This window comes from Xanthomonas campestris pv. badrii, from assembly GCF_012848175.1.
Taxonomy (GTDB): domain Bacteria; phylum Pseudomonadota; class Gammaproteobacteria; order Xanthomonadales; family Xanthomonadaceae; genus Xanthomonas; species Xanthomonas campestris_C.
Map to the genome: position 1 here is coordinate 4,259,827 of NZ_CP051651.1, position 57,671 is coordinate 4,317,497.

Genomic DNA, 57,671 nt, shown 5'->3' on the forward strand with positions numbered 1-57,671 from the left:
TTCACCGCGGGCCAGAGCACCGATGGCTATGCGGTGGAAGGGGCGCGCAAGGTCAGCGCATGGACCACGTTCAATGCGACGCTGGACTATGCGATCAACGACGACATCTCGCTCACGGCCACGGTCAACAACCTGACCAATGAGCGTCCGCCGCGCGACCGCACCTACACCGACTACCCGTACTACAACATCTTCAACTACACCGGCTACGGCCGTTCCTACATGCTGGAATTGAACTGGCGCTTCGGCGCTCACTAATTCCTGCACACGCGTGATCCAGCGGCAGCCACCCGGCTGCCGCTGGCGTTTTTGGGCTTGCAACGCCTATGCGGCGCGCTTGCCCGCATTGCATGCCGCAGCACTCATGACGTTGTGCGGGCGGGTGCAGCCAACCTGCATGCCATAGCCCGGCCCCCCATGCATCGGTGAGCATCAGATAAAAGAGAGTGGAAGGCGCTCGCAGCGCACCTGCTAACGCTGTCAGGGCGCGCCCGCGTCGATCAGGCCGGCCTGTGACAAGGCCTGCCGCAACGGCTCCAGCTGGGTGGTATAGCGCCGCCATTCCTCCGCGCTGCGACTGTGCACCCCTTCGCGCACCTGCACACTGCTCAAGGTCGCCGACGCTGCCGCATTGCGCGTGATATCGATTTGCCCAGGCTCGATATCCAAACCGCAATGCGTCATCAACTGGGCCAGTACAACGGACGGCTCGCGCACCATCTGCGTGTAGTCCACATCGATCACCCGGCCCGGCAAGGCCGCGCGCCATTGCGCCATCAGACCGTGATACGCCTGGTAGTGACGCGCCAGCGTGTGCATGTCGTAGCTGTACGCATACGAATCGCCAAACAGCGCGCGGTAATTGGAGAAGCATACCGCCATCGGATCACGCACCAGATGCACGATCAGGGCATTGGGAAGCGCGCGTGCGATCGGGCCGATCGCTACCGCGTTGGCCGGTAGTTTATCGATGTACCAGCGCGCCGATCCGGCACGCCACTGGGTCTGTTCCAGATAGCGCTGGCCGATTTGCGCGTAGTCCAGCGTGGGAAGCGCCCGCAATAGGTCTACATCCAGCAAGCTGCGACCGGCCTGGTCCGCTCCCCAGCGCAACTGATGGCCGAAGTCGTTCAACTCACCCGCAGACACGATCTGCGAATGATTACCGAGCATCCGCTCCAGCACCGTGGTGCCTGAGCGTGGCAGGCCGAGCACGAAGATCGGTTGCGGCCCCTGCACCGTCGCGGTGTCGCCGGCGGCGAACACGCCCTGCACGGCCAGGGCACCCAGTTGCGCGTACAACGCTGCTTCGGCGTTCGCATCGTGGCGCAGACGCGCATGCATCACCGCATTACCGTGCTGAAGCGCGTCCCACGCGGCATCGGTGTCGCCGAGGTCTTCCAGCTCCTTGTACAACGCAAACGCCAGCCCGGCGCGGTCTTCGCTCTCGGGTCTGGAGAGCTGCAACTGCTGATGTAATTGCGCGACATGGTTGTTGCTGGTGGTCTGGCGGCGCAGGCGCGCACGCGTCAACGCTGCGCGGCCATAGCCGGGCTTCTGCGCCAGGGCCTGCTCCAGCGCCTGCGCGGCCTCATCAAGGCGACCGTTGAATTGCAATTGCACCGCAAGAAAAAAACGGAAGTCCGGGCCATCGAAACCACAGGCCTGCGCGCGCTGCATCATCGCCAATGCGTCGACGTGTTCGCCCAGAGATTGGTGCACGTGGGCGAGCAAGGCCAAGGTCGCGCCGTCGCGGCACTGCATCACCGATGGATGCCGCAGCAGCGTGTGCAGTTCGCGATGCTCGCCCACACGTAACAAGGCCTGCGCCACACGGCAACGCATCGCCACGTCGTGGCCAACATCGCGCGCGGCCAGGTGTAATTGCGTGACCGCTTCACGCATGCGGCCGTTGGCCAACACGGTGCCGGCCAGCAAGACGCGCGCAGACACATGCGTCGGTTCGACATCCAGCAGCGCCTGCAATGCAGACGCCGCCACGGCCAGATCGCGCCGCGCCAATGCGGCCTGGGCGTTGCGCCAGTGAGCCGCGCCGGCGGTGCTGGACATCAGCTGGACAGGTGCTCGATGGCGGCCACGCTGCCCAGGCGGTCGCCGAGCTTCTTGAGCAGCGCCAGGCGGTTGGCACGCAGTTGCGGGTCGTCGGCATTGACCATCACGCCGTCGAAGAACGCATCCACCTGCGGGCGCAGGCGGGCCAGGCGTGCGAGCACGGCGACATAGTCATGCCGGTGCAGCGCATCGCCGGTATCGCCGATGGCCGCTTCCACCGCTTCGGCCAGTGCTTCCTCGGCCGGTTCGCGCAGCAGACTGGTGTCGATGTCGCCGGGGATCTCGCCCTCGATCTTGCGCAGGATATTGCGGATGCGCTTGTTGGCTGCGGCCAAGGCTTCGGCTTCGGGCAAGGTGGCGAAGATGCCGATGGCATCGATGCGGCGGTCGAAGTCGTAGAGGGAGGCGGGTCGCAATTCTGCGACGGCATTGAAGTGCGTGACTGGAACGCCTTTATCGCCGTAATAGCCTTTTAAGCGGTCAAAGATGAAGTCTAAAATTTCACCAATCGGGGTCTGATCAACATGCTCCCTTACAGCATTCGGACTGCCCATCCTTCGAGCAGCAACGATACTGACTTGACCGTGCTCAATCCCCAACGCAGCTGAAAGCGTCTGCGCGCGCTTAAAGCTCGATACCGAAGCGTCATCATCTGGAAGGCTGTTGACAGCAGTTGAAAAAATTGCGGGTAGTTTCAGATCAAACCCCGACTCAATCACCGTCCGCGCCAACCCCAACGCATTACGCCGCAACGCAAACGGATCCTTGTTGCCGGTCGGTTTCAGCCCAGCCGCAAACCCGCCGGCCAACGTATCCAGACGCTCGGCAATCGCCAGCACCTTGCCCAGTGGCGAGAGCGCGATGTCGTCGCCGGCGAACCGCGGCTGGTAAGCCTCGTCGATGGCCAGCGAAATCTCGCTGGGCTCGCCGGCGGCCTTGGCGTAATGGCGGCCGGCAATGCCCTGCAATTCCGGGAATTCATTGACCATGCGCGATTGCAGGTCGTTCTTGGCCAGTTCCGCGGCGCGACGCGCCTGTACCGGGTCGGCACCGACCTGTGGTGCGATCGCCTCGGCCAGTGCCGCCACGCGCGCAACCTTGTCGGCCACCGTGCCCAGCTTGGCCTGGTAGGTCACCGTGCGCAGGCCTTCACCCATCGCAACCAGCCCCTGCTTGAGGTCTTCATCGAAGAAGAACTTGGCGTCGGCAAAACGCGGGCGGATGACGCGCTCGTAGCCCTTGGCCACTTCGGCCACGTTCCTGGAGACGATATTGGCAATGCCGATGAACTGTTCGGTCAACTTGCCGCCATCGTCCAGCACCGGGAAGAATTTCTGGTTGATCTCCATGGTTTCGATCAGCGCTTCCTGCGGTACCGCCAGGAACTCGCGTTCGAAACTGCACAGCACCGCCGACGGCCATTCCACCAGATTGACCACCTGCTCCAGGTTGTCGTTGCTGATGCGCGCGCTGCCGCCGGCCTGCCTGGCGGCCGCTTCGACCTCTTCGATGATGCGCGTGCGGCGTGCATCGGCATCCACCAGCACATGCGCGCTGCGCAGTGCATCGATGTAATCGCCCGGCGCTGCCAACGCTATCTCGCCCTCATGCATGAAGCGGTGGCCGCGCGTGATGCGGTCGCCACGCACGCCCAGCAAGTCGGCCGGAATCACCTCGTTGCCGAACAGCAGCACCAGCCACTGCACCGGCCGGGCAAAAGCGTAGTCGTGCGCGCCCCAGCGCATCGGCTTGGGGATGGGCATGGCGGCGATAGCCTCGCGCAGGATCTCCGGCAGCAGCGCGGCGGTGCGCGCGCCCGGCGTCACCGCACGGTGCACGAAGCGCTCGCCCTTGGCGTCGCTGGTGCGCTCCAGCGCGGTCCAGTCGATGCCGGCCTTGGCGGCGAAGCCGGCCAGTGCCTTGGTCGGCTGGCCTTCGGCGTCGAGGGCGATATTGAGATACGGGCCCAGCACTTCGGAGCGCTGCTCCGGCTGCTCGGTGGCCACGCCCGGCAACAGCACCGCCAGCCGGCGCGGGGTGGACAGCGGCTTGGCATCGCCGCGGGTGACCGCAATGCCGCGCTTTTCCAGACCGCTCAGCACGCCATCGAAGAAGGCCTGCGCCAGACCCGGCAGCGCCTTGACCGGCAGCTCTTCGGTGCCCAGTTCGATCAGCAGGGGAAGTTGTTCGCTCATATGACATGGACCTTTACGTGTTCCCTTCTCCCGTCGGGAGAAGGTGCCCCGAAGGGGCGGATGAGGGTACGGGCGAAGCTCTTTGGAGGTTGGGTGCATGAGGGCTGCGCCCTCGTACCCTCACCCCAACCCCTCTCCCGTAGGAGAGGGGCTTGTTGCTTCCTTCTCCCTGCGGGACATTGTCCCCCTTCATGGGGGAGAAGGTGCCCCGAAGGGGCGGATGAGGGTACGGGCGAAGCTCTGTGGAGGTTGAGTGCATGAGGGCTGCGCCTCCGTACCCTCACCCCAACCCCTCTCCCGTAGGAGAGGGGCTTTGCGTTACCTCTTCACACCAGGAAAGCCCAGCTTCTCGCGCTGCGCGTAATACGCCTGCGCTACGCCCTGTGCCAGCGCGCGCACGCGCAGGATGTAGCGCTGGCGCTCGGTCACGCTGATCGCGCGGCGCGCATCCAGCAGGTTGAAGGCATGGCTGGCCTTGGTCACCTGCTCGTAGGCCGGCAACGGCAGGCCGACCTCCACCAGATGCCTGGCTTCGGCCTCGCAGGCATCGAAGCGGTGGAACAGCTCGGCCACGTTGGCGTGTTCGAAATTGTAGGTACTCTGCTCCACCTCGTTCTGGTGGTACACATCGCCGTAGGTCACTGCAGCGCCGTCCGGGCCGTAGGTCCACACCAGGTCGTAGACGTTGTCGCAGCTCTGCAGGTACATGCACAGCCGTTCCAGGCCGTAGGTGATCTCGCCCAGCACCGGCTTGCACTCCAGCCCGCCGGCCTGCTGGAAGTAGGTGAACTGGGTGACTTCCATGCCGTTGAGCCAGACTTCCCAGCCCAGGCCCCAGGCGCCCAGCGTCGGCGATTCCCAGTTGTCTTCGACAAAACGCAGGTCGTGCACCAGCGGATCGATGCCCAGCGCCTTCAACGAGCCCAGGTACAGGTCCTGGATGTTGTCCGGGTTGGGCTTCATCGCCACCTGGTACTGGTAGTAGCGCTGCAGACGGTTGGGGTTTTCGCCGTAGCGGCCGTCGGTGGGGCGGCGCGAGGGCTGCACGTAGGCCGCATTCCACGGCTCCGGCCCCAGCGCGCGCAGGAAGGTGGCCGGGTGGAACGTGCCCGCGCCCACTTCCAGGTCCAACGGCTGGATCAGCACGCAGCCCTGCTCGGCCCAGTACTGGTTGAGGGTCTGGATCAGGCCCTGGAACGTGATTGGAACGCGGCGGGAATCGAACATGCAGCAAGGGCCGTGCGGAAGGGGTGCGCTAGTATACCGGCCCACCCGCGGCGCTTTGCCGCGGGCGATTGCCGCAGGGGACGACAAGCATGGAACAGCGGCGTAGCGCCGACCCGGACAGCGCAGCGGCGATCCTGCCGCGCGGCCGGTTGATGTTCGACCCGGTGGCTGCCGCCCTGCTGGCCGACGGAATGGTGGTGCCGCACGAACACGAGCGTGTGCAGTTCTCCGCCAGCGGTGCGCGCACCGCCAGCGATGTGCATCCGCTGGTGCTGCTGGCCAACCTCAAGCTGCATGCCGCGCAGGCGCCGGCCGGCGAGCTCGGCCTGGAGCGGCTCACCGAATGGCTGGCCACCCGCACCGGGCTGCGCTATCTGCGCATCGACCCCACCCGCATCGATGTGGCCGCGGTCACCGGCGTGGTCTCGCACGCGTATGCGCGCCGCCACCGCATCCTGCCGCTGGCGCTGGATGCCGAGCGCGTGCTGATCGCCACCAGCGAGCCGCTGGCGCTGGACTGGCTGGCCGACGTGCAGCACCTGAGCCGCCGCCGCATCGAGCTGGCGCTGATCAACCCGCTGGACCTGCATCGCTACACGATGGAGTTCTTCGGCGTGACCCAATCGGTGCGCGGTGCGCGTGGCGATGCGCGCAGCACTGAATCCAACGCGGGCCTGCCCAGCTTCGAACAGCTGGTGGAACTGGGCCGCGCCGGCGACGTCAATGCCGACGACCACCACATCGTGCATATCGTCGACTGGCTGCTGCAGTACGCCTACGAACAGCGGGCCAGCGATATCCATCTGGAGCCGCGCCGCGAGGCCGGGCGCATGCGCTTCCGCATCGACGGGGTGCTGCACAAGGTGCTGGAAGTGCCGCCGTCGGTGATGACCGCGGTGGTCAGCCGCATCAAGGTGCTGGGCCGCATGGACCTGGCCGAACGCCGCCGCCCGCAGGACGGCCGCATCAAGACCCGCTCGCCGGGTGGACGCGAGGTGGAAATGCGCCTGTCCACCATGCCCACCGCGTTCGGCGAAAAGTGCGTGATGCGTATCTTCGACCCGGATTCGGCGTTCAAGAGCATCGAGCAGCTCGGCTTCAGTCCGGAAGAGGCCGCCGGCTGGAGCGCGCTGGTCGAGCGCCCGCACGGTATCGTGCTGGTCACCGGCCCCACCGGCTCGGGCAAGACCACCACGCTGTATTCCACGCTCAAGCGCCTGGCCACGCCCGATGTGAACGTGTGCAGCGTGGAAGACCCGATCGAAATGATCGCGCCGGAATTCAACCAGATGCAGGTGCAGCAGAACATCGACCTGGATTTTGCCAGCGGCGTGCGCACGCTGCTGCGCCAGGACCCGGACATCATCATGATCGGCGAAATCCGCGACCTGGAAACCGCGCAGATGGCGGTGCAGGCCTCGCTGACCGGGCATCTGGTGCTGTCCACGCTGCACACCAACGATGCTGCGTCGGCCATCACCCGCCTGCTCGATCTGGGCGTACCGCATTACCTGGTGGCCTCCACCCTCAACGGCGTACTGGCGCAGCGGCTGGTGCGTACGCTGTGCGTGCACTGCAAGCGCCCGCACACGCTCAGCGACGACGACTGGGCGGCCCTCCGCGAGCCGGGCGAAGCGCTGCCGGAACCGCTCGACGTGCACGCGCCGGTCGGCTGCCTGGAATGTCGCCGCACCGGCTATCTGGGCCGTGTGGGCCTGTACGAACTGCTGCCGGTCACTCCGCGCCTGCGCACCCTGATCCGCCCGGACACCGAACTGGCCAGCTTCAGCCACGCCGCCCGCGGCGAAGGCCTGCGCACGTTGCGCCGCACCGGCCTGGAGAAAGTCGCCGCCGGGCTGACCACCATCGAAGAAGTGCTGTCGGTGCTGCCGCCGCGGGAGTAGCGAAGCCTATTTGGTCGGGGGAGCGGCGAGGACCCCGCACCAGACGGTTGGGCAGCGGTTTTATAAAAGCTGGGCAGGGTGCGAAGACGGTGTGGCTTCGCGTTGGGTGCCGCAAGCTGGCCGCACCCAGTGATATAGCCAGCGAACGTCGCCTGTCGCCTGCACTGACACATCGACCATCTCCACCGGTCCTTGCCCGCCCACCGTCGCGGGGCCCTTGGCGGCATGGATGCCGCCACGGAGCTTACATGGACGTACTTGCAGCGTGTCTTGCGATGGTGGGCGGGCAAGGGCCCTGCAGCAAAGGCGCAGCGTGGAGGGCGCGGCTTCGCGTCGAAATTCGGTCAAGCCAGCCATGCCACTTCCCGTTCAAGCAGGCCACGGCATCCTCAGGCCGCGACGCCACGAATGCGCCGACAATCCAGTCGCGCCCATCTCTGCCGATATCCAGGGCATGCCACCGCCGTGGCCCCTTGCATCGACCCCGCTTGGAGGGAATCAGGACATGTCATTCGGCAATGACCCGCAGCGGCCACAGCGGTACGCCACTTGAAAAAACCGCGCCACTGCCGCCTACAATCGGGGGCATCTGTCGTGTCCGGGTGTTCGCGCATGTCCGTTTTGCCGTTCCTGATCATCGAAACCGGGCAACCCGTGCCGGAGATGAAGCGCTACGGCCGTTTTCCGCACTGGATCCGCGTGGCCGCCGGGCTGGCCGAGCATGAAACGGTGGCCATCGACGTCGCCAATGGCGATGCGCTGCCCGACCCGGCCGCCTTTGCCGGCATCATCGTCAGCGGCTCGGCCGCCTTCGTCACCGACCGCGCCGACTGGAGCGAACGCAGCGCCGAATGGCTGCGCACCGCCGCGCACCAGGGCATGCCGCTGCTGGGCATCTGCTATGGGCATCAGCTGCTGGCGCATGCGCTGGGTGGCGAGGTCGACTACAACCCGGCCGGGCGCGAGTCCGGCACGATCGCGCTGGAACTGCACCCTCCGGCCGGGCAGGACCCCTTGTTCGCCGGGCTGCCGGCGCAGTTCCCGGCCCACGCCACCCATCTGCAGACGGTGGTGCGCGCCCCGGACGGCGCCATCGTGCTGGCCCATTCGCGCCAGGACCGGTGCCACGCCTTTCGCTGGGGCCGGGCCACCTGGGGCGTGCAATTCCACCCGGAGTTCGCGACCCACCACATGCGCGGCTACGTGCAGGCGCGCGCCGAGTGCATCGCCCGCCATGGCTACTGCGCCCGCACCGTCGCCCGCGAGGTCACCGCCGCGCCGGTGGCCCGCAAGCTGCTGCGCCGGTTCGTGCACCATGCGCGCGGCCTGCAAACAGTGAACGCTCGTCCCGCCGCGCACACGTAAAAGCAGCGATAATCGCGTCACGCCGGATGGTCCGGCGCGCGTATCGATCCGGAATGGGAATGAGCGAAATTCGTAAGGTGCCGGCATCTGCCGGCGCGCAGTGGCTGTTGACCGGTTTCTCGCTGTTGAAGCGGGCGCCGCTGGCGCTTGGCTCGCTGGGGGTGATCTGGAGCGTGGCCGCCTCGCTGGTGGTGTCGCTGTCGGTGCTGGTGCCGCTGCTGGGCCCGGCCCTGCAGTTCCTGCTGGTGCTGGCCGGCCCGTTGTTCATGGGCGGGCTGCTGTGGGCGATCCGCGAAGTGGACGAAGGCCGCATCGCCAAACCGTCGCATCTGCTGCACGGCCTGCAGGACGGTCGCGCGCCGCACCTGCTGGTGTCGCTGCTGCCGCAGCTGATCGCCGGCCTGCTGCTGGGCGTGCTGCTGCTGGTGATGATCGGCGCCAGCGGGCTGCAGCAGCTGTCGGAGGTGATGACCAAGATCAACCAGATCAGCCAGTCCGGCGCGCAGCCGGACCCGGTGCAGATCGAGCAGCTTGCCGCCAGCCTGCCGGCCGGGCGCATCCTGCTGTGGCTGCTGCTGACCATCGCCACCTTCGCGGCGATGACGCTGGCGCTGTTCGTGATGCCGCCGCAGGTGATGTTCGACCGCAGCACCGGCGGCCACGCGCTGCGCGAGAGCCTGCGCGCCAGCCTGCACAACCTGCCCGCGATGCTGGTGTTCTTCGTGCTGGCCTTCATCGCCCTCTTCGCGATCTATTTCGCGGTGATGATCGTGGCGCTGATCGTCGGCCTGGTGGCCGGCCAGACCGTGGCGATGTGGCTGGCCCAGCTGCTGCTGATGGCGGTGCTGATGCCGGTGTTCGCCGGGTCGGTCTACGCCGCGTGGAAGCAGATGTTCACCCACGAAGGGGCCGCCGCCCAGCCGATCAAGCCCGCACGGCCGGATGTGTTTGCGGCTTGAATCGCGGCTTGCCGATGCATAGAAAAAAAGCCGCTCTTTCGAGCGGCTTTTTTGTTTCCTTCCCGGTGGCTGGTGGCAACCCATCGGCGCCAGGCTGTCGTGCCTAGAGCATCGGCCCAGGCACCAAGAACGTACTCACATCCCTCAACCAGCCGCGTTGGACGCACGATCCTTCGGTGCCACAGCACGCGAGGCAACGATGCCCAGCTCATAGAGCAGGCACATCGGGATGGCCAGCATCAGCTGCGAGACCACGTCCGGCGGGGTGAGCACGGCGGCCAGCACGAAGATGCCGACGATGGCGTAGCCGCGGCCCTCGCTGAGCTGCTTGGGGCTGACCCAGCCCAGCAGCACCAGGATGACCAAGGCCACCGGCAGCTCGAAACTCGCGCCGAAGGCGAAGAAGATCGCCAGCACGAAATCCAGATAGGAATTGGCGTCCGGGGTGATGGCGATCACGTCCGGCTTGAACGTGGTCAGGAAGTGGAACACCGCCGGCAACACCAGGAAATAGGCGAACGCACAGCCGATGTAGAACAGCGCCACCGCCGAGGCCAGCAGCGGGAATGCGAGCTTCTTTTCGCGCTGGTACAGCCCCGGCGCCACGAAGGCCCAGGCCTGGAACAGCAGCCACGGCACGGCGATGAACACCGCCACGAAGAAGGTCAACTTCAACGGAGCGAAGAACGCGCCGGCCGGATTCATCGCGATCATGGTCTGCCCCAGCGGCAGCTGCGAGATCAGCGGCGCGGCCAGCCAGGAATAGATCGCCCGCGCGAACGGCAGCAGGATCAGCAGCACAACGCCCAGGCCAATCAGCGCGCGCACCAGACGGGCACGCAATTCCACCAGATGCTCGATCAGACTGCTTTCGGCCTGCGCATCGTCGAACAGGCTCACGGCAGCTTCTCCTGGAGGGGGCTCGGTGCAGCCGGCGCGATGCGCGGCTCGCTCGGCACGGCGCCTACCGGCGCCTGTGCGCTGGTGGTCTGCGCTGCATGCGGTGCCGGCACCAACGTGTCGTGCGGGGCCGGTACCAGGGTCTGGTGCGGCGCGGGGGCGATCGGCTGCGCCTGTGCAATGACGGGTGCGGTAGCCGCGTGATCGGACGCATCTGCCGCGCCCGCAGCCGATTCGCCACCCGCGCCGGCCGCCAGATCCGCCTGCGCCAGCTCCAGCGGGGTGGCCGCCGGCGTGGCGCTGCTGCGGATGTCGATATCGCGACTGACATCGTCATGCAACGCGCGGGCGCCCTGTTCGGCCTGCTGCTGCGTATTGCGTAGCTGGTCTTCGGCTTCGCGCAGCGAGGCCTGCACGTCCTGCAGGCTGCGCTTGAGCTCTTCGGCCTCCAGCTCGCGTTCCAGCTCCTGCTTGACCGACTCCCACTGCGCGCGCGCGCGGCGCACCCACAGCCCGGCGAAGCGGGCGGCCTTGGGCAGGCGCTCGGGACCGAGTACCACCAGGGCCACCACCGCGATCAGCGCCAGCTCGCTGAACCCAATATCGAACACGGACGCTGATCCGGATCAGCGCGCGTCGCGGTCGCGGTCGGCCTGCGCCTCACGCGCCTGCTCGGCAGTGCGGGAGTCGTCGCCGAGCTTGCCGGCCGGCTTGTCGTCGTCGTGCATGCCTTTCTTGAATTCCTTGACCGCGCTGCCGAGATCCTTGGCACCGCTGGTGAGCCGCTTGGTACCGAACACCAGCAACACGATCACCAGCACGATCAGCCAGTGCCAAATGCTGAAACCGCCCATGATCTGCTCGCTTGCTGAAAAGAAGGAAGGCGCAGGATACCCCAGCGCACCGCGCAGGGGGATGACAGCGCCTCAGCGATTGCCGTCTAGTGATTCGGTGCGGATTTCGCCGTCGGATACCGGCTGGAACCCTTGCTGCGCCGGCGGCGTGGTGCTGGGCTGCATCGGCACCGTGCTGGCTGCGTTGGCCGGCGGCGGCGGTGCTGGCTGCGCCGTGGCCTGTGTGGTGGTCGCTGCGCGCGGCGGAGGCGGCGCGGTGTCGCCGGCGTCGCCATCGCTGGTGCGATTGGCACGTGCCGTGTAGGTGACCTCTTCCAGACGGTCGCGGAAAGCCACCACGTCGGTGGAGGGGCGCTCGTTGGTGCGGCCCTCGAAGATCATGCGCGGGGTGGCTCCACCGCCGTAGGCGTTGAGGTCGGCGGCATCGTCGATCTGCAGCACCGCCCCATCCAGGGCCACGCCGGCGAACAGCCCGCGTGCGCGCGACCACGACCAGATCTCGGCCTTGAGCTGGCCGTCGGTGGCGGCGGCGGCATTGCGGCCCACCGGGCCTGCGGCCACGCCGGCATCGGCGCCCAGGGTGAACTTGCCGTTGACGATGTTATCCAGGCTGCGGTCGTTGCGGAACACCAGCACCACGTCGGAGGACTGCACGCCGGCCTGGAAGCCGATGCTGCCGCCGGTGAGCTTGACGAACACCGGCTGCGACCAGCTGCCATCGGCGTTCTTCATCGACATCAGGCCGTGGCCGCGGCGACCACCGATCACCAGGCCGGCCTTGAGCGTGTCGGGGATGACCACGATGGCGCGTGCCTCGTCGAGCAGCTTGTCCGGGATGGCCTGCTCGGGAATCTTCATGATCTCGTTGAGCACCCGCACCGCGTTACGCGCACGCTGGTCCTCTTCCGGGCCGGCAACGGCATGGCCGGCGGCAAGGGTCAGCGACAACAACAGGGCCAGGCGCGACAGACGAGGCATGACAAGCTCCAAGGGGCGATCGGTCAAAGATAGCAATGGCGCGACGTTAGTGCTGGCGCAATGAATCGGTGGTGAGCGCAACCGGCGCCCACGATGGTGCCGATCGCAGCGATCGGCGCGCGGTTGTCGGCAGGGTTGCCCGGCTCTGCCAGAATGGTGTGCATGAACATGTCCCCCGAGTCCGCCCTGCTGGTCGTCAACCTTGGTACGCCCGATGCGCCCACCGCGCCGGCCGTGCGCCGCTACCTGGCCGAGTTCCTCAGCGACCGCCGCGTGGTCGCGATCCCGCCGCTGTTCTGGAAACCGCTGCTGTACGGGGTGATCCTGCCGATCCGTGGCCCCAAGTCGGCGGAAAAGTACGCCAAGGTGTGGTTGCCAGACGGCTCGCCGCTGGCGGTGTATACCCGGCGCCTGGCCGAAGGCCTGAAGGACCTCATGCCCGACTGGCAGGTGGAATGGGCCATGCGCTACGGCGAGCCGGCGCTGCGCAAGACGCTCGATGGCCTGCGCGCACGCGGTATCAAACGCATCGTGGTGCTGCCGCTGTATCCGCAGTATTCGACCACCACCACCGCCTCGATCCAGGACGTGGTGGACGCCTGGCGCCGCAGCGCGCCGGAGATCGCAGTGGAAGTGATCGGCGACTATTGCGAGGACGCCGGCTGGGTGGCGGCGATCGCCGATTCCATCCGCGCGCACTGGCAGGTGCATGGGCGCAGCGAGAAGCTGATGTTCTCCTTTCACGGCCTGCCGCAACGCGTGGCCAATGCGGGCGACCAGTACCCGCAGCAGTGCGAGCGCAGCGCGCAGGCGATCGTGTCGGCGCTGGGCCTGGGCGCGGACGAGTGGCAGATGGGCTACCAGTCGCGCTTCGGCGCCGAGCGCTGGCTGCAGCCCTACGCAGAACCCACGCTCTGGAAACTGGCCGAAGGCGGCGTGCGCAGCTTCGATCTGGTGTGCCCGGGCTTTGCCACCGATTGCCTGGAAACCCTGGAAGAAGTGGCGCTGGGCTTTGCCGAAACGCTGGCCGAGCGCGGCGCCACGCTCAGCTACATCCCCTGCCTCAACGCCAGCCCGGCACATGCGCAGGCATTGGCCGCACTGGTGCGTCGCGCGTGAGGCTGGAGCCGTTTGCGTGTGAACTGGCCATCGGCCAGGTGACCGGGTTGCGCAACGCCGAGCGGGGACCGCGCCGGGTACTGGCATTGCATGGCTGGCTCGACAATGCGGCCAGCTTCGTGCCGTTGAGCGCGCACCTGCAGGCGCCGGACCTGGATCTGGTGCTGCTGGACCTGCCCGGCCACGGCCACAGTGCGTGGCTGCCGGTGGGCGCCGAATACACCCTCAGCAGCGCCATTCACAATCTGCTGCAGGTGGCCGATGCGCTGGGCTGGGAGCGCTTCACCCTGCTCGGCCATTCGCTGGGCGGCGGGGTGGCCAGCCTGATGGCCGCCGCCGCGCCGGAACGCATCGAGGCGCTGGTGGTCATCGAGGCCCTGGGCGCCCTGGCCGAGCCGGTGGAAAGCACCGCCGAACGGCTGCGCGATTCGGTGCGCTCGACCCGCAGCCTGTCGCAGCGGCCGTTACGGGTGTTTGCTTCGAGGGAAGCGCCCATCCGCGCACGCATGATGGCCAATCAACTCACCGAGCCGTCGGCACGGCTGCTGGTGGAGCGCGGCCTGCGCGTGGTCGAAGGCGGCTACAGCTGGTGCACCGATCCACGCCTGACCCTGCCCACGGCCATCCGCATGACCGAAGCGCAGATCGACGCAGTGCTGTCGTCCATCGTGTGCCCGACGCAGGCGATCTTCGCTACGCCGGCACAGCCGTATTTTTCCGATGCGCTGCGCGATCACCGGGTGGCGATGGTGCCGGACGCGCGCCTGGAGCTGTTGCCGGGCACGCACCATGTGCATATGGAAACACCGCAACCGGTGGCGGCAGTGATCGATGCGTTTCTGGCGTCGTTGCCATTGCCGCGTGCGTGAGAAGGCGATGTCGCTTGCGTGTGTGCCGGTGCGGGCGCGCCGCCCCGGCACAAGGCCGTGCAATGCGACGCCCTCGTGTCGGGGCGAGGACGCGTTTGGCCTTGTGCAAAGCTGACGCGCTCGGCATTGCGCACTGGCAGTACCGCACGTGGCGCAACACACCGATCGGCTAGGTCGGTTGCAGCAACCGCCGCAGCTGCGCCTTGAGCTGGCGGCCGTGGTCGTGGAAATAGCTGCGCTCGTCGCGCCAGGTGGGAAAACGCCGTTCCACTTCGGCCCAGAACGCCGGCGAGTGGTTGGCCTGCAGCAGATGGCAGAGCTCGTGCACCAGCACGTATTCGAATGCCGAGGAGCGGCCGAGCACCAGCGCCAGATCCAGCGCCATCGAGCCGTCCGGTGCCAGCGAGCCCCACTGCGAGGACATCACCTTCAGCCGCAGGCGTGCCGGTGGGCGCGGCAGCCCAGGCAGATAGGTCGGCAGCCAGCGGCCGACGTCGGCGCGCGCCTGCGCTTCATAGAATTCCTTCAGCGTGCGGCGCAGGCCGGCTTCGCCCAGCCGTGCCGGCACATGGAAGTGCGCGCCGTCGTCAGCGAGGTCGATGCGTGCGTAGCGCCCTTCGTGCCAGGCCAACGGCAGCAGCGCGCCACGCAAGGGCAACAACCCGGGCACGCCACATCGCAGTGCCGGGAATGCATCGACCTGCTGGTAACGCGACAGCTGGGTGCCCAGCCAATCCAGATGCGCGTGCACGAAGCGTTCGCCGGCCACCAGGCTCGCACGCAGCGGCAGGGTGAGCCGCGCACCGCGCTCGTCCACGCTGAGCTTGATCCGCCGCGCACGTGGGTCGCGCACGCGCAACACCTCGATCTCGGCGCCGTCCAGCTGCACACGCAGGCAATCGCGTTCGATGACGTGCGGGGCGGGCGCGATCAGGCGGCGGACGGGCTTGAACATGCGCACAGGATAGCGCCGCGATGTGTCAGGTGGTGAGACCTTGCATGCGATGTCCTGGCACGGCATGCGATGCGGCCGCCCGCACATGCAGGCGACGGTGATCGCGCAGCGGACCGGGGTGATGCGATCTGGACGCGGTGGCCGGCGCTGGCGGTGGCCACTGGTGCAGACGTGCGGATGGGCGCGCAGGATGCGGTGCAAGGTCCTGCGCTGTGCTTGCCGTGAAGCGCGACGTTGTCGCTGCAGCCGCCAACGAAAGTCGGCGGGGCTGTGGCCGTGGCCGGGGGCGATCCGGACATGGGCAGCCGGGCCGTGTGCACCGCAGTCTCAGCACCGGCCGCCGCTGCACATCCACCGCGATGCGACAAGGCGCGTGCACACCACGCCCGGCCGCGCGCCGGTTACTCGGCCTTGCTCAGCTTCAACGCGACTTCCAGCAGCAGGAACAGCCGGCGGACTTCGGCGCTCATCAGCGCGAAACGTGCGTCGAGTTCGGCGCGTGCGCCGTCGTCTTCGCTGTGTTCGAGCTGGTCCAGCGCGCCGTCGAGGAACTTGAGCTTGCGGATCACCAGGTCGTCGCCGAGCACGAACGACAGGTTGTCGTCCATCACCAGGGCCAGCTTGGTGACCTGCTTGCCGGCTTCCAGATGCTTGTCGATCTCGTCGCCGCGCAGTTCCTGGTGCTGGCACTTGACCACCGCCCCGCCCTCGATGGGGTCCTTCATCTCGCATTCTTCGCCCAGGCTCAGGCCTTCGGGCAACGGCTCGCCGGCGATCCAGCCGGTGAGGATGGCGCGCGGGGCGACTTCGGCATTGAGCGGCAGCGCCGGGAAGCTGCCGAGCGCGCCGCGGATCTCGCTCATCACGTTCTCGCCGCTCTTGCGGCTGGAGGTGTTGACCGCGACGTAGCCGTGCTGCAGGTCCAGGATGGCGTCGGTGCGCGAGCTCTTGACGAAGGCGCGCGGCAACAATTCATGGATCAGGTCGTCCTTCAACCGCTTGCGCGCCTTGCCGCCTGGGCGGCGGCCTTCCTTTTCCTCGATCTCGGCGACCTTGCGCTCGAGCAGATCGTTGACCACCGCGCCGGGCAGGATCTTGTCCTCGCCGCCAACGGTGAGCCACAGGAAATCTTCCAGACGGTGCGAGAGCACTTCCTGCTCGTCGCGGCCGAACGGGGAAATAAACCCGCGCGAGCTCATTTCCAGCGGGCCGACCGGCTTGAGCTGCACGTGCGGCAGCAGCGTTTCGATCTGCGTGAAATCCAGCGTGGTGGGAAAGCGGAACAGGGTGAGATTGCGAAAGAACATGCGTAAGACCGAAGAAGAAAAACGTGGAGGTGGAAGACCGACGGCGACCGGGCGGGCGCGTCAGTCGCTATCGTGTGCGCTGTCGCCGGCGGCGTGCCAGGCGGTGGGATCGGGCGCGCTGGCGTCGGAGCGGCGGCCCAGCGCCAGGAAATCGAACAAGGTGCGGTCGGCCAGTTGCTCGGGCCGTACGTCGCCCAGCGCGCGCGCAATCTGTTCCACCCGCCCCGGATGGTCGCGGTCCCACTGCTGCAGCATGCGGCCGACCTGCTGGCGCTGCAGGTTTTCCTGGCTGCCGCACAGGTTGCACGGAATGATCGGGAACTGGCGCAGCTGTGCGTAGGCGGCGATATCGGCTTCGCGCACATAGGCCAACGGACGGATCACCACATGCTCGCCGTCATCGCTGCGCAGCTTGGGCGCCATCGCCGCCAGGCGCGCGTGGTGAAACAGGTTCATGAAGAACGTGGCGACGATGTCGTCGCGGTGGTGGCCGAGCGCGATCTTGGTCACGCCATGTGCCTGCGCGTAGGCGTACAAGGCGCCGCGCCGCAGCCGCGAGCAGAGCGAACACATCGTCTTGCCGGCCGGGATCACCCGGCTGACCACCGAGTAGGTGTCCTGTTCGACGATGTCGAACGGCACGCCCTGCTCGCGCAGATAGCTGGGCAGCACCTCGGCGGGGAACTCCGGCTGTTTCTGGTCCAGGTTCACCGCCACCAGCGTGAACGGCACCGGCGCCTTGCGCTGCAACTGCAGCAGCATGTCCAGCAAGGTGTAGCTGTCCTTGCCACCGGACAGGCACACCATCACCTTGTCGCCGGGCTCGATCATGCCGAAGTCGGCGATCGCCTGGCCCACCTGGCGCTGCAGCCGTTTGCCCAGGCGCAGCTGATCGGACGGCACCCGCGGGCGCGCAGTGCGCGGCGCGGGGTCGGCCAGGGGTTGCGGCAGCGGCGGGACAGCGGTCATGAGCCGCCCATTGTAGCTGCCGGGGGGATTGGGGTTGGGAGTTGGTCGTGGGGCTGGATGTGGCGGCCCCCATCCGCCCTTCGGGCACCTTCCCCCGTGAACGGGGGAAGGGAGCACGCCCTCGTCCAGGGGAGAGCGCTTCCCACCCAGCCCGGTCGCGGCAATCCCTCTTCTGCGGATGCTCCCCTCTCCCGCACGCGGGAGAGGGTGCCCGAAGGGCGGGTGAGGGTCGTACGCCCCAACCCACCAGACACCAGCCACCCCGCAACAGCTCGCATCTCGCAGCGCAGCAAGCCTTTCGGCGACGGGCTGGGTAAAGTCCGCAAGACCGTTTCAGCTGGGATCGGCATGACACCTTCGGCTTCGCTGTATGGCGCGGCTTTTTTCAGTCGGCTTTTTGGTAGCGCTAACATTCTGTGGATTGCGTAGCAGTACCCGCATGCACAGATGCGCTGCAGCGACGCGGCGCCACTGGTCGATGCGCGTGCCGGCGTCGCAGTGTGTCGATGCCATCCCTCTCCCCCATGACACCCCCTTTCTGCAGGAGTTCCACCCCATGAGCAACACCGTCTACATCGGCGCGAAGGAATATTTCCCCGGCATCGGCAAGATCGGCTTCGAAGGCCGCGACTCCGACAACCCGCTCGGGTTCAAGGTCTACGACGCCAACAAGACCATCGGCGACAAGACGATGGCCGAGCACCTGCGCTTTGCCGTGGCCTACTGGCACAGCTTCTGCGGCAACGGCGCCGATCCGTTCGGCCCGGGCACGCGCGCCTATCCCTGGGATGTGGGCAACACCGCACTGGCGCGCGCCGAAGCCAAGTCCGATGCCGCGTTCGAGTTCTTCACCAAGCTCGGCGTGCCGTATTACTGCTTCCACGATATCGATCTGGCACCGGATGCCGACGACATCGGCGAGTACGAAAAGAATCTCAAGCACATGGTGGGCATCGCCAAGCAGCGCCAGGCCGACACCGGCATCAAGCTGCTGTGGGGCACCGCCAACCTGTTCTCGCACCCGCGCTATATGAATGGTGCATCGACCAACCCGGACTTCAACGTGGTCGCGCGTGCCGCGGTGCAGGTCAAGGCCGCGATCGATGCGACCGTTGAACTCGGTGGCGAGAACTACGTGTTCTGGGGCGGCCGCGAAGGCTATGCCTGCCTGCACAACACCCAGATGAAGCGCGAGCAGGACAACATGGCGCGCTTTTTGACCCTGGCACGTGATTACGGTCGCAGCATCGGCTTCAAGGGCAACTTCCTGATCGAGCCCAAGCCCATGGAGCCGATGAAGCACCAGTACGACTTCGACAGCGCCACGGTGATCGGCTTCCTGCGTCAGCACGGCCTGGATCAGGATTTCAAGCTCAATATCGAAGCCAACCACGCCACGCTCTCGGGCCACAGCTTCGAGCACGACCTACAGGTGGCCTCTGATGCCGGCCTGCTGGGCAGCATCGACGCCAACCGCGGCAACCCGCAGAACGGCTGGGATACCGATCAGTTCCCGACCGACCTGTACGACACCGTCGGCGCGATGCTGGTGGTGCTGCGCCAGGGCGGGCTGGCCCCGGGCGGCCTGAATTTCGACGCCAAGGTGCGCCGCGAATCGTCCGACCCGCAGGACCTGTTCCTGGCCCACATCGGCGGCATGGACGCGTTCGCACGCGGGCTGGAAGTGGCCAACGCGCTGCTGACGGCTTCGCCGCTGGAGCAATGGCGCGCCGAGCGCTACGCCAGCTTCGACAGCGGCGCTGGTGCGGACTTCGCATCCGGCAAGAGCACCCTGGCCGACCTGGCCAGCTACGCCGCCGGCCATGCACCCACGCAGATCAGTGGCCGCCAGGAAGCCTACGAAAACCTGATCAATCAGTATCTGACGCGTTGATCCATCGGCGCACGCATGTTGATGAAAGACAGTGTGTGCGATGGCTGCATGCGCTGCGAGCGCGGCGCATGCAGGAGCAGGCGCGACAGGAAAGGCCAGTGACGCGAACGCGCACCTGCCGGCAGACGGCAGATACGTGGGCGGGTCCGCAGCCCGACCAGGTCGGTGACCGACACCGGTTGCGGCAGCCCACGGGCTGCGCAGCCGTCCCGCAGCGCTCTCTATTCGGCCGGATCGACGGATGTCGGCGCGGCCACCGAATCCCGCTTGACCAGCAGGTGCGCGACCACATGATCGACCATCTTCGGCGTCCGCTCCTTGGCGCGTATCGTCTTCAGCAGGATGTCCAACGCGGCATCGGCCATGGCGGCAATGGGTTGCTGCACCGTGGTGAGTTCGGGCCACACGGCGGTGGCGGCGGAGGTGTCGTCGAACCCCACCACCGACAGATCACGCGGCACATCCATGCCGCGCCGATGCGCCACCGAAATGGCGGCGGCAGCCATATCGTCGTTGCTGGCGAAGATCGCGCTGGGGCGGCGCTTGCGTGCCAGCAACGTTTCCGCGGCCAGCAACCCCGAGCGGTAGGTGTAGTCGCCCGGTTGCACCAGATGCCGATCCAGCCGCAGGCCGGCATCGGACAAGGCGGCCTGGAATCCTTCGAAACGCCGCGTGCTGGCCGACAGGTTGGGATGCCCGGCGATGTAGCCGATCCGCGTATGCCCCTGCGCGATCAGATGCTCGGTGATTTCCTTGGCGGCAGCGAATTCGTCGATGCGCACGCAGGCCACATCGGGGCTGAAATGATTGGAGGCGATCGCCACCACAGGCACCTTGGCGCGCACCAGTTCCAGCACTGCGGCGCGGGATTCGCACAACGGTGGCGGCAGGATGACGCCGGCCACGCCCTTGGCGAGTTTGCGCGCGGCACGGCGCTCGGCATCGGCATCCAGATCGTCCCAGCAGTCGATCACCAGCTGGATCGAGGTGCGCGACGCAACACGCAACACGCCGAGCAACAACTCGCGCAGGTAGGCGCCACTGGGGTCGCTGTAGATCAGCGCGATGCGGGTGCTTTGCGCGGCGGCCAGCGCGCTGGCCGCCAGGTTGGGCGTGTAACCGAGTTTGTCGACGGCACGCATGACGCGCTCGCGGGTGGCCTGACGCACACTGCCGGTGTTGTTGACCACACGCGAGACCGTCATCGGCGACACTTTCGCCAGCGCCGCCACCTCGTCGATGGTGGTCGCGCGGCTGGTGCGGCGGACCGATTTCCTGACCTTCTCCAAGCGTGGCCTCTTCAAGTGAGTGCGAAAGCTGCACGATGCATACCGACTGCGGCAATGACGTCCGCACCCACGGCATACACGACGATGCGCATCATGGTACCGGGAAGCAGACAGAGCGGGGAGACGCGCAACGCTGCGTCACACGCAGTGGAGCAGATGGCATGAGCAGGCAGGCAAGCGGCGGTGATCGCGCCCCGATAACTGCGCGGCTACTGATGGGGCTGATGCTGCTCTGCGGCGTGTTGCTGCCTGCTGCGCAGGTACACGCCGAGGATGGCTACGATCTGTGGTTGCGCTACCAGCCGGTGGACAACGCCATGGCATTGCGCGAACACACCCAGGCACTGGTGGTCGCTGGCGACTCGCCCACCCTGCAGGCCGCGCGCCAGGAGCTGGAGCGTGGCCTGCAGGGCCTGCTGGGCGCCGCGCCGCAACCCACTGAAGAGGTTTTGCGCGACGGCACGCTGCTGCTGGGTCCGGCCAATGCGCCACAGGTGGCAGCCCTGACGCTGCATACCGCCGATCTTGGCCGCGAGGGCTACCTGATCCAGTCGCTCACCGTGGACGGCCACCGCAGCATCGCGATCGTGGGCGGCAGCGATATCGGTGCGCTGTACGGCGCATTTCATTTCCTGCGTCTGCTGCAGACCGGCCAGGCACTGACCGCATTGAACGTGCGTGAGTCGCCGCGGCTGCAGCTGCGCATGCTCAATCACTGGGACAATCTCGATGGCGTGGTGGAGCGCGGCTATGCCGGCGCCTCGCTGTGGAACTGGCAGACACTGCCGGGCTATCTGGATCCGCGCTACACCGATTACGCGCGCGCCAATGCCTCGCTGGGCATCAATGGAACCGTACTCAACAATGTCAACGCCAAGGCATGGAGCCTGACGCCGCAGTATCTGGACAAAGCTGCTGCGCTGGCCAAGGTATTTCGGCCGTATGGCATCCGCGTATTTCTCAGCGCCCGCTTCAGTGCGCCGATCGAGATCGGCGGGCTGCCCACCGCCGACCCGCTGGATGCGCAGGTGCAGCGCTGGTGGCGTGAGACCGCCGATGCGATCTATGCGCGCATTCCGGATTTCGGCGGGTTTCTGGTCAAGGCCAATTCCGAAGGACAGCCCGGCCCGCAGGATTACGGGCGCACGCATGCCGATGGCGCGAACCTGCTGGCCGCCGCGCTGGCGCCGCATGGTGGCGTGGTGATGTGGCGTGCATTCGTGTATTCGCACGAGCAGCCCGACGACCGCGCCAAGCAGGCGTATAGTGAATTCATGCCGCTCGATGGGGCATTCGCCGACAACGTGATCGTGCAGGTGAAAAACGGCGCCATCGATTTCCAGCCACGCGAGCCCTTCCATCCCTTGTTCGGCGCGATGCGCAAGACGCCGCTGATGCCGGAATTCCAGATCACCAAGGAATATCTTGGCTTTTCCACGCATCTGGCGTATCTGGGCACCTTGTTCGCCGAGACCTTGCAGGCCGATACCTATGCGCGCGGCAAGGGTTCGACCGTCGCCAAGACGGTCGATGGCAGCGTGTTCAACGATGCCAAACGCCCGCGGCTGACCGGCATCGCCGGCGTTGCCAACATCGGGGCGGACCGCAACTGGAGCGGCTCCTTGTTCGATCAGGCCAACTGGTATGCCTATGGACGGCTGGCCTGGAATCCGTCGTTGTCGCCGGAGGCGATCGCGCAGGACTGGGTGCGCATGACCTTGTCCAACGACCCGGCCGTGGTCACGCCGGTGGTGGGCATGATGCTGCGCTCGCGCGAGGCGGTGGTGGACTACATGACGCCACTGGGCCTGCATCATCTGATGGGGCGCGGCCACCATTACGGCCCGGCGCCCTGGGATGCCGGCAGCGAGCGACCCGACTGGGATCCGGTGTATTACCACCGCGCCGACCGCAACGGCATCGGATTTGATCGCAGCGCCAGCGGCAGCAACGCGGCCGCGCAATACGCCGCACCGGTGGCGCGCGTGTTCGGCGATGTGCGACGCGTGCCCGAGCAGTATCTGCTGTGGTTCCATCATGTCTCCTGGGACCGGCGCATGGCCTCCGGGCGGACACTGTGGGACGAGTTGGTGTGGCATTACGACCATGGCGTGGACGAGGTGCGGGCGATGCGGGCGACCTGGCAAGGCCTGGCCGGCCGCATCGATGCACCGCGCTACCGGCAGGTGGACGCGTTTCTGGCAATCCAGCAGGACGAAGCGCAGTGGTGGCGCGATGCCAGCATCGCCTATTTCCAGAGCGTGTCCGGGCGCGCCCTGCCGCCAGGCGTGGCCGCCCCGGCGCATCCGCTGGCGTACTACCAGGGCCTGAAATTTCCGTACGCACCGGGGAATCCGAAATGAAACTGCGTGGTGTGCCCCTGCTGCTTGCCGCCGCTGCCGCGCTCGCAGCCGATGTAGCCTACGCCGCCGATATGCCGCTGCTGCATCCGCTGTTCCAGGACCATGCGGTGCTGCAACGCGATGCGCCGATCCGGGTGTGGGGCAATGCGGCGCCCGGCACGCGCGTGCGGGTGCAATTGGAGACCCAGCAGCGACAGGTGCGCGCGGATCGCCAGGGCCACTGGCAGGTGCAGCTGCCTGCCCACGCCGCCGGCGGACCGTACACGCTGACCGCCAGCGGCGCCGACGGTGCGACACAGCAGGTGGCCGATGTGATGATCGGCGATGTCTGGCTGTGTTCGGGCCAATCCAACATGGAATTGCAGGTGCATCGCACGCTGGATGCGCGCAGCGAGATCGCCGATGCCGATCAACCGGCCATCCGCATGTTCAAGGTGCCGGCGCAATCCAGCCCCACGCCGCAACGTGACTTTGGCGGCGCAGCGCAATGGCAGCCGACCACGCCGGACACGGTGAAGGACTTTTCGGCAGCGTGCTACTACTTCGCGCGCGAACTGCACAAGACCGTGTCCGTGCCGATGGGGTTGATCAACGCCTCGTGGGGCGGCTCGCAGCTGCAGGCCTGGATCGGCGAGGCAGCACTGCGCGCGGCCGGCGACGATGGCCCGGCACTGGATGTGTTGGCACGCTATGCCGACAGCCCGACGGACGCGGCGCCGCGCTGGGCACGGCTGTGGGAAGCATGGTGGCACGCACATGGCGAAGGCGAGCCGTGGCAACCGGATGCGCCGGGCGCGTGGCAACCGGCACCTGCTGCGCTGGGCGTATGGGACGACTGGGGTGTGCCGCAGTTGGTGGGCTTCAACGGCATGGTCTGGTATCGCACCAGCGTGGAGCTGACGCCCGCACAGGCGGCGCAGGAAGCCACCCTGGTGCTGGGGCCGGTGGATGAGCTGGACCAGACCTGGGTCAACGGTGTTGGCGTGGGCAGCAGCTACGGGGCCGATCAACCGCGCCGCTATGCGCTGCCGCGCGGCCACCTGCATGCCGGGCGCAACAGCATCGTGCTCAATGTCCTCAACACGTATCGCCGTGGTGGATTGCTGGGCGATGCGTCCTCGCGTGCACTGCAGTTCGCCGATGGCAGCACGCTGCCGCTGGCCGCGCCGTGGCACTACCGCATCGTGCCGCCGCAGCTGGGCTCGCCACCGCGCGCACCGTGGTCCTCGGCCGCGGGGCTGACCACCTTGTACAACGGCATGATCGCCCCGCTCGGCCATCTCGGCCTGCGCGGGGTGCTGTGGTACCAGGGCGAATCCAATGCCGGCGATGCCATGCATTACCCGGCCCTGCTCGACGCCTGGCGGCGCGACTGGCGTGCACGCTTCGGTGCAACGCTGCCGCTGCTGATGGTGCAGCTGGCCAACTATGGCGCGCCGCCCACGCAACCGGTGGAAAGCGGCTGGGCGCAGCTGCGCGAGGCGCAGCGCCGCTTCGTGGCCGAAGACGCGCATGCCGGCCTGGCAGTGGCCATCGATATCGGCGACCGCTACGACATCCACCCGGCCAACAAGCAGGAACTGGGCCGGCGGCTGGCACGCGCGGCGCGGCATGTGGTGTATGGCGAGGCGATTGCACCCTCGGGCCCGGCACCACGCGCGGTGCAGCGCGATGGCGACAGCGTGCGCATCGTCTTCGACGATGTGGACACCACGCTGCTGAGCTACAGCAATGATGCACCAATCGGCTTCGAAATCTGCGGTGCAGCGGCCGGCAGCTGCCGGTATGCCAGCGCCAGCGTGCAGCAGCGCCTCGTGCGCCTGCGCATTCCCTCCGGCATGGATGCGGCGCGGGTGCGCTACTGCTGGGCCGACAGCCCGGTGTGCACCTTGTACGACCGCAGCGGCCTGCCGGCTGGCCCGTTCGAACGTCCCATCACCACCCCATCTTCCCCCTGAGCGAGATCACGATGTCACAGACTTCCGACTCCCCTGCACCGCTGCAAGATTCTGCCCGCGACCGCGAGATCGTCGAGGCGCGCGTGATCGTCACCTGCCCGGGCCGCAACTTCGTCACCCTGAAGATCCGCACCCGCTCAGGCATCACCGGGCTGGGCGATGCCACGCTCAACGGCCGCGAACTGGCGGTGGCGGCCTACCTGCAGGAACACCTGGTGCCGAACCTGATCGGCCGCGATGCCGGGCGCATCGAGGACATCTGGCAGCTCTTCTACCGCGGTGCGTACTGGCGGCGTGGCCCGGTGACGATGAGCGCGATTGCCGCGGTGGACGTGGCGCTATGGGACATCCTGGGCAAGATGGCCGGCATGCCGTTGTACCAGCTGCTGGGCGGGCGCTCGCGCGAAGGTGCGCTGGTCTATGGCCACGCCAACGGCCGCGATATCGCCGAAACCAGCGACGAAGTGGGCCGCTTCCGCGAGATGGGCTTTATCGCCATCCGCGCGCAATGCGGCGTGCCCGGGATCAAGAAGACCTATGGCATTTCCAGCGGCGGCAAGCCGTACGAGCCGGCCGAAAGCGAACTGCCCACCGAAACCGTGTGGTCCACGCCGCGCTACCTGGGTGTGGTGCCGAAGTTGTTCGAGCAATTGCGCAGCGACCACGGCGATGCGATCGAGCTGCTGCACGATGCGCATCACCGGCTCACCCCGATCGAAGCCGCGCGCCTGGGCCGCGATCTGGAGCCGTACCGGCTGTTCTGGCTGGAAGACGCCACGCCTGCGGAAAACCAGCGTGCGTTCGAGATCATTCGCCAGCACACGGTCACGCCATTGGCAGTGGGCGAAGTGTTCAATTCGATCTGGGACTGCAAGCACCTGATCGAACAGCAGCTGATCGACTACATCCGCACGACAATCGTCCACGCCGGCGGCATCACGCATGTGCGCAGGCTGGCCGACTTCGCGGCCTTGCATCAGGTGCGCACCGGCTTCCACGGCGCCACCGATCTGTCGCCGGTGTGCATGGGCGCGGCCTTGCACTTCGACACCTGGGTGCCCAACTTCGGCATCCAGGAATACATGTTCCATTCCGACGAGGCCAATGCGGTGTTCCCGCACGACTACGTGTTCCGCGACGGGCGCCTGCATTGCGGCCAAACCCCGGGGCATGGCGTGGACATCGACGAGGCGCTGGCCGCCAAGTATCCGTATGTGCCCAAACAACTGCCCATCGCGCGCCTGGAGGACGGCGCGATGTGGGATTGGTGATGCGCCTATTGCCGGCCGCGCGTGTGCCTGTCGTGATACAGGCGCAGGACAGGCCCAAGCGTGCGGCGGGCGATACGCAGGCACGCGCCGGTTGGCAGTCGCGACGCCGCGAGGACGATGCCGGTTTCCTCAGCACTGCACAGGCCGGCGGCTTCGTCGGCAGCATGATCGGGCCCTTCGCCCGGTTGCAACCAGACCGCACCAAGGAGGACTGACCATGCATTCGCACCCTGCCCGTCTCACCGCCGCCTCGCGCCGCGCCCTGGCCGCCGGCCTGCTGCTGGCGATTGCCCTGGCGGCCGGCAACACGCAGGCGGTTGCACCGCCGCCGCCGCCGTATCTGGACACCCAACTGCCGTTCGAGACACGCGCCGCCGATCTGGTGTCGCGCATGACGCTGGAAGAAAAGGCCGCGCAGATGCAGAACGCCGCACCGGCGATCCCGCGCTTGCAGGTGCCCGCCTACGACTGGTGGAACGAGGCGCTGCACGGCGTGGCGCGCGCCGGTGGTGCCACGGTGTTTCCGCAGGCGATCGGGCTGACAGCCACCTTCGACACCCCGTTGATGGCCGAAGTGGCCACCGCCATCAGCGATGAAGCACGCGCCAAGCACCACGGGTTTCTGGCGCGCGATGAGCACAAGCGCTACCAGGGGCTCACATTCTGGTCGCCCAACATCAACATTTTCCGCGACCCGCGCTGGGGCCGCGGGCAGGAAACCTACGGCGAAGATCCGTTCCTGACTGCGCGCATGGGGGTGACCTTCGTACAGGGCCTGCAGGCGCAGCAGGGGCCATACCGCAAGCTCGATGCCACCGCCAAGCACTTCGCCGTCCACAGCGGCCCGGAAGCGGACCGCCACCACTTCGACGTGCATCCCAGCGAACGCGATCTGCATGAGACCTACCTGCCGGCGTTCCAGGCCTTGGTGCAGGAAGGCCATGTGGCCGCAGTGATGGGCGCCTACAACCGCGTCAATGGCGAATCCGCCTCGGCCAGCACGCGGCTGGAAGGCATCCTGCGCCGCGACTGGGGCTTCGATGGCTATATCGTCAGCGACTGCGCGGCGATCCGCGATATCTGGCAGAACCACAAGATCGTGCCCACGCCCGAAGCTGCCGCCGCGCTGGGCGTCAAGCACGGCACCGACCTGGATTGCGGCGACACCTATGCATCGTTGCCCAAGGCGGTGCGCGCCGGCTTGATCGACGAAGCCGCCATCGACACCTCGCTCAAGCGGCTGATGGCCACGCGCATGCGCTTAGGCATGTTCGACCCGCCGGCCAAGGTGCCGTGGGCACAGATTCCCGCCTCGGTGAATCAATCGCCGCAGCACGATGCGCTGGCCCGACGCGCCGCACGCGAATCGCTGGTGTTGCTGAAGAACGACGGCCTGCTGCCGCTCAAACCCACGCTCAAGCGCATCGCCGTGGTCGGCCCCACCGCCGATGATCCGATGTCGCTGCTGGGCAACTATTACGGCACGCCCGCCGCGCCGGTCACCATCCTGCAAGGCATCCGCGATGCGGCGCCACAGGCGCAAGTGGTGTATGCACGCGGTAGCGATCTGGTGGAAGGACGCGAAGACCCCAACGCTGCCGCACCGATCGACGCGCGCTATCTGCGCCCGGCCGCCGATGCCAAACAGAACGGATTGACCGGTGAATACTTCAAGGGACGCAGCCTGGCCGGGCAACCGGTGCTGACCCGCATCGACCCACGCATCGCCTTCCGCTGGGACCGCAATGCGCCCACCGACGATGCGCTGGGCCGTGGCGAGCTGCAGCCCGGGCAGGCATTGGACAAGGACGATTTCAGCGTGCGTTGGCATGGCCAGTTGTTGCCGCCGGTCAGCGGCGATTACGACCTGCAGATCGCTGCCGATGACGGCGTGCGCCTGTATCTGGACGGCAAGTTGCTGATCGACCAGTGGAGCGATGCGCCGCGCATGCGCGGCGGCAATGCCAGCGTGCGCCTGGAAGCCGGCAAGGCCTACGACCTGCGCGTGGAGTATTACGAAGCCACCCGCGATGCCGGGGTGCGCCTGGCCTGGCGCATGCCTGGTGCCAAGCCACCGCTGCAGGAGGCGGTGGATGCCGCTCGCAATGCCGAGGTGGTGGTGTTCGTCGGCGGCCTCACCGGCGATGTCGAAGGCGAAGAGATGGACGTCAACTATCCCGGCTTTGCCGGCGGCGACCGCACCGACACCCGCCTGCCCAAACCGCAGCGCGAGCTGCTGCAGGCGCTGCAGGCCACCGGCACGCCGGTGGTGGCGGTGTTGACCACCGGCTCCGCACTGGCGGTGGATTGGGCGCAGCAGCATGTACCGGCGATTCTGCTGGCGTGGTACCCCGGCCAGCGCGGCGGCAGTGCGGTGGGCGATGTGCTGTTCGGTCAGGCCAGCCCGGGTGGTCGCCTGCCGATCACCTTCTACACCGAAGCCGAGCGCCTGCCCGCCTTCGATGACTACGCCATGCGCGGGCGCACCTATCGCTACTTCACCGGCACCGCGCTGTACCCGTTCGGCCACGGATTGTCGTACACGCAATTCACCTACTCGGACCTGCGCCTGGACCGCACCACCCTCAGCGCCGATGGCACGTTGCGCGCGACGCTGAAGGTGCGCAACACCGGCAAGCGCGCCGGCGACGAAGTGGTGCAGCTGTACCTGCATCCGCTGGACCCCAAGCGCGAACGGGCCGGCAAGGAGCTGCGTGGTTTTCAACGCATGACCCTGCAACCGGGCGAACAGCGCGAGGTCGCCTTCACGCTGAAGGCCGCCGATGCGCTGCGTATCTACGACGAGCAGCGCAAGACCTACGCCGTGGACCCGGGCGCCTATGAAGTGCAGATCGGCGCATCCAGCAGCGACATCCGCAGCACGCAACGCTTTACCGTCACCAACGACTAGCGCCTCTCAAAAGCCGTCACCCTGTGGACATGGCGAACAAACCCTCCGGCCGCGATTGCCCTCAGCTCCTCTCCCCTCGGGGCGATAAGGCACTGCTTGCGCGCCACTGGCGCGCAAGCCCTGGAGCGCCCGCGCTGCTGGCACGGGCAGGGGCGCGGAGCGGGGTTTGGGGTGAGGGGACGGCGCAGGCGACTCCACCAACTCCCTAGTGCGCGGACACCACGATGCAAGCCCCACGTCTTTCGCTCGATACCCTTGCCACCCTGGCGCCAGCGGTTTCAACGCCCCCTTACGATCCAGCAACAGTCACCATCGGCATCGTCCATCTGGGCGCAGGCGCCTTCCACCGCGCCCACCAGGCCGTCTACATCGATGACCTGCTCGCAGACGATCCCGGCTGGGCCATCTGCGCCGTCTCGCTGCACAGCCCGCAGGTGCGCGACGCGTTGCGCCCGCAAGATGGCCTCTACACCCTCGCCCTGCTCGATACGCATCCGCAACTGCGCATCATCGGCGCCATCCGCCAGGTGCTGTGCGCCGCCGACGAACAAGCCGCCGTGCTCGCGCGCCTGGCCGATCCCGCCGTGCGGCTAGTCACGCTCACCGTCACCGAAAAAGGCTATTGCCTGGCCGGCGACACGCTCGACCTGCATCACCCCGACATCGTGCACGACATCGCCAGCCCCGCCGCGCCACGCAGTGCAGTCGGCTATCTGGTGGCCGGGCTGCACCGGCGCATGCAGGCCGGCCTTGCACCGTTCACCGTGCTCAGTTGCGACAACCTCACCGATAACGGCCACCTGCTACGCCGTGCAGTGCTGCTGCTGGCGCGCCAGCACGATGCCGCGCTGGCGGTGTGGATCGAGCAGCACGTCAGTTTCCCGCGCTCGATGGTCGACAGCATCACCCCGGCCACCGACGAGGCGCTGCGCACCCAGGTGCAGGCGCAGACCGGCCTGCACGATGCCTGGCCGATCCAGCGCGAGCGCTACAGCCAGTGGGTGATCGAAGACGATTTCTGCAACGGTCGCCCCGACCTGGCGCGCGTCGGCGTGGTGCTCAGCGACGACATCGCCGGCCATGCGCGCGCCAAGCTGCGCCTGCTCAATGCACCGCACTCCACGCTGGCGTATCTGGGCAGCTTGCTGCAGCTGGAAACCGTTGCCGATGCCATGGCGCATCGGCCACTGGCGGCGTTCGCCGCGGCGCTGATGCGCCAGGACATCGCCCCCACCCTGCAGCCGATGGACGGCTTCGATGCGCAGCGCTACAGCGACGCGATTCTTGCGCGCTTCCGCAATCCCGCCATTCGCCATCTGCTTGCGCAGATCGCCTGGGACGGCTCGCAGAAGATTCCGGTGCGCCTGCTTGCCACCATCGACGACGCGCTTGCCGCAAGCCGGCCCATCGAGCGCCTCTGTTTGCCGGTCGCCGCGTGGCTGCAGTTCGTGCGCCGGCAGGCGCGCAACGGCGTGGCCCTGGTCGACCCCTTGAACGATGCGCTGAGCGCGCTGGGACGTGCAGCCACCGGCGATGCAGCTGGTGACATCGCCCGTTTCGTCACGGTGGAAGCCGTGTTCGGCACGCTGGCTGCGGACCGGCGCTTCATCGATGCGCTGACCAGCGGCTATGCCGCGCTGGGCGATGCCACGCCAGGCCGTGTGGACGCGGTCCTTGCTGCGTTGAGTGCCTGAGCCACGTGGTGGCGCGAGAGCGGCTGCCGGCGTGTGCGCTGCTCGCTCGACCCCGGTTGCGGCATCGGGATCGGCCATCCGACCGGCAAGGGTACCCGATGCATCCTTACCTTGCCGCTCCACGCATGACGTCGATGGCGGCGCCGACCTGCGATCGAACGCCGCGCGCTTGCAGCATGGGTCAGCGGGCGCCGATGACCTGCCCGATCCGCAGCAGATTGCCGCTCTCGTCCACGATCGCAAATTCGCGCATGCCCCAGGGCTTGTCGCCCACCGGGTCGATCCGTGGAATTCCCCGGACCGGGAGCGCCGCTGCCTGCATCGCTGCATGGATGGCATCGACATCGCTCACCCGCAGATAGCAGCCCGCATAGCAGCTCGCCGGATCCAGATCCGGGTGCGCGAAGAAGTGCAGCTCCACATCGCCGCGCCGCAGGATGGCGTACCCCGCGTCATGCGGATGCACCTCGCCCTCGAAGCCAAGCCGGCGATAGAACGCCAACGTCTGCGCGATCGCGCGGCTGGGCAGGATCGGGATGGTCTGGTCAGCGGTGGTGGCCTTGGCGTTCATCGTCAACTCGTCTGCAGTGAGGATCGGGCTCAAATCGGTACGTCCATTGCTGGCCGCACCAAGCACTCAGGTGCGCTTGCAACCAGTCACGACGGCTACGCCCAGCTGCCGGGTGTACCAGCTCACCTGCCGCACCTATCTACCGATAGGATGGCACAACGTCCAGCTGCCCCTGGTCTGCATCGCGATCACGATGCCCGGACGCCCTGCCTGGCACCGGATGTGCTGAAAATGCGCATCACCACCAGCGCCAGCAGCACTATGAAGCTCAGCTCCCACACATAGAACGCAGCACCCACATGGTCGATCATGACCTGATGGCCGGCTTCGTTCCTGTCGAACCGGGTGGCGCGAAAGGTATCCAGCCCGATCAGGCAAGCCGCCATCAACAGGGCTGCCGCCATCTTGTCCAGCTTGAGGAAGTAACACGGCCACGCCAGCAGGAACAACGGATTACTCATCCAGGCCACGCACTGGCCATCGATCACCTGCATCCAGCCGAACAGCAGAAGGACCAACCCTCCCACGCTGGTATCGCCGCCATGCAAGGCAGGCAGGCACAGCGCAATGCCGTACAGCAGGGCCGACAACACGAGCAGAAACGGTTTCATGAGCGTCCTTGTCTGATGATGATGCGGCCAGTGCATGCCGCCGTTTGCGAAGGTGCGGCTCGCATCTGCACGGGCCAGCCTGCGCTCACTATAGACAATGTACGCATCCGTTGGCCGAATGGCCGCCTGGCATGCCGATGCGCGACCCAAGTGGGAGCCCGGCACGGCAACACTTCGGTCCGGGACGTCGCCATGACATGCTGGAACCCCACCACACCGCTCCGGAACCTTCCCATGGCCCCCCACACGAAGCAGAATTTGCCGGAAAAGGTCTGCGTTCAGTGCGGGCGACCATTTCGCTGGCGCAAGAAGTGGGAGAAGGTATGGGACGAAGTGAAATACTGCTCGGATCGCTGCCGCGGCGACAGCAGGCGACAACGTCCGGCACCGTAGTCTGCTCTCAGCGGGAACCCGGTCGCACTCACCCACTGTAGCGTCTGCGCCAACCGGGTCATCCTGAGACGCAGGGGCTGGTGGCTAATGGCTTCCTGCCTTTTTCGCAGCGCGCGATCCGCTCCCCTTCTTGGCTGCGTTGCCTTTGCCTGCAACTGCCATGTTGTCCACCAGATTGGGATAGGGGCGACCCGCTGCCTTGGCGCGCTGCTTGGCCTGTGTCTTCTGCGCTGGGGAAAGCGGCCGTTTCCGCGAAGCCCGCTTCGGGTTTGACGTGTTCCATGGTGCGGAGGCCTTGCCCGCACTTTTGTTCGCGGTACTGCGCGTGGAGGCCCTCTTGCTGGCCGCAGCTCGGCGAGTCGCTGTCTTTCTTGTCGCGGTTTTCTTGGCAGGACGTTTGTTGGCCGTCGCTGTCCTGGCTGCGGTCTTGCTTGCTGCGGTCTTCTTGGCAGCCGGCTTCCTGGCGGTCTTCGTGCCGCCAACCTTGCGCGCGCCGGTCGAAGACTTGCGTGCAGCCGCGCTACCGGCTCCCGCGTTCCTGGCCGCTGCTTTTTTTGCCGCAGACGCCTTCGCAGAGGAGGCTCCGGTTGCCTTCTTCGCAACCTTCTTTGCGGCGGTCTTCTTTGCAGTGCGTTTTTCTGCGGTCTTCCTGGCAGTGCGTGTCTTGATACCACTGGCGTCGGCAGCGGCCGCGCTCCCGGCCCTTGCGCTCTTGCCTGCCGTGGTCTTTGCGTTGGCTGCATCCTCCAGCCGCTGATACAGCCGCGCCGCCCAACGCTGGCCTGCATCGCCGCCCCAGAGCAGCCAGGCGATATAGCCGGCCGATGGCGCGCTACGGTCGGCCCAGCCCTTGCCGCTCTTGTCCACGCTGTGACGCGCGAAATAGGCGTGCATGCGTCCAATGGTCTGGGTGGAAAGCGATTTCTGCGCAGACAGATCGCGTGCACGCGCGACGCCGATCGCGGTACCGCCACGCCCATGCTGCTCACGCAGCCGCAGCCCGCGTGCCGCGGCGTTGGCAACGTTCTTGGGCGGCGTCGTGGAAATCGCCTGCTTTGCTGGTGTACGTGCCACAACCCTCTCCTGCTGCATCGAGTTGCCGTAGTGTTCGCATGCGTGGTGCTGCTGCATGTGAAGAGGCTCGCAGCCCGTCAGCGCATGCGCCGCGCCCATCAACGTCGTGGCAAGTTGCGGGCCTGTCCAATGCGCACACTGCAATGGCGTTGCTTCGGCAAGCCAGCTGCGCGCACAGCACGCATGGCACAGACAGCATCCGCCGCGCCAGCGCTGGCTGCAGATCAGCCTGCTTGTGCAAGTGGATCATCGTGCAGGTCGCTACACTGGCCTGCCACGGTGACTGGAGGAATGCTGCATGCGCCTGTTGAAGACCTCGTTCTGCGCAAGCCTGCTTGCTGCCGCGATCGGCACCCTACCTGCGCCGGGCCAGGCGCTCGACAAGGCAGCGCCAGCGACTACTCCGGCGTCATCCAAGCAGTTGCAGCAATGGCAGGCGCTGACCACGCGCAACACCCCGCATGCGCGCCATGAAAACAGCATGGTGGCCATCGGCGATCGCCTGTATCTGATTGGTGGACGCGATCAGCGCCCACTGGAAATTTTCGACACCCGCACGCGCCGCTGGTCACAAGGCAGTGCACCGCCGCTGATGGTCAGCCATGCGCAGGCGGTGGTGTCGTCCGGCAAGCTGTATTTCGTGGGCGGCTTTACGGGCGACTACCCCGAGGAAGCGTCGCTGAGCAATCTGCTGATCTACGATCCCCAGACCGACCGCTGGCAGGTCGGGCCGGAGATTCCCAAACACCGCCGCCGCGGTGCTGCCGGCGCCGTGGAGCACGACGGCGTGCTGTATCTGGTTGGTGGCAACACACGCGGGCATATGAGCGGCTACGTGCCGTGGCTGGATGCCTTCGATACCAGGACACAGCAATGGACGCAGCTGGCCGATGCGCCGCACGCACGCGACCATTTCCACGCGGTGGTGATCGACGGAAAACTGTATGCCGCCGGTGGACGCAGGTCGGCGCACGAAAGCGGCAACACCCTGGCGCAGACCATCCCGGAAGTCGATGTCTATGACATCGAACGCGGCACTTGGACTGTCGCTCCGGCTGCATTACCGACACCACGCGCGGGCACCGCGGCTATCGCACGCGATGGCCAGCTCCTTGTGATGGGCGGCGAGAGCACACGGCAGGTCGAGGCGCACGCGGAGGTAGAAGCGTACAACCCGGCCACTGCCACCTGGAAGACGCTGGCTGCATTGCCGCAAGGGCGGCATGGTACCCAGGCCGCAATGATCGGGGGCGATCTCTATCTGATTGCGGGAAGCGCCAATCGCGGTGGTGGGCCGGAATTGGATGACACATTGGTGCTCGGTGGTCGTCGCCAACCCTAGTCGTTGGAACGCTTGTGCCCGCGACAGGCGGGCAGCGAGCGGGTCGAACATTGTGTGCCCGCAGATGGGCATCTAATCTGCCTGCTCGCTGTTCAACTCATAACACCAGGGAGTGGTAATGCCGAAACGCCGATCAGACAAGATACGTCCGATGGTCTCAGGCGTAGAAGAGCAATTCTTGCTCCCTCTTACCCACGCGAAGGGCGGAGTAACGGCGCTTTCATCGTCGGCCGCTCAAAACCCGCAATACAGTCACTACATCGTTTACGTCGATGAGAGTGGCGACCACGGCCTGGAGACAGTGGACCCGAACTACCCGGTGTTCGTTCTGGCGTTTTGCGTTTTTCACAAAGGGCACTACGCGCAGCACGTGGTTCCTGCTATCGAGTCGTTCAAGTTTCGGCATTTTGGGCATGACGTCGTGATTCTACACGAGCATGAAATCCGCAAGGAAAAAGGACCTTTCCGTTTCAATGATCGGCTAGAAAAGAATCTCTTCCTGAACGAGTTGACCGGTATCATCGAGAAAAACAATTTCATTCTGATCAGCTGCGTCATCGATAAAACGCGACTCAAAGAACGGGCCCAGATGGAAAACAATCCTTACCATCTGGCGCTGGCATTTTGCCTGGAAACGCTTTTTGAACTGATGCAGGAAAAGAAGCAGGATGCCGTTCCAACGCATGTGGTGGTTGAATGTCGCGGCAAGAAGGAAGATCGTGACCTGGAGCTTGAATTCAGGCGGATCTGCGATGATGCAAACCGCTGGAGCCGACCCCTTCCTTTCACCCTCGTATTTGCGGACAAGAAAGCCAACTCTTCGGGCCTGCAATTGGCCGACCTGGTTGCACGTCCTATTGGCCTATCGGTCCTTCGTCCGGGTCATGCAAACCGAGCATTCGACGTGCTGCAGCGCAAATTCTTCTGCAAGGAGGGCAGGCGCAAGTTGGGAGTGAACTATGAAGGCTGGGGTCTGAAGATTTTTCCACCGCCAGAAAGCGAAAAGCCCCGATGATCTCACCGAGGCTATGACGCCGACCGGGAACCCCCAGTCCACTTAGGTTGCGAGTCTAGGGGTCTAGACCGAAGAATTCAAGATCACTCCGGCGCAGAACGGATTCGCAATAGGGATCACGCTTAAAGAGAAGCTCTGGCTGCCCTGTAGGCTACTGGGCAAACTGCAACCCCAGCGACTTGACCCGCACGCGGGTCAGCATCGCGTGCGAGGTCATGTAGAGGGTATGGCCGTCGCTGCCGAACGCGCAGTTGGAGATGGCCTCACCGGTTTCGATGCGACCCAGCCGCTGGCCGGATGGGTCGAACACGATGACGCCGCCAGGGCCGGTGGCGAACAGGTGGCCGTCAGACGAGACCGCCATGCCGTCGGGCAGGCCGGGAGCATCCGTGGCGACCAGATCCGAGGCATCGGCGAACACGCGCTTGCCGGTGACGGCACCCTGCGCATCGAGCGCATACGCCATCCAGATCGGCCGGTTGGGGTCGGAATTGGACACGTACAAGGTGCGCTCATCCGGCGATAGCGCAATGCCGTTGGGGAAGCCCAGGCTGTCGTCCAGCAGATGCACGCTGCCGTCGGGGTCCAGCCGGTACACGCCGTTGTAGCGCAATTCCTTGACCGGCGAGTCGTTGAGATCCTTCAAGCCATACGGCGGATCGGTAAAGAACACCACGCCGTCGTTGCGACGCACCACATCGTTGGGACTATTGAAGCGCTTGCCGTCGAAGCGGGTGGCCAGCGGCGTCTTCTTGCGGGTGGCCGGATCGAGCCTGGCCACGATCCGCGTGCCCGAATCGGCCAGCAGCACCGTGCCGCTCGGCTCGGCATACAGGCCGTTGGCGCCGGCTTCGCGCAGCGTGGCCTGTTCCGGGCCCACGTAGCCGGACGGCGACAGCAGCACCGACAGGCCAGCATCCTCGGACCAGCGATACAGCGTGTTTTCCGGCACATCGGTGAACAACAGGTAGCCCCCGTTGCGCACCCACGCCGGGCCTTCTGACCAGGTGAAGCCTTCGGCGAGCTTCTCGATGCGCGCATCGGCCGCGACCACGGTGCTGAAACGCTGGTCGAAGCGTTGCAGCTGCCCGATGGTGGTGAATCGCGGTGGCGGTGTGTCCTTCTTCGTGCAGGCAGCGGCGATGGCCAGCAACGGAACGGCCAACAACAGATAGGGCGACAAGCGCATCGGTTCTCCGGCTTTGGGTCCAGCCCCATGATGCCATCAAGTCCGCGCAGCGTGTCAGCCGCTGCAGGGCGCTGCAGTGATTGCACGCTGGTGCAACGTGTCACTCACCTCGTGTGGGATCGACACAAGGCTGAACTGCCCAGGATGAGGTCGTTGAAGCCAGAAACACCAAAGTCCCTCAGCGCTTTCCATCCGGCTCTGTCTCCACTTGATCTTCAGATACCTGCAAGCCAATCCGCTTGGCTGCAGCCAATAGTTCAGCCCTGTGGCCTTGTGCTGGCCATCCAGCGACCGTGTCGATCACACGGCCCGCATCCATGAAGTAGAAAATCGGCGTTGCCCACTGTGTCAGCATCGGCCAATCACTCTTGCGGAACGCCAGCGACATCTGCTGCTGCGGGTATCTCTCGTTCCAAGCGGCAAACACCGAAAAATCGTCTTGCCTGCTTGGCGGCGCGATCCATTTCGAATGAGATCGCATCACTGCATTCAAAGCCGGATCCTGGCCGATGGCAGCCATGGCACGTTGCGTGTAGGGACACAGCGGATCTGCAACGACGATGATGAGGCGACCAGCATCGATGTGCGAGGCGACATGCAAGAGCCGCCTGCCATGCGGTGCGATGCGCAACTCGCTTGGCAACCCTGCGGCAACGGCGATGGGCTCCACCACCTCCGGTGGTGGATGAGGCAGGCCGTCAGCGTGATGCGCAAAGAAGCCCTTTGCGGCAGCAAAGTCTCGCGCTGCCAACAGGGCACGATAGGTCTGCACGACATCGTGAGGCTGTGATGCATGAAAGCGCTCCAGGGCAGCCAAGGCCTTGACCTGGTCTTCGGTGATCCTGGAATCGCCGGTATAGAACGAGGCCGCATTCGCGACCTCGAAAATTTGACGGGCCTGACGATCATTGAAACCCGACCATGACCGATTGGCCATCAATGCACTACGCATCTTCTCGTAGCTTTGCTTGACCCGCTCAGAGAGCGCAAGATCGGATTCATTCGACCTCCGCACTGCGGCGACTTCAATCGTGTCCGCAGTCGTCGCAGATGCAGACGGATCAAGGTCAACAGCATGCGCAAGCGGGGGAGAAACAGGTAGCCAAAGCAGCAGTGCGAGAAGTAGCCCGCTCAGCAATTTCCCGTGCAAATCTTGGTGAGTGACTGAGTACATGTTGCACGCGCCTCACAACGGTAGTCGCCGTAATCTGCCTTCATTTCCGGGGTGATGTTCTGCGGCGTCATGATGGCGCGATCCGCATCGCTCTCAATCAACAACCCAGGCACGGATTGTGTCGCGCTTTGTATGCAATTAGCGAAAGGATTGCATAGACCCGGCTCGCAGTGAGGCCGCTTAGCTCTTGGTAAGAGAAGGTAGTCACGCCCTTTTCATTGAATTCGACACTTTCGAAGAAACGCTTGGCAGCTGAGACAGGCAAGGCATTGATTGGAGAATCCTTTGGAATTCGACTCATATATCCATTCAAATCCGCCCTGCTTCTTAGCGGTGCGAGATCAAAGTCGACCTGACGCGCTAGACGAACATCATCCCGGATGATCTGTATAGCAGCCTCGTCCAATTTGTTTGAATCTTTATACTTCGAGAAGGACTGCGATGAAAATGGCATTGAAATAAAGAGGATTGCAACTATCCAAATGGGTTTTCCGTTCATTAAAGTCTCCCAATTCGATTGAATTTTGAAAATTCTTAGTGACTGTATTGCAACTACAAATTAATCCAATCATACATAGACATTACAGACACCCATCACTTTTGTTTGAATAATTTCCGAATTTTCATTGTTAATATAACTAATTAATCATGCCAGCAATGAACCATTTGGCCGTTTAACTCTTCAGGCACCGCCAACACCGCCTCCAGCGCCGGTTTGGGCGCGTGATTGCGGTCGAACAGCAAGGGATGATTGGTGCGGCCGGGAACCGGGTAATCGTTCTTCCACGACATGCCGTCGGTGACGCCCCACACACTGACACGCGCCAGCGTGTCGCGCTTGCGCCAGAACAGCGCGAACAGTTCCGCATAACGCGCGGTCAACTGCGCCTGTACCTGTGGCGGCAGCCCATCGCGATACGGGTCGAGAAACCGCTTGAATTCCGGCAGCTGGAACTGCTTGTGCGCCAGGCCCGTTCCAATCACCTGGCCTTCCCTGGTAACCGGCAACACGTCCACGTCCAGTTCGGTGATCATCACCTTGATGCCGAGCGCAGCATACGCATCGATGGCTGCTTCGATGTCCTGCACGCTGTGGTAGTTCAGGCCCCAATGCCCCTGCATGCCGACGCCGTCGATGCGGATACCGGCCTGCTGCAACATCCTGACCATGCGCACGATGCCGTCGCGTTTGGCCGGCCGCCAGGCATTGAAGTCGTTGTAGTAGAGCTCGGCATCCGGTGCGTAGCGCTGCGCGAAGGCGAAGGCATTGCGCACCACGGTGTCACCATCGCCGACGCGTTGTACCCAGTTGGTGGCGCGGTAGCTGCCGTCTTCGTCGATGATTTCGTTGACCACATCCCAGGCCTGCACCGTGCCCACATAGCGCCCGGCAACCCGCTCGATATGCGCACGCATGCGCTCGATCTGCGCAGCCGAGGTGTTGGGTGTGCCCTGCGCATCGACGAAGAACCACTCCGGGGTCTGGTTGTGCCAGACCAGCGTGTGCCCGACCACGAACATGCGCTGGCGCTGCGCATAGGCGACGAACGCGTCGGCGGCGGCGAAGTCGAACACGCCCGGCCGCGGCGCGACGACCTCGGCCTTCATCACGTTCTCCGGTGTGAGCGCATTGAACTGGCAGGCCACCAGCGCCGCCGAGGCAGCGTCCTTGCCGGAGACGATCTCGGCATTGACTGCCGTGCCCAGCAAGAAGCCATCGGCATACGCCTGCTTGAGCGAGGTATCGGGCGTTTCGCAGCGCGCCAATGCCGGTCCGGCGACGAGGCAGGCAGCGACGACGCATGCACCACGCAACAGGGTGAGCAGATGCGGCATGGCGTGGTGCCTGGTCGAGTCTCCACTGCGGTGCTGCAACCGGCGCGTGACAGCCTCAGCCATCACTGCGCGACGCGCTGCGCGCGCAACGCGCCTACCCGCTCTCACAGCTTGTAGGCCTGCTTGGGCAGGCGGTAAGCCAGATCCACCGCGATCTCCGCAGCCTCGTCCTCGTCCAGCCGATGCTCGGCCACCAGCTTGGCCAGGAACGCGCTGTCCACGCGTCGCGCGACATCGTGCCGGGCGGGAATCGACAGGAAGGCACGGGTGTCGTCGTTGAAGCCCACCGTGTTGTAGAAGCCGGCGCTGGCCAGGGTCTGCTCGCGGAAGCGCCACATGCCTTCGGGCGCGTCATGGAACCACCACGCCGGGCCCAGCAGCAGCGCCGGGTAATGTCCGGCCAGTGGCGCCAGTTCACGGCTGTAGCTGGTTTCGTCCAGGGTGAACACGATCAAGCGCAGCCGCGGGTCGTTGCCGTAACGATCCAGCAGTGGCTTGAGCGCATGCACATAGTCGGTGCGCATCGGGATATCGGCGCCCTTGTCGCGCCCGTAGCGCTGGAACAGCGGCTGGTTGTGATTGCGAAAGCACCCCGGATGCAGCTGCATCACCAGCCCGTCGTCCAGGCTCATCGCCGCCATTTCGGTCAGCACCTGCGCGCGGAACAGCTCGGCCTGCTCCGGCGTTGCCGCGCCGCGTACCACGGTCTCGAACAGGCGCTGCGCCTGCCCCGGCGACAGGTCGGCCGTGGCGGCGCTGGGGTGACCGTGATCGGTGGAGGTGGCGCCGTGCGCCGCAAAGAACGCGCGGCGCTGCCGGTGCGCGCGCAGATAGCCGGGCCAGGTCAGCACATCCTCGCCGGTGAGCGCGCCGAACTGCTGCAGCGCGCCGGCAAACTGCTCGTGCTCCGGGTCCACCACCGGGTCCGGACGGTAGGCGGTCAGCACGCGTCCGGTCCATCCGCTGTCGGCGATGGCGGCATGATGCTGCAGGCTGTCCAGCGGCGACTCGGTGGTGGCGATCACCTCGATGGCAAAGCGCTCGAACAAGGCCCGCGGTGCGAATGCGGGCGTCTGCAGCGCGGCGGTGATGTGGTCGTAATAGTGATCGGCGGTGGCCGCATCCAGTCGGATGCGCAGATCGAACACTTCGTGGAAGACATGGTTGAGCCACAACGCCGACGGCGTGCCGCGCAACAACGCGAAGTGTTCGGCAAACACCCGCCATGCCGCGCGCGGGTCCACCGCTGCGCGGGTGCCATCGGCGCGCGGAATGCCCAGCGCATCCAGGTCGATGCCCTGGCTGTAGAGCATGCGAAACACGTAGTGATCGGGCACCAGCAGCAGTTCTGTTGCATTGGCGAACGCCGCATTGGTCGCAAACCAGGCCGGGTCGGTGTGCCCATGCGGGCTGATGATCGGCAGCCTGGCGATCTGTGCATACAGACGGCGCGCGATCGCACGGGTGCCAGGGTCGGCGGGTAACAGCCGGTCGTCGTGCAGGGTCAGGGAAACAGGTGTGGACATGGGCTCAGAACACCGAGAAAGACGGGGGATACACGCTGTCGGCCGCCCGCGTCATGGCGCAGGCGTGCCGGGATGGGCAGCCACGTAGTCGCGCAACCAGCGCAGCGCCGGTCGCTCGCTGCCGTCGCCACGCACCAGATAGGCAGCTTCCTTGTCGCGCCACAGGCCGGGACGGAACCCCCACAGGGTGATGCCGCGCACCGCCGGGTGCTCCCAGAACACCGGAAACACGCGCTGGTAATCGGCCAGCTGCTGCGCATCGCTTGGCCCATCCAGGTCGAATTCGGTGATGTAGATCGGCAGGCCAGTGGCCGCCAGCGCATCCAGATTGGCGCGGTGCACCGACATCGCCACGTTGGGCGTGGTCTCGAAGGCATGCTCCTGGATGCCGATGGCATCCACCAGGTGCTCGCGCTGCAGCAGGTGCACGATCTGCAGATAGCGCTGCGTGGCCTTGGATGTGTTGGTGATGCCGTAGTCGTTGATCATCAGCTTGGCATTGGGAAAGTGCTGGCGCGCCAACCGAAACGACTGCAGCACCCATTCCCAGCCGCTGGCGCCGGTGCCGCCCAGGGCCTGCAGATAGTTGCCGCCGCCGGTGTCACTCTTGCTGGGCGGATCATTGAGCGGTTCATTGACCACCTCCAGCAGGTCGATGTCCGGATAGCGCTGCGCCACGGCGGCAAACCACTGCGCGATCTCGCGGCGCTGCTCGGCCGGCGGCAGGGTCTTGATCCATTCCGGCTGCTGGTTGCCCCACACCATCACATGCATCTGGAACGGCATGCCGCGGGCCTTGGCGAAGCGGTAAGCCGCATCCAGCGCGCTCCAGTCCATCTGGTCGCGCACCGCTTCCACCGTGCCCCACTTGCCGCCATTTTCCGGGGTGAGCTTGTTCCAGTGCTGCGCAAAGCCGGATGCCTGTTGTGGGCTGTAGGCACTGCCCAAAAACGTGGATGCGCCCGCCGCCAACGGCGCCGCATGGGCGGCCGATGCCAGGCTTGCGGCGAGCAACACGCCCAACCCCAGTGTGTGCAACTGCATGATGCGTCCCTCAGGAAGATGGCGGCGCCGGGGTGGCCGCGGGCAGATGCGCCGGCTCCAGCCGCGGCACCAGATGATGCACGAGGGCCAACGCCAGCAGATACGCAGAGCCCGCCATCAGGAACACCGGCACATAACTGCCGGTCGCCTGCAGCAAAAACCCGATGAAGGTGGCGATGAGCATGCCGCCCACCGCGCCAGCGAATCCGCCGATGCCCACCACCGTGGCCACCGCATGCCGCGGAAACATGTCCGAGGGCAGCGTAAACAGATTGGCCGACCAGCCCTGGTGCGCGGCGGTCGCCAGCCCGATCAGTGCCACCGCCAGCCACAGATTGTCCGCACGGGCGGCAAACACGATGGGCACCACGCAGATCGCGCAGATCAGCATGGCGGTCTTGCGTGCGCGATTGACGCTCCAGCCGCGCGCGATGAACCGCCCGGCGATCCAGCCACCGGCAATGCTGCCCACATCGGCCAGCACGAAGATCACGATCAATGGCGCGCCCAGTTGCAGCAGGCTCAAACCATATTCGGCGTGCAGGAACTTCGGCAGCCAGAACAGGAAGAACCACCAGATCGGGTCGGTGATGAACTTGCCCAGCACGAACGCCCAGGCCTGCCGATGCCGCAGCACCTGCAACCACGACAGCCGTGCCTGCACCGGCTCGTGGACATCGCTGCGGATATGCGCCAGTTCCGCTGGCGACAGGCCGGGCTGCTGTTCGGGCGGGTGGTAGGTGAGCCACCACACCACCAGCCAGGTAGCGCTCAACACGCCGGTGAACAGGAAGGCCGCCTGCCAGCCCCAGATCGTGGCGATCACCGGCACCAGCAACGGCGCAACGATGGCCCCGATATTGGAGCCGGAATTGAAGATGCCGGTAGCCAGCGCGCGCTCGCGGCGCGGGAACCATTCGGCCACCGTCTTGAGCGCGGCAGGAAAATTGCCCGACTCGCCCAGCCCCAGGAAGAACCGCGCAATCGCAAAACCCACCACACTGGTCGCCAGCGCGTGCCCCATCGCCGCCAGGCTCCACACCCCGATCGCCAGCGCATAGCCGATGCGGGTGCCGAAGCGGTCGATCACCGCGCCGCTGCACAACAGCCCCAAGGCATACGCCGCCTGGAACGCGGTGACGATGTAGCCGTACTGGATCTCGTTCCAGCCGATCTGGGTCTGCAGGAACGGCGCCAGCACGCCCAGCACCTGGCGGTCGACGTAGTTGATGGTGGTGGCTGCCAGCAACAACGCACACACCCGCCAACGCACGCGGCCCAACCCCGCCGGCGCAGCAGCAGGCACGGCCCTGGGTGCCTCGCTCATGCGCACGGCCTGCGCGGCGACCAGGCTCCGCGCAGCTGCTGCACCGGCATCGCAGCAGTAGCGGTAGCGGTGCGCGCACCACGCCGGTGCCGCTCATGCGCGTGGTTGCCGCGTTCTTCGCTGGGTTTCATCGACCACTGCACCTGCACGAGGGTGGCCTTGCGCCACGGATGATAGCGCTACCATTACCACGCTCCCCGGCGAAAGCCATCGCGCAGTGCAACACGACCGCGCGCCGTACGCACTCGCCAACCGTCAACAACGCTTGGCGAGTGCACCGGCCCTGCCTGGCCTCCGCGTCTATGCTGCCCTGCAGCGTGATGTTCCGAATTTGGTAGCGCTAACATCCAGCGCCACTGATCGCCCGTTCTTCCCCACCGCACCATCGCCGCGCCGCTACCGGCAGCGGCACTCCCTGCGCCGGGGCGATGCGTGGGACATCTGCTCACCTGTTAGGGAAGGGATTACGGTGAAGAACAGTTACGCACGAACCGCGTTGTCCTGCGCATTGGGATCCATCCTGCTGGGCATGGCCAGCAGCGTCGCCTGGGCCCAGTCCACCGAGGCCACCACTGCGCCACCGCCGCCGGACCCGGCCGGCAGCAACGACGCAGTGACCCAGCTCGATACCGTCACCGTCTCCGGCTACCGACGCAGCATCCAGTTCTCCACCGATGCCAAGCGCGATTCGGTCGGTTTCGCCGACACCGTGTTTGCCGAAGACATCGGCAAGTTTCCGGACATGAACATCGCCGAGTCGCTCAACCGCATTCCCGGCGTGCAGCTGGCGCGCGACGTCAATGGCGAAGGTCTCAACATCGCCATCCGTGGCCTGGGCACCAGCTTCACCAAGACCACGCTCAACGGCTCCAGCATCGCCACCGCCTCGATCGGCCTGAACGCGCAGAACCAGAACCGCGAAGTCGATCTGAACCTGTTTCCCACCGAATTCTTCACCCAGCTCACCGTCAGCAAGACACCCACCGCCAGCATGCTCGAGGGCGGCGTCTCCGGCGTGGTGGACATGCGCAGCGCGCGCCCGTTCGATCGCCCCGGTGTGCACTTCACCTATCAGGCGCAGGCCGACTGGAACAGCACCAGCGAAAAGACCACCCCGCGTGGCGCGGTCATGGGCAGCTGGACCAATGAGGAAGGCACCTTCGGCGCGTTGTTCGGGGTGGCCTCGGTGCGCAGCAAACTGGGCGTGCGCGGCTTCGAGAGCGTGGGTTGGACCAACCCGGGCCTGACCTACACCCAATGCGGGCTCACCCCGCCCGCAGGCACGCCGGCCACCAATCAGCCGGCGGCGTGCAACGTCAACGGCGGCGGCAACTGGCGCATTCCCGACCGCGTGCCGGCCACCGCCGGCAGTGGCCTGACCACCGGCGAGACCATCGACGCGGCGTGGCTGCTGGCACGCAACCCGGGCCTGAGCATCGACCAGATCAGCGATGCGTTGATTCCGCGCCTTGGCCGCCAGGTCTACATGAATGGCGATCGCGACCGCGATGCGTCGGTGATGTCGCTGGAATGGCGCCCCTCCGACAGCATGCACTTCTACCTGGACACGCTGTATTCGGAAGCCAAGCGCACCACCGAGCGGATCAGCATGAATCTGATCGGCCGCAACGGCAACATGATCCCGCTGGGCATGCAGCTGGACCAGAACAACGTGGTCACCAGCGCCACCTTCGCCAACGCGCAATACTTTCTGGAAGCGCGCCCGTACCGCGAAGAGGTCAAGTTCTGGAGCGTCAATCCGGGTGCAGAGTTGTTGTTCGGCGCCGAGCAGGACATCAAGCTCAACGTGCAGGCCAATGCCACGCGCAGCTGGCTGGATCGCGAGTCGCCCAGCATCCTGGTCACCTCGCCGTTCACCACCGTGGACTATCGCAACCAGGGCGGCGACCGCCCCTCGATCAGCAGCCCGCTGGATCTCAACGATCCCAACCTGGGTTGGGGCTGGACAGGTGGCCGGGTCAACATCCAGAACGAAAAACGCGTGACGCAAACCCGCGGCGCACGCGCCGACCTGCAGTTCGGCGAGGACAAGCGCAACATCAAGATCGGTGCGGCCTACGATCAGGCCGAGCGCACCATCCGCGGCTTCGACAACAGCATCGCCTGGGAGCAGGTGGTCTGCCGCGGCGGTGGCGGCAACGTGTGCAACGGCGGCCCGGGCTCGGCGGTACCCAGCGCGGTGCTGGCCACGTATCTGCGGCCCGGCCCGGATGGCTTCATCACCGCCGATTTCGATCGCTTCCTGCGCGACACCAACTATTACCCGCTGCGCGATGCAGCACCGGAATCCAACTCGGCCAATACCGGCGCCTCGACCGGTGGCATCCGCGAGAAGAACCTCGGCTTCTACATCGAAACCAACGCCGAAACCGAAGTGTGGAACCGCACGCTGCGCCTCAACGCCGGCGTGCGTTACGTCACCACCGACCAGACCATCACCGGCCCGGTCACCATCAACGGCATCCGCCGCGTGCAGGTGCTCGACTCCGACTACAAGGAAGCCCTGCCCTCATTCAACGCCGCCTGGGACGTGGCCGACAACGTGGTGCTGCGCCTGTCCAGCTCGCGCACGCTCACCCGCCCGGACCCGAGCGCGATGTTGCCCAATACCAACTTCAGCGACCCGTCCGCGCAGACCGCCACCCAAGGCAATCCGAACCTGGCGCCCTACCTGTCCACCAACGTCGACTTCGGCGGCGAGTGGTATACCGGCGGCGAAGGCTATGTGGGCCTGACGCTGTTCAACAAGCGCATCAGCGGCTTCACCGTCAATGGCGTGCGGCGCATTCCCTTCAACGAACTGGGCGTGCCGTACGACAGCCTGCTGCCGATCCAGCAGGCCGGCCTGCAGCAGCGCGGCGGACCGGACGCGGCCACGGTCGACGTGCAGACCCAGGTCAACGCCGATGGCGTGCTCGACATCCGCGGTACCGAAGCCATTTGGGTACAGCCGCTGGACAAGCTGGTCGACGGCCTGGGCTTCAGCCTGAACTACACCCATGTCACCCAATCCTCCGAAGGCGAAGGCGTGCCAGCGGTGGCGGTGGGTGTGGCGCCGAACCTGTGGAACGGCACCGTGTACTGGGAAAAGAACGCCGCCTCGGTCCGCCTGTCCTACACCTGGAACGACGACATGGTGATCTCCGGCGCCAACCAGAACGGCATCCCGTACGCGCGCCTCAATGCCGACGCACGCGGCCAGCTGGATCTGTCGGCCAGCTACGCGCTGGACTGGCTGCCCTCCAAGCCGCAGATCACCCTCAACGTCACCAACATCACCGACGAGCCGCTGCGCACCACCTATGCGTGGCCCAACGCCACCTACGACCTGTACGAGCCGGGGCGCACCGTCATGCTCGGCATCCGCGGCACGTTCTGACAGTGACCATCGACACGACGGCGCCGTGGGCAGCCGGACGCGGCCGATATGCGCGATGCACGCGCTCTGCACGTGCATCGCGCATCCGCTGCGCCGGTCGCGCTGCCTGCAAGACGGCGCACGAGGTTTTACCGGACACTGCAGCTGCTGCGCCGGCGGCCACGACCCAGAGGGGTCGCGGCCAGCGGCGTAGCGCGCGCCGCGGCGTTTTCCGCAGCACTCTTCGAGCCCGCCTCACCTCATGAACGATCGGTCACAGCAGCTCTCCGTGCGCGAAAAGATCGGTTACAGCCTGGGCGACCTGGCCGCCAACCTGATCTTCCAGACCTTGGTCACTTTTCTTGCGTTCTTCTACACCGACGTGTTCCGGATTCCCGCCAGCGCGGCGGCCACGTTGATCTTTGTGGTCGGCCTGCTCGGCGCGTTCGTGTTCACGCCCATCATCGGCATCCTGGCCGACCGCACGCGCACCCGCTGGGGCAAGTTCCGCCCGTGGATCCTGTGGACGGCGCTGCCGTTCGGCGCGCTGTCGCTGGCTGCGTTCAATACGCCGGTGCTGGGCGAGCACGGCAAGGTCACCTATGCCTTCGCCACCTATACCTTGCTGATGCTGGTGTACGTGGCCAACAACCTGCCGTATTCGGCATTGAGCGGCGTGCTCACCGGCAGCATGGAGCAGCGCAACAGCCTGTCTGCGTATCGCTTCCTGGCGGTGACGTTCGCGCAGTTCATCATCCAGGTGCTGCTGCTGCCATTGGTGCTGATCCTGGGCAATGGCGACAAGGCGCAAGGATTCCGCAATACCATGGGGTTGTTCGCGGCAGTCGGCACCTTGTGCTTTCTGATCACCTTCTTCACCACCCGCGAACGCGTGCTGCCGATCGCCGAACAACGCAGCAGCGTGCGCCAGGACCTTACCGACCTGGTGCGCAACAAGCCGTGGCTGGTGATGCTGGCGCTGACGGTTCTGGTCTTCATCAATCTCGCCATGAAGGGTGGGATGTACATCTACTACTTCAAGTACACCCTCGATGCCGGCGCGCTGGCGCAGTTTCTCGACAACGCCGGCTTCAATCGCTTCATTGCCGGCATCAACGGCATGCTCACCGGTGCCGGCATGACGGCACTGCAGTGGCCCCAGGACGCGCCCACCTCGGCCTTCAGCGTGTTCAGTGCCGGCGGCATCCTGGCGATGATCGTGGGCATCGGGTTTTCCAAGCGCCTGGCCGATCGCTACGGCAAACGCAACGTCTTCGGCGGCGCGCTGCTGGTTTCCACGCTGTTCCTGCTGGCGTTCTACGTGTATCCGCCGGATGCGATCGGCTTGGTATTCGCCTCCTACGTGCTGCACGGCTTCTTCTACGGCATCACCATCCCGCTGCTGTGGGCGATGATCGCCGATGTGGCCGACTACTCGGAGTGGAAGAACCACCGCCGCGCCACTGCCATCATCTTTTCGGCGATGTTGTGCGGGCTGAAGATCGGCCTGAGCGTCGGTGGCGCGCTGGTCGCCGGCATCCTGGCGTTTTACGGCTATGACGCAGCACTGCCCCAGCAGAGCGCGGCGGTCACCGACGGCATCCGCCTGGCCATCAGCGTGTACGCCTCCCTCCCGTTCCTGCTCGGCACCGCGCTGCTGGTGTTGTACGAAATCGACAAACCGCTGGAAACCCGCATCGAACGCGAACTGGGCGTGCGCCGTCAGGCCGCACCCCTCGCGTCGCCCTAATCCCTCTTCCCCCTCATGCACAGGTACGCGCATGTCCGATGAACTGCAAGCCGCCACCCTGCAGGCGCTGGCGCGCACCGCCATTTCCGCACCGCTGGTCAGCCACATCTACACCGCCGACCCGTCCGCACATGTGTTCGATGGCGCGCTCTACATCTATCCCTCGCACGACATCGATGCCGGTGTCGCCTTCAGCGACGACGGCTCGCACTTCTGCATGGAGGACTACCACGTCTTTCGCATGGCGCATCCCGGCGCGCCGGCCGACGACCTGGGCCAGGTGCTGCACGTGCGCGACGTGCCCTGGGCGCAACGGCAGATGTGGGCACCGGATGCCGCGCAACGCAACGGCAAGACCTACCTGTATTTCCCAGCCAAGCGCGCCGACGGCATCTTCCAGATCGGCGTGGCGGTCGGCGATGGGCCGCAAGGCCCGTTCGCTGCAGAGCCGCTGCCGATCGCCGGCACCTATTCCATCGACCCGGCCGTGTTCCGCGATGCCGATGGCGAGCACTACCTGTATTTCGGCGGCATCTGGGGCGGCCAGCTGCAGCACTACCGCGACAACGTCTATGCGCAGACCCATCAGGAGCCCGAAGGCGCGGCGCCTGCGCTCGGCCCACGCGTCGGCCGCCTGCGCGAAGACATGCGGCAGTTGGTCGAGCCCACCCGCGAGGTGGAGATCCTCGACGAACACGGCGCCCCGCTACGCGCCGACGATCACGCGCGCCGTTTCTTCGAAGGCCCCTGGGTCCATCATCACGCCGGCCGCTACTACCTGTCGTACTCCACCGGCGACACCCACCTGATCTGCTACGCCACCAGCGACTCGCCCTACGGCCCGTTCACCTATCAAGGCGTGCTGCTGGCACCGGTCATCGGCTGGACCACACACCACTCCATCTGCAACGTCGAAGGCCAGTGGTACCTGTTCTATCACGACGCTGTCTTGTCGGGCGGGCAGACCCATCTGCGCAGCATCAAGATGACGCCGCTGGAGCATCTGGCGGATGGCACGATTGCAACGATTCACCCGTACGGAAAGGATGCCGTCTCGCCGTGGTGACATGGCAATGATCAGGCTCACCGCTGACCGTCCATCATGGGGTCGCCGACCGGATGTGCAGCAGCGCTTGCAACGGTAGCGCCCGTCAACGATCGATAGACCATCCTGCCTTTCGGTAGACGGTGCATTGCACGCTGCATCCACAGGCACCATCGCAACGTATGCCCATGCACTGAGTTTCTTGAAAGAGGTTGTCATGCGCCAGGCGTCGATGCTGTTGTTACTCACCCTTGCGGTCCACGGAAGTGCAAGCGGTAGCGAACCGCGCTCCGCGCTGCCTCGCGCAGACAACGTGGACGTGCCGCGCTTCATGGGCGACTGGTATGTGATCGCGCATATTCCCACCCGGCCCGAACGCAAGGCCTACGCTGCAGTAGAGAATTATGCGCTGCGGCCCGATGGCCGCATCCAGACCACCTTCACCTTCCGCAAGGGCAGCTTCCAGGCCCCGCTCAAGTCGATGAATCCGATCGGGCGGGTCGCAAAGCAGGGCAATGGCGCGCTGTGGAGCATGCAATTCATCTGGCCGTTCAAGGCCGAATACGTGATCGCCTGGCTGGATCCGGGTTATACGCAGACCATCGTGGCGCGCAGCAAGCGCGACTACGTCTGGTACATGGCACGCACCCCACAGGTGTCCGACGTCGACTACCAGCAAGCAGTTGAGCGCATCGCAGCGATGGGCTACGACGTGACGCAACTGCGTCGCGTGCCGCAGTCAGTGCGCTGATGCGGAACCGCTTGAGCGCTGCATCTGCTGGCGGTGCCATCCATCAAACCGCGGAGTGCGTCAGGCGTCTTTCTCGTCCACAGAGAATTCCCATCCATCGTTCAAGCCGCCCAAAGGCTTGGCTTCGGCTGCCAGCTCGTCCTCGAATGCCGAAATCGCCTTGTACGTAGGCACCATGGTCGGATACACCGTCACATCCATAGGGAATGTGGTGTTGTCCGGGTAATGACAACAGCGAACCTTCTGCTCGAAGCGCAGCATCATCACCGAAAACTCCAGCGCAGATTCCTTGCTCGGGAAGACCACGGAAAACGCGATCTCCCGGGGCTTCGAAAGATCCACCCCTTGCTGGGCGATGTGCCAGAGGGTGTCGCCGTTATCGTCTTTGGGATACAGAATCTGATTTCGCTGCATAACGGTCTCAAAGGTGTTGCCCGGAACGGCTGTGACGCCAGGATCTTCGCCGTCGAGCCAGGAAGCGAGTCTCGATGATATTTACAAGGTGGGGCTGCGATGCTCGCAGCAAACCTGCGATTGGCCGGGTAACCGACAGCCATCGAGTGTCTTTCAGGAACGATCAGGCGCCAGCGGTTTCACGAAAGCGTGCCTCAGACCGCGCCGCTAGTGCTCCACCGGAAGCGCCCCCTCTGGACTACCGCTAGGGTCGGCAATACGCCGCAGGAAGTCATCCGCCATCAATGTGCGACATTGCGCCAAAGGGAGGCCATCGCGCTGCGCATACATCCGCGAGGCATGCTCGAACAGATCGGCGAGTAGCTCGCCAAAGTCCTCAGCCCCGCCGCCCAGATCGCTGTTGATGCTCACATGCAAGTGTTCTTGCGCAGCCCACAGACGCAACAGCTCGAACGCCTCCGGATCGGCCAATGCGTCGGGCGGAATGATCAATTCTCCATCATGCATTTCATATTCCTTCTTGATGACGACGGTGAGCTGATACGTACCGCCGCGATGGCATGCGTGATGCGTGGGCGGTCTCGCGGCTAGTCAAGACCAGCAGTTGCCAATGCCCCATCGAAGCGGCAAGCGCAGGACCAGACCTACGCCTGCCTTGTGCGTCAGGGAACCCAGACCAGATTCAACACCTGCGGATCCGCGGTGACCTTGACCAGCTTGCCGCTGGGGCCGAATTGCACCTGGTACTCGGAGAAGCTGTCGCGCCAGTACCGCCACAGCGAGGCCTCCAGATTGGGGTTTTCGCTGCTGATCGGGTAGCCGACCGCCATCAGCACCTGCTCGCGGGTCATGCCGCCGGTGAGCTTGCCGTCATTGATGGCCTGGCGGATCTTGGGCGGGAAGGTGGCGAGCTTGAGCTTGGGATCGGCGGTGACCACGTAGCGGGCGGCAAAGGCGGTGTTGTCCAGGTCGCGGCTGTAGTCGTTGCCGATGGACTGCTTCTCGCCGGCGATCTTCAGGTTGACGCGGTTGCGGCCAAAGCCGGTGACGCTGACCGGGGTGCCGACGGGGAGCACGCGCTTGCCGTCTTCGGCGTAGTTGCTGTCGCTGATCCAGCTGCCGTCGGTGCGCAGGTTGCAGCACAGAAAGCCGTCGTACTTGGCGACATCGGCCGCAGCGGCCAGGTTGGAGGCGGTGAGCAGGCTCAGGGCCAGCAGGGAAGAACGCAAACGCATTGGGAAGACTCCTTTCTCGACGGCCGGAGCCGCGCGGCAATGATGGATATGCGCGCCGTCGTTTCCCCGAGGGCGCGCGGGCATTGTCGCAGCCCCGCGCCGCTTGGCAAGCGCGGGTGACGCGCAGCGCCCGGGGTTGTGTATGCTCGGGGCGTGGACACTCTCTCACCCGCCGAGATCGTCGAGCAGATCGCCGAGTTGCGACGCGCCCACCGCGCGTTGGACGAGGAGATCCAGCGCATGCCCGCCAATCTGGAGGACGAACTGCAGATGAAGCGGCTGAAGAAGCGCAAGCTGCAGATCAAGGACTGCATCATTCGGCTGGAAATGGAGCTGGTGCCTGACGAGCCGGCGTGAGGCCATGCCTGCAGTTGGGTCCGCTTGGTACTGCCTGCCGATCGTGGGGTCTGCCCGCTACGGGTGCTGACACCGGCGTCGGAGCGAACCTGGGCGCGATGAGGCGTTCCCTGGAAGGCCCGTCGCGCTCAGGCGCGCTCCTACGACGTGTCTGCTGGTGGATTGACCGCTGGGACTGCGGATGCGCGGCATGCCATGGCCGGTTGAGCAAGCATGCCTTGGCGTGGCATTGCGCGCACGTGGCTACCTGACTGGGGGAGTCCGCAGACGTTGGCCAGCTGTCGCTGCGTTTCCCCCATCCGCCCTTCGGGCACCTTCCCCCGCAAGCGGGAGAAGGACGCGCCAAGGCGAGGCAATCGGACTGCGGCGTGAGCGCTCAGCCGGCGCGCAACAGGATCTTGCCGCTACGTCCTGCTTCGGCACTGGCGGCCGCCGCCTTGGCGGCGTCGGCCAGGTCGAACACCGCTTCCACCGGCAACGCCAGGCTGCCATCGCGTACGGCCTTCATCAGCTCGCCGATCATCCGGCGCTTGTCCTCGGGCTTGGAGGCGGCCATGACCTTGCTGCCCCAGAAGCCGCGCACAGTAGCCTGCTTGAAGATGACATCGCCGCTGGAAATCTGCAGCGGCTCGCCCGTCATCGAGCCGAACGACACCAGCTCGCCGCCCTCGGCCAGCAGGGCCAGCAGCTCGCCTGCAGCAGAACCGCCCACCGAGTCGACAGCGCGGATGATCGGCGCATCGCCGGCCAGCGCGCGCACCTGCTCCTGCCAGCCGTCCTGCGCGGTGGACACGGCATTGCCGATGCCCAGCGCCTTGAGTTCTTCCACGCCGGCATCGCGGCGTACCAGGTTGATCACGTTGATGCCGCGGAGGGCCGCAAGCATGGCGACGGTCTTGCCGACGGTGCCGTTGGCGGTGTTCTGCATGATCCAGTCGCCCTGTTGCACGCGCAGGAATTCGATCAGCATCAGCGCGCTCAACGGCATGGCGATCAACTGGCTACCGCGGTCGTCGTCCAGCGCATCGGGAAGCGGTACCACGCCGGAGGCCTGCGCCAGGAAGTACTCGGCCCAGCTCTCGTGCACGCCGGCCGCGACCACGCGTTGGCCAACCTGCAGGCCGTCCACGCCCTCGCCCAGCGCATCGATGACACCAGCCCCCTCACTGCCGCCGATCGCGGGCAGCTCCGGCTTGTAGCCATAGTTGCCGCGCACGGTCCACAAATCGTGGTTGTGGATCGGCGAGCGCCGCATGGCGATACGCACCTGGCCCTTGCCGGGTTGCGGGACTGGACGTTCGCCCAGCTCGAGCACCTTGGCGGGATCGCCGAATTGGGTATGGATGGCTGCGCGCATGGAATCTCCTGCCAGGCGCATCCGCGTTGCGGCGCGCCTGATCACTGGGAAATGTCGTTCGATGCTATCTGCATGGGCGCAAGCGGCCGATGAAACGGACGCAACCGCTGTGTGAAACCTTGCGGTGCTGCGGGTCGCTCTGGGGTCAGGGCGATGTGCTGCATGGCTGTGTGATCGCCTGCGGTCGTACCCTCATCCGGCGCTGCGCGCCACCTTCTCCCGACGGGAGAAGGGTCATCGCGCCGTGGCAGCGTTGAAGACGCGCGCGCAAGGATGCGTCGCACGCGCGCACCTCGTCCCGCCACCTCACTCCGGCGGCAACACCACATCCGGCTTGACCGCTTCGGGGCTGACCCGCTCGATGGTGTGGCGCAGCTCGCGCCCCAGGATGAACTTGGCATCCTTGGCCCATGCATCCAGCCGCTCATCGAACAGCAACTTGCTGTTCTCGTCCGGCCACACCAGGCGCAGCTCGCGTAGTTTCTGGATGAAGCTGCGGAACAGGGTCTTGTCGAAGAATTCCGGCGCAGCCGGTGCGTACAACAGGCTCAGACGCTGCGCGGCCTGCTGGCACAGGCTTTCCAGTTCGCCGGCGCCGAGCACGCCGGGGCCATTCTTCACCAACACCGAAATGGCGATGTAATAGCGCTCGAACGCCTGCTGCAGCGAGTGGCCGATTGCACGCAGCCGGAACACTTCATCGGTCTGCCCGGTGTTGCGCGCCAGGATGCCGCCATCGTCGTCGGTGACGTTGAGCAGCAGGCCTTCGCGGACGAACATCTCGATGGTCTGTTCGATGCGCTCGGCAAAGCGGTCTTCGCTCCACGGCAGGAACAGCTCGGCCTGCAGGAACGGGTATACCGTGCGGCCCAGGCGGATCAGGCCGGCGCGGCTCATGCGGCGGTTGTTCTGGAAACAGCAGGCCACCCACGAGGAGGCGGTGAACAGGTGCAGCACGTTGTTGCGGAAGTAGCTCAGCAGCACCGCGGTATCGCCGCTGACGCTGAGCACATCGCCCAGCGGGTGCGACACACGCGTGAGCACGTTGATCTCTTCGGCATGGGTGATGATGCGCGCCGGCGTATGCGGGGTGACGGTGACGCGATCGGAATACGGCATTTCCGCCAGCAGCTTCTTGCACAACTCGATCTGCGCGATCAGGTCGGCCTCGCCCATTGCGTGCTTGGGGGTGGACAGCAAGGCCAGCGCCAGCAGGTTGATCGGATTGACGTCGGCGGCGCAGTTGATGCGGGTCTGGATCTGCGTGGACAGCATGTCCACCGCCGGCGCCAGCCAGGTGGGTTTCTCGTCTTCCGGCAGCGGCTGCCCGTCCCAATCGGGTGCGTGCTTGGCCAGCACATCGTTGAGCGCGATCGGCTCGCCGAAGTTCACCACCACCTGACCGTAGTTCTGCTTGAGCACTTTGGGAATCGACCACAGCAGGCCCCAGATGGATTCCTTTTCCTTCGGCCGGCCAGTGAGCTCGTCGAGATAGCTGTTGCCTTCCATCAGCTTCTCGTAGCCGATGTACACCGGCTGGAACAGCACCGGCTTGCGTGGCTGGCGCAGGTAGGCGCGCAGCGTCATCGCGATCATGCCGCCCTTGGGCTGCAGCAGGCGCCCGGTGCGCGAGCGCCCGCCTTCGACGAAGTATTCGATCGAATAGCCGCCAGCCACCAGCTGGGCGACGTATTCGCTGAGCACTGCCGAATACAGCGCGTTGCCCTTGATCGAGCGGCGGATGAAGAACGCGCCGCCCTTGCGCAGCAGCGTGCCCACCACCGGCAGGTTGAGGTTGATGCCGGCCACGATGTGCGGCGGCACGATGCCGCGTTCGTACAGCAGGTAGCTCAGCAGCAGGTAGTCCATGTGGCTGCGGTGGCTGGGCACATACACCACTTCATGCCCGGGCGCGGCCTGCTTGAGCTTGTCCAGGTGGTGCACCAGCACGCCGGCGTAGATGCGGTTCCATACGTGGGTGAGCAGGAAGCTGGCCGAGCGCACCACCGGGCTGGAATAGTCGGCGGCGATTTCCCACGCATAGGCATGCGCCTTGCGCCAGGCATCGACCGGCTTGGAGTTGTCGCGCTTGGCCTGGGTGGCGATGGCCTCGCGCACCGAGTCGGCGGCCAGCACCTGGTCCACCAGCAGGCGACGGGTGGACAGGTCCGGCCCGATCACCGCCTCGCGGATGCGCCGGAAGTGGGTGCGCAGCACGCGCTGCAACTTGCGCAGGGTGCGCTCGGGCGGCAACCCCTCGGCCATGGTCTGGCGCAGCGAGATCGGCGGCGCGAAGCGCACGATGGTGGTACGGCCATTGAGCAGCACCGCCAGCAGGCGGCGGAAGCGGCCCACCAGCGCCCAGTTTTCCGAGAACAGCACCGCGAACCAGCCGCTCTGCTTGTCCGGCGCGCGGCCGACGAAGATCGACACAGGCACCAGATGCACGTCCAGGTCGGCGCGCACGCGGTGCGCCTGTAGCAACTTGGCCAGCGAATCGGAATGGGTCTTGCCGCCGCGCTGTTCGGGAATCAGCGAATTGCTGCTGCTGCGCCGCGACAGCGCCAGATAGGCGCGTTTGCGCTGCAGCGGGTCGCCCGGCAATGGCACCAGCGGCGAGGGCAGCCCGGCCTCACGGCAGGCCTTGTCCAGGATCAGCGCGCTGGACAGGCCGTAGTCCTCCAGCACGTAGACCACCGGCGCGCCGTCGTCGTAGCGGCTCGGCTGGTCCGGCTCGATGGTCAGGCTCAACCACGGGTCGGCCAGGCGCCCGAGCAGGCGCGCCCACCAGGGGCGTTTGGCCTGCCGCGCAGCGGCCGGCAGCGGCACCGCGGCCGTTGGCGCATCCGGCGGCACTGGCGATGCGGCGGGCAACGGCGAGGCGGCCGCCGTCGCGCCAGGGGCGGCGGCGTCGGAGGCGGTCGGGGCGGGCTGGCCGTCAGGAAACGGCAGGGGGTTCTGTTCTGGCATCGCCGTCATTATCGCCCAGCCGGGCGCTGCCCGGCGTCTGCCGGCGCCGCGTCGGTGCCTGCCGCGGCCTCGGGTAGGCCCGGTGTCGGCTGCGCGTGCAGCAGTGCGGCCACTTCGTCCTGGGTCTGTTGCTGGTACCAGTGGCCATCGCGTTTGATCAGCGCCACGGTCAGGTCGATATCGTGCGCGGCCAGCGGATACCGCAGCCGGACCTGCGCGCTGTCGCCCTGCTGCTTGACCAGGCCGGTACGCAACGC

General features: G+C 65.8%; 49 protein-coding genes (2 of these 49 only partly in view). 21 read left to right on the top strand and 28 right to left on the bottom strand.

Features of this window, described 5'->3' with window-relative positions:
- Positions 1–258: the final stretch of a TonB-dependent receptor domain-containing protein gene (locus HG421_RS18110; protein ID WP_169707564.1), read on the top strand. The gene continues 2,502 nt to the left of window position 1, outside the view; only the last 258 of its 2,760 coding nucleotides appear in the window; its start codon lies beyond the left edge, outside the window; its stop codon occupies positions 256–258.
- Positions 259–480: 222 nt separating this feature from the next.
- Here the strand turns inward: HG421_RS18110 and HG421_RS18115 are convergent, their stop codons facing one another.
- The 3 genes from HG421_RS18115 to glyQ form a co-directional block, all read right to left on the bottom strand.
- Positions 481–2,070: a tetratricopeptide repeat-containing sulfotransferase family protein gene (locus HG421_RS18115; protein WP_169707565.1), complete on the bottom strand. Its 1,590-nt coding sequence runs from the start codon at positions 2,068–2,070 to the stop codon at positions 481–483.
- The gene (glyS, locus tag HG421_RS18120; protein WP_169707566.1) at positions 2,070–4,268 is read right to left on the bottom strand and encodes a glycine--tRNA ligase subunit beta; all 2,199 of its coding nucleotides are present in this window, start codon (positions 4,266–4,268) and stop codon (positions 2,070–2,072) included. Before glyS ends, HG421_RS18115 begins: the two co-directional genes overlap by 1 nt.
- A gap of 318 nt (positions 4,269–4,586) precedes the next feature.
- Positions 4,587–5,495: a glycine--tRNA ligase subunit alpha gene (gene glyQ, locus HG421_RS18125; protein WP_169707567.1), complete on the bottom strand. Its 909-nt coding sequence runs from the start codon at positions 5,493–5,495 to the stop codon at positions 4,587–4,589.
- Positions 5,496–5,584: 89 nt separating this feature from the next.
- Here glyQ and HG421_RS18130 point away from each other — a divergent pair, with 89 nt between their 5' ends.
- The 3 genes from HG421_RS18130 (at position 5,585) to HG421_RS18140 (ending at position 9,723) form a co-directional block, all read left to right on the top strand.
- Positions 5,585–7,399 (top strand): GspE/PulE family protein, encoded by a 1,815-nt coding sequence (locus HG421_RS18130; RefSeq protein ID WP_169707568.1) that lies wholly within the window; start codon positions 5,585–5,587, stop codon positions 7,397–7,399.
- A gap of 612 nt (positions 7,400–8,011) precedes the next feature.
- Positions 8,012–8,764: a glutamine amidotransferase gene (locus HG421_RS18135; RefSeq protein ID WP_169707569.1), complete on the top strand. Its 753-nt coding sequence runs from the start codon at positions 8,012–8,014 to the stop codon at positions 8,762–8,764.
- Positions 8,765–8,823: 59 nt separating this feature from the next.
- The gene (locus HG421_RS18140) at positions 8,824–9,723 is read left to right on the top strand and encodes a BPSS1780 family membrane protein (protein ID WP_169707570.1); all 900 of its coding nucleotides are present in this window, start codon (positions 8,824–8,826) and stop codon (positions 9,721–9,723) included.
- A gap of 144 nt (positions 9,724–9,867) precedes the next feature.
- Here HG421_RS18140 and tatC read toward each other — a convergent pair whose 3' ends face one another.
- From tatC to HG421_RS18165, 5 genes are all read right to left on the bottom strand, one after another.
- Positions 9,868–10,623 carry a twin-arginine translocase subunit TatC gene (gene tatC, locus HG421_RS18145; protein WP_169707571.1) on the bottom strand — a complete coding sequence of 252 codons (756 nt, stop codon included), beginning with the start codon at positions 10,621–10,623 and terminating at the stop codon, positions 9,868–9,870.
- On the bottom strand, positions 10,620–11,234 hold the full coding sequence (gene tatB, locus HG421_RS18150; RefSeq protein ID WP_169707572.1) for a Sec-independent protein translocase protein TatB: 615 nt from the start codon (positions 11,232–11,234) through the stop codon (positions 10,620–10,622). Before tatB ends, tatC begins: the two co-directional genes overlap by 4 nt.
- A 15-nt stretch (positions 11,235–11,249) precedes the next feature.
- Positions 11,250–11,477: a Sec-independent protein translocase subunit TatA gene (gene tatA / locus HG421_RS18155; RefSeq protein WP_014505182.1), complete on the bottom strand. Its 228-nt coding sequence runs from the start codon at positions 11,475–11,477 to the stop codon at positions 11,250–11,252.
- A gap of 72 nt (positions 11,478–11,549) precedes the next feature.
- Positions 11,550–12,455, bottom strand: coding sequence for a lipid-binding SYLF domain-containing protein (locus HG421_RS18160; protein WP_169707573.1), 906 nt, complete (start codon positions 12,453–12,455; stop codon positions 11,550–11,552).
- 23 nt (positions 12,456–12,478) lie between these two features.
- Entirely contained in the window at positions 12,479–12,625 is a 147-nt protein-coding gene (locus HG421_RS18165; protein WP_168968120.1) for a hypothetical protein, read from the bottom strand.
- On the opposite strand from HG421_RS18165, the gene hemH reads away from it, so the two are divergent.
- A complete protein-coding gene (gene hemH / locus HG421_RS18170) occupies positions 12,609–13,574 on the top strand; it encodes a ferrochelatase (protein ID WP_169708251.1) in 966 nt (321 codons plus the stop codon). The genes HG421_RS18165 and hemH overlap by 17 nt on opposite strands.
- A gap of 2 nt (positions 13,575–13,576) precedes the next feature.
- A complete protein-coding gene (locus HG421_RS18175) occupies positions 13,577–14,443 on the top strand; it encodes an alpha/beta fold hydrolase (protein ID WP_169708252.1) in 867 nt (288 codons plus the stop codon).
- Between the two features lie 169 nt (positions 14,444–14,612).
- On the opposite strand, the gene HG421_RS18180 is transcribed toward HG421_RS18175, so the two are convergent.
- The 3 genes from HG421_RS18180 to ttcA form a co-directional block, all read right to left on the bottom strand.
- Positions 14,613–15,398: a SprT family zinc-dependent metalloprotease gene (locus HG421_RS18180; RefSeq protein WP_169707574.1), complete on the bottom strand. Its 786-nt coding sequence runs from the start codon at positions 15,396–15,398 to the stop codon at positions 14,613–14,615.
- A gap of 401 nt (positions 15,399–15,799) precedes the next feature.
- Positions 15,800–16,705 carry a recombination-associated protein RdgC gene (locus HG421_RS18185; RefSeq protein ID WP_169707575.1) on the bottom strand — a complete coding sequence of 302 codons (906 nt, stop codon included), beginning with the start codon at positions 16,703–16,705 and terminating at the stop codon, positions 15,800–15,802.
- A gap of 60 nt (positions 16,706–16,765) precedes the next feature.
- Complete coding sequence (gene ttcA, locus HG421_RS18190; protein WP_169707576.1) at positions 16,766–17,674, bottom strand: tRNA 2-thiocytidine(32) synthetase TtcA; 909 nt, start codon at positions 17,672–17,674, stop codon at positions 16,766–16,768.
- Between the two features lie 556 nt (positions 17,675–18,230).
- On the opposite strand from ttcA, the gene xylA reads away from it, so the two are divergent.
- Positions 18,231–19,568 (top strand): xylose isomerase, encoded by a 1,338-nt coding sequence (gene xylA, locus HG421_RS18195; protein WP_169707577.1) that lies wholly within the window; start codon positions 18,231–18,233, stop codon positions 19,566–19,568.
- 221 nt (positions 19,569–19,789) lie between these two features.
- Here the strand turns inward: xylA and HG421_RS18200 are convergent, their stop codons facing one another.
- On the bottom strand, positions 19,790–20,857 hold the full coding sequence (locus HG421_RS18200) for a LacI family DNA-binding transcriptional regulator (protein ID WP_169707578.1): 1,068 nt from the start codon (positions 20,855–20,857) through the stop codon (positions 19,790–19,792).
- Positions 20,858–21,018: 161 nt separating this feature from the next.
- On the opposite strand from HG421_RS18200, the gene HG421_RS18205 reads away from it, so the two are divergent.
- The 6 genes from HG421_RS18205 (at position 21,019) to HG421_RS18230 (ending at position 31,054) form a co-directional block, all read left to right on the top strand.
- Positions 21,019–23,220, top strand: coding sequence for an alpha-glucuronidase family glycosyl hydrolase (locus HG421_RS18205; protein ID WP_169707579.1), 2,202 nt, complete (start codon positions 21,019–21,021; stop codon positions 23,218–23,220).
- Positions 23,217–25,178, top strand: coding sequence for a sialate O-acetylesterase (locus HG421_RS18210; RefSeq protein ID WP_169707580.1), 1,962 nt, complete (start codon positions 23,217–23,219; stop codon positions 25,176–25,178). Before HG421_RS18205 ends, HG421_RS18210 begins: the two co-directional genes overlap by 4 nt.
- An 11-nt stretch (positions 25,179–25,189) precedes the next feature.
- Positions 25,190–26,449: a D-mannonate dehydratase ManD gene (gene manD / locus HG421_RS18215; protein WP_169707581.1), complete on the top strand. Its 1,260-nt coding sequence runs from the start codon at positions 25,190–25,192 to the stop codon at positions 26,447–26,449.
- Entirely contained in the window at positions 26,449–26,664 is a 216-nt protein-coding gene (locus HG421_RS18220; protein WP_168968122.1) for a hypothetical protein, read from the top strand. The genes manD and HG421_RS18220 overlap by 1 nt, the downstream gene beginning before the upstream one ends.
- Before the next feature lie 2 nt (positions 26,665–26,666).
- The gene (locus HG421_RS18225; protein WP_169707582.1) at positions 26,667–29,360 is read left to right on the top strand and encodes a glycoside hydrolase family 3 protein; all 2,694 of its coding nucleotides are present in this window, start codon (positions 26,667–26,669) and stop codon (positions 29,358–29,360) included.
- A gap of 224 nt (positions 29,361–29,584) precedes the next feature.
- Positions 29,585–31,054, top strand: coding sequence for a mannitol dehydrogenase family protein (locus HG421_RS18230; protein ID WP_169707583.1), 1,470 nt, complete (start codon positions 29,585–29,587; stop codon positions 31,052–31,054).
- A gap of 181 nt (positions 31,055–31,235) precedes the next feature.
- Here the strand turns inward: HG421_RS18230 and HG421_RS18235 are convergent, their stop codons facing one another.
- Both HG421_RS18235 and HG421_RS18240 read right to left on the bottom strand, forming a co-directional pair.
- Positions 31,236–31,625 (bottom strand): bleomycin resistance protein, encoded by a 390-nt coding sequence (locus HG421_RS18235; RefSeq protein ID WP_169707584.1) that lies wholly within the window; start codon positions 31,623–31,625, stop codon positions 31,236–31,238.
- A gap of 188 nt (positions 31,626–31,813) precedes the next feature.
- Positions 31,814–32,236, bottom strand: coding sequence for a hypothetical protein (locus HG421_RS18240; protein ID WP_169707585.1), 423 nt, complete (start codon positions 32,234–32,236; stop codon positions 31,814–31,816).
- A gap of 234 nt (positions 32,237–32,470) precedes the next feature.
- Between HG421_RS18240 and HG421_RS18245 the strand changes: the two genes are divergently transcribed.
- Positions 32,471–32,629: a DUF2256 domain-containing protein gene (locus HG421_RS18245; RefSeq protein WP_169707586.1), complete on the top strand. Its 159-nt coding sequence runs from the start codon at positions 32,471–32,473 to the stop codon at positions 32,627–32,629.
- Between the two features lie 84 nt (positions 32,630–32,713).
- On the opposite strand, the gene HG421_RS21115 is transcribed toward HG421_RS18245, so the two are convergent.
- A complete protein-coding gene (locus tag HG421_RS21115; protein WP_211161746.1) occupies positions 32,714–33,760 on the bottom strand; it encodes a DNA-binding protein in 1,047 nt (348 codons plus the stop codon).
- Positions 33,761–34,001: 241 nt separating this feature from the next.
- Here HG421_RS21115 and HG421_RS18260 point away from each other — a divergent pair, with 241 nt between their 5' ends.
- Positions 34,002–35,045, top strand: a complete 1,044-nt coding sequence (locus HG421_RS18260) for a Kelch repeat-containing protein (RefSeq protein WP_169707587.1) — start codon at positions 34,002–34,004, stop codon at positions 35,043–35,045.
- A gap of 118 nt (positions 35,046–35,163) precedes the next feature.
- Entirely contained in the window at positions 35,164–36,060 is an 897-nt protein-coding gene (locus HG421_RS18265) for a DUF3800 domain-containing protein (protein WP_248279409.1), read from the top strand.
- Between the two features lie 151 nt (positions 36,061–36,211).
- Here HG421_RS18265 and HG421_RS18270 read toward each other — a convergent pair whose 3' ends face one another.
- The 7 genes from HG421_RS18270 to HG421_RS18300 all read right to left on the bottom strand — a co-directional run bounded on the left by HG421_RS18270 (position 36,212) and on the right by HG421_RS18300 (position 44,156).
- Positions 36,212–37,249 (bottom strand): SMP-30/gluconolactonase/LRE family protein, encoded by a 1,038-nt coding sequence (locus tag HG421_RS18270; protein ID WP_169707588.1) that lies wholly within the window; start codon positions 37,247–37,249, stop codon positions 36,212–36,214.
- Positions 37,250–37,427: 178 nt separating this feature from the next.
- On the bottom strand, positions 37,428–38,423 hold the full coding sequence (locus HG421_RS18275) for a hypothetical protein (RefSeq protein WP_169707589.1): 996 nt from the start codon (positions 38,421–38,423) through the stop codon (positions 37,428–37,430).
- A gap of 97 nt (positions 38,424–38,520) precedes the next feature.
- Positions 38,521–38,922: a hypothetical protein gene (locus HG421_RS18280; protein WP_169707590.1), complete on the bottom strand. Its 402-nt coding sequence runs from the start codon at positions 38,920–38,922 to the stop codon at positions 38,521–38,523.
- A 143-nt stretch (positions 38,923–39,065) separates the two neighbouring features.
- Positions 39,066–40,259, bottom strand: coding sequence for an endo-1,4-beta-xylanase (locus HG421_RS18285; RefSeq protein ID WP_169707591.1), 1,194 nt, complete (start codon positions 40,257–40,259; stop codon positions 39,066–39,068).
- Between the two features lie 104 nt (positions 40,260–40,363).
- Positions 40,364–41,785, bottom strand: coding sequence for a glucuronate isomerase (gene uxaC, locus HG421_RS18290; RefSeq protein ID WP_169707592.1), 1,422 nt, complete (start codon positions 41,783–41,785; stop codon positions 40,364–40,366).
- A gap of 51 nt (positions 41,786–41,836) precedes the next feature.
- Positions 41,837–42,829 (bottom strand): endo-1,4-beta-xylanase, encoded by a 993-nt coding sequence (locus HG421_RS18295; protein ID WP_169707593.1) that lies wholly within the window; start codon positions 42,827–42,829, stop codon positions 41,837–41,839.
- Positions 42,830–42,839: 10 nt separating this feature from the next.
- Positions 42,840–44,156: an MFS transporter gene (locus HG421_RS18300; RefSeq protein ID WP_169707594.1), complete on the bottom strand. Its 1,317-nt coding sequence runs from the start codon at positions 44,154–44,156 to the stop codon at positions 42,840–42,842.
- 469 nt (positions 44,157–44,625) lie between these two features.
- Between HG421_RS18300 and HG421_RS18305 the strand changes: the two genes are divergently transcribed.
- The 4 genes from HG421_RS18305 to HG421_RS18320 all read left to right on the top strand — a co-directional run bounded on the left by HG421_RS18305 (position 44,626) and on the right by HG421_RS18320 (position 51,081).
- On the top strand, positions 44,626–47,556 hold the full coding sequence (locus HG421_RS18305) for a TonB-dependent receptor (protein WP_169707595.1): 2,931 nt from the start codon (positions 44,626–44,628) through the stop codon (positions 47,554–47,556).
- Between the two features lie 241 nt (positions 47,557–47,797).
- Positions 47,798–49,285: an MFS transporter gene (locus HG421_RS18310; protein ID WP_169707596.1), complete on the top strand. Its 1,488-nt coding sequence runs from the start codon at positions 47,798–47,800 to the stop codon at positions 49,283–49,285.
- A gap of 31 nt (positions 49,286–49,316) precedes the next feature.
- Entirely contained in the window at positions 49,317–50,351 is a 1,035-nt protein-coding gene (locus tag HG421_RS18315) for a glycoside hydrolase family 43 protein (RefSeq protein ID WP_169707597.1), read from the top strand.
- Positions 50,352–50,547: 196 nt separating this feature from the next.
- A complete protein-coding gene (locus tag HG421_RS18320) occupies positions 50,548–51,081 on the top strand; it encodes a lipocalin family protein (protein ID WP_169707598.1) in 534 nt (177 codons plus the stop codon).
- A gap of 60 nt (positions 51,082–51,141) precedes the next feature.
- Here HG421_RS18320 and HG421_RS18325 read toward each other — a convergent pair whose 3' ends face one another.
- The 3 genes from HG421_RS18325 to HG421_RS18335 all read right to left on the bottom strand — a co-directional run bounded on the left by HG421_RS18325 (position 51,142) and on the right by HG421_RS18335 (position 52,730).
- Complete coding sequence (locus HG421_RS18325; protein ID WP_169707599.1) at positions 51,142–51,495, bottom strand: ribonuclease E inhibitor RraB; 354 nt, start codon at positions 51,493–51,495, stop codon at positions 51,142–51,144.
- Positions 51,496–51,702: 207 nt separating this feature from the next.
- Complete coding sequence (locus tag HG421_RS18330; protein WP_248279410.1) at positions 51,703–52,002, bottom strand: DUF5076 domain-containing protein; 300 nt, start codon at positions 52,000–52,002, stop codon at positions 51,703–51,705.
- A gap of 155 nt (positions 52,003–52,157) precedes the next feature.
- The gene (locus HG421_RS18335) at positions 52,158–52,730 is read right to left on the bottom strand and encodes a hypothetical protein (protein ID WP_169707600.1); all 573 of its coding nucleotides are present in this window, start codon (positions 52,728–52,730) and stop codon (positions 52,158–52,160) included.
- A 153-nt stretch (positions 52,731–52,883) separates the two neighbouring features.
- Between HG421_RS18335 and HG421_RS18340 the strand changes: the two genes are divergently transcribed.
- A complete protein-coding gene (locus tag HG421_RS18340; protein ID WP_169707601.1) occupies positions 52,884–53,087 on the top strand; it encodes a YdcH family protein in 204 nt (67 codons plus the stop codon).
- A gap of 376 nt (positions 53,088–53,463) precedes the next feature.
- Here the strand turns inward: HG421_RS18340 and HG421_RS18345 are convergent, their stop codons facing one another.
- The 3 genes from HG421_RS18345 to HG421_RS18355 all read right to left on the bottom strand — a co-directional run.
- A complete protein-coding gene (locus HG421_RS18345; RefSeq protein ID WP_169707602.1) occupies positions 53,464–54,444 on the bottom strand; it encodes a zinc-binding dehydrogenase in 981 nt (326 codons plus the stop codon).
- A 306-nt stretch (positions 54,445–54,750) separates the two neighbouring features.
- Positions 54,751–57,423, bottom strand: a complete 2,673-nt coding sequence (gene plsB, locus HG421_RS18350) for a glycerol-3-phosphate 1-O-acyltransferase PlsB (protein WP_169707603.1) — start codon at positions 57,421–57,423, stop codon at positions 54,751–54,753.
- A protein-coding gene (locus HG421_RS18355; RefSeq protein WP_169707604.1) for a hypothetical protein crosses the window boundary here: on the bottom strand, positions 57,423–57,671 show its 3' portion. 708 nt of this gene lie beyond the right edge of the window; 249 of the gene's 957 nt are visible here — the last part of the coding sequence; the start codon falls outside the window, past its right edge — the gene reads right to left on this strand; the stop codon is at positions 57,423–57,425. The genes plsB and HG421_RS18355 overlap by 1 nt, the downstream gene beginning before the upstream one ends.

Excerpts from the sequence above, each read along its gene's own strand:
- HG421_RS18275 (WP_169707589.1), bottom strand. The coding sequence starts at position 38,423 with ATGTACTCAGTCACTCACCAAGATTTGCACGGGAAATTGCTGAGCGGG.
- HG421_RS18180 (WP_169707574.1), bottom strand. The coding sequence starts at position 15,398 with ATGTTCAAGCCCGTCCGCCGCCTGATCGCGCCCGCCCCGCACGTCATC.
- glyS (WP_169707566.1), bottom strand. The coding sequence starts at position 4,268 with ATGAGCGAACAACTTCCCCTGCTGATCGAACTGGGCACCGAAGAGCTG.
- HG421_RS18285 (WP_169707591.1), bottom strand. The coding sequence starts at position 40,259 with ATGCCGCATCTGCTCACCCTGTTGCGTGGTGCATGCGTCGTCGCTGCC.
- HG421_RS18205 (WP_169707579.1), top strand. The coding sequence starts at position 21,019 with ATGAGCAGGCAGGCAAGCGGCGGTGATCGCGCCCCGATAACTGCGCGG.
- HG421_RS18325 (WP_169707599.1), bottom strand. The coding sequence starts at position 51,495 with ATGCAGCGAAATCAGATTCTGTATCCCAAAGACGATAACGGCGACACC.
- HG421_RS21115 (WP_211161746.1), bottom strand. The coding sequence starts at position 33,760 with ATGCAGCAGCACCACGCATGCGAACACTACGGCAACTCGATGCAGCAG.
- manD (WP_169707581.1), top strand. The coding sequence starts at position 25,190 with ATGTCACAGACTTCCGACTCCCCTGCACCGCTGCAAGATTCTGCCCGC.
- HG421_RS18280 (WP_169707590.1), bottom strand. The coding sequence starts at position 38,922 with ATGAACGGAAAACCCATTTGGATAGTTGCAATCCTCTTTATTTCAATG.
- HG421_RS18295 (WP_169707593.1), bottom strand. The coding sequence starts at position 42,829 with ATGCAGTTGCACACACTGGGGTTGGGCGTGTTGCTCGCCGCAAGCCTG.
- HG421_RS18210 (WP_169707580.1), top strand. The coding sequence starts at position 23,217 with ATGAAACTGCGTGGTGTGCCCCTGCTGCTTGCCGCCGCTGCCGCGCTC.
- HG421_RS18300 (WP_169707594.1), bottom strand. The coding sequence starts at position 44,156 with ATGAGCGAGGCACCCAGGGCCGTGCCTGCTGCTGCGCCGGCGGGGTTG.
- HG421_RS18270 (WP_169707588.1), bottom strand. The coding sequence starts at position 37,249 with ATGCGCTTGTCGCCCTATCTGTTGTTGGCCGTTCCGTTGCTGGCCATC.
- glyQ (WP_169707567.1), bottom strand. The coding sequence starts at position 5,495 with ATGTTCGATTCCCGCCGCGTTCCAATCACGTTCCAGGGCCTGATCCAG.
- HG421_RS18315 (WP_169707597.1), top strand. The coding sequence starts at position 49,317 with ATGTCCGATGAACTGCAAGCCGCCACCCTGCAGGCGCTGGCGCGCACC.
- xylA (WP_169707577.1), top strand. The coding sequence starts at position 18,231 with ATGAGCAACACCGTCTACATCGGCGCGAAGGAATATTTCCCCGGCATC.
- HG421_RS18335 (WP_169707600.1), bottom strand. The coding sequence starts at position 52,730 with ATGCGTTTGCGTTCTTCCCTGCTGGCCCTGAGCCTGCTCACCGCCTCC.
- HG421_RS18345 (WP_169707602.1), bottom strand. The coding sequence starts at position 54,444 with ATGCGCGCAGCCATCCATACCCAATTCGGCGATCCCGCCAAGGTGCTC.
- plsB (WP_169707603.1), bottom strand. The coding sequence starts at position 57,423 with ATGACGGCGATGCCAGAACAGAACCCCCTGCCGTTTCCTGACGGCCAG.
- HG421_RS18220 (WP_168968122.1), top strand. The coding sequence starts at position 26,449 with ATGCGCCTATTGCCGGCCGCGCGTGTGCCTGTCGTGATACAGGCGCAG.
- HG421_RS18185 (WP_169707575.1), bottom strand. The coding sequence starts at position 16,705 with ATGTTCTTTCGCAATCTCACCCTGTTCCGCTTTCCCACCACGCTGGAT.
- HG421_RS18230 (WP_169707583.1), top strand. The coding sequence starts at position 29,585 with ATGCAAGCCCCACGTCTTTCGCTCGATACCCTTGCCACCCTGGCGCCA.
- hemH (WP_169708251.1), top strand. The coding sequence starts at position 12,609 with ATGGTGTGCATGAACATGTCCCCCGAGTCCGCCCTGCTGGTCGTCAAC.
- HG421_RS18130 (WP_169707568.1), top strand. The coding sequence starts at position 5,585 with ATGGAACAGCGGCGTAGCGCCGACCCGGACAGCGCAGCGGCGATCCTG.
- HG421_RS18165 (WP_168968120.1), bottom strand. The coding sequence starts at position 12,625 with ATGTTCATGCACACCATTCTGGCAGAGCCGGGCAACCCTGCCGACAAC.
- HG421_RS18135 (WP_169707569.1), top strand. The coding sequence starts at position 8,012 with ATGTCCGTTTTGCCGTTCCTGATCATCGAAACCGGGCAACCCGTGCCG.
- HG421_RS18265 (WP_248279409.1), top strand. The coding sequence starts at position 35,164 with ATGCCGAAACGCCGATCAGACAAGATACGTCCGATGGTCTCAGGCGTA.
- HG421_RS18260 (WP_169707587.1), top strand. The coding sequence starts at position 34,002 with ATGCGCCTGTTGAAGACCTCGTTCTGCGCAAGCCTGCTTGCTGCCGCG.
- HG421_RS18115 (WP_169707565.1), bottom strand. The coding sequence starts at position 2,070 with ATGTCCAGCACCGCCGGCGCGGCTCACTGGCGCAACGCCCAGGCCGCA.
- HG421_RS18225 (WP_169707582.1), top strand. The coding sequence starts at position 26,667 with ATGCATTCGCACCCTGCCCGTCTCACCGCCGCCTCGCGCCGCGCCCTG.
- HG421_RS18330 (WP_248279410.1), bottom strand. The coding sequence starts at position 52,002 with ATGCATGATGGAGAATTGATCATTCCGCCCGACGCATTGGCCGATCCG.
- HG421_RS18245 (WP_169707586.1), top strand. The coding sequence starts at position 32,471 with ATGGCCCCCCACACGAAGCAGAATTTGCCGGAAAAGGTCTGCGTTCAG.
- HG421_RS18140 (WP_169707570.1), top strand. The coding sequence starts at position 8,824 with ATGAGCGAAATTCGTAAGGTGCCGGCATCTGCCGGCGCGCAGTGGCTG.
- tatA (WP_014505182.1), bottom strand. The coding sequence starts at position 11,477 with ATGGGCGGTTTCAGCATTTGGCACTGGCTGATCGTGCTGGTGATCGTG.
- HG421_RS18160 (WP_169707573.1), bottom strand. The coding sequence starts at position 12,455 with ATGCCTCGTCTGTCGCGCCTGGCCCTGTTGTTGTCGCTGACCCTTGCC.
- HG421_RS18320 (WP_169707598.1), top strand. The coding sequence starts at position 50,548 with ATGCGCCAGGCGTCGATGCTGTTGTTACTCACCCTTGCGGTCCACGGA.
- HG421_RS18310 (WP_169707596.1), top strand. The coding sequence starts at position 47,798 with ATGAACGATCGGTCACAGCAGCTCTCCGTGCGCGAAAAGATCGGTTAC.
- uxaC (WP_169707592.1), bottom strand. The coding sequence starts at position 41,785 with ATGTCCACACCTGTTTCCCTGACCCTGCACGACGACCGGCTGTTACCC.
- ttcA (WP_169707576.1), bottom strand. The coding sequence starts at position 17,674 with ATGACCGCTGTCCCGCCGCTGCCGCAACCCCTGGCCGACCCCGCGCCG.
- HG421_RS18235 (WP_169707584.1), bottom strand. The coding sequence starts at position 31,625 with ATGAACGCCAAGGCCACCACCGCTGACCAGACCATCCCGATCCTGCCC.
- HG421_RS18240 (WP_169707585.1), bottom strand. The coding sequence starts at position 32,236 with ATGAAACCGTTTCTGCTCGTGTTGTCGGCCCTGCTGTACGGCATTGCG.